Annotated in this window: 50 protein-coding genes and 1 tRNA gene (1 of these 51 running past the window's edge); 14 read left to right on the top strand and 37 right to left on the bottom strand. The window is 61.3% G+C overall.

Going from position 1 to position 57,671, the window contains the following annotated elements; translation table 11 throughout:
- The 16 genes from dnaE to rpsB all read right to left on the bottom strand — a co-directional run.
- Nucleotides 1-1,109: the 5' end (the start) of a DNA polymerase III subunit alpha gene (gene dnaE / locus BN1133_RS12865; protein WP_050666916.1), read on the bottom strand. Its footprint begins 2,371 nt before the window's first position; 1,109 of the gene's 3,480 nt are visible here — the first part of the coding sequence; it begins with the start codon at nt 1,107-1,109; the stop codon falls past the left edge of the window.
- 9 nt (nt 1,110-1,118) lie between these two features.
- Nucleotides 1,119-1,712, bottom strand: a complete 594-nt coding sequence (rnhB, locus tag BN1133_RS12860; protein ID WP_050666915.1) for a ribonuclease HII — start codon at nt 1,710-1,712, stop codon at nt 1,119-1,121.
- Between the two features lie 43 nt (nt 1,713-1,755).
- Nucleotides 1,756-2,895, bottom strand: coding sequence for a lipid-A-disaccharide synthase (lpxB, locus tag BN1133_RS12855; protein ID WP_050666914.1), 1,140 nt, complete (start codon nt 2,893-2,895; stop codon nt 1,756-1,758).
- A complete protein-coding gene (lpxA, locus tag BN1133_RS12850; protein ID WP_082178006.1) occupies nt 2,888-3,679 on the bottom strand; it encodes an acyl-ACP--UDP-N-acetylglucosamine O-acyltransferase in 792 nt (263 codons plus the stop codon). The genes lpxB and lpxA overlap by 8 nt, the downstream gene beginning before the upstream one ends.
- A gap of 2 nt (nt 3,680-3,681) precedes the next feature.
- Nucleotides 3,682-4,143: a 3-hydroxyacyl-ACP dehydratase FabZ gene (gene fabZ, locus BN1133_RS12845; protein WP_050666913.1), complete on the bottom strand. Its 462-nt coding sequence runs from the start codon at nt 4,141-4,143 to the stop codon at nt 3,682-3,684.
- An 18-nt stretch (nt 4,144-4,161) separates the two neighbouring features.
- The gene (lpxD, locus tag BN1133_RS12840) at nt 4,162-5,187 is read right to left on the bottom strand and encodes a UDP-3-O-(3-hydroxymyristoyl)glucosamine N-acyltransferase (protein WP_050666912.1); all 1,026 of its coding nucleotides are present in this window, start codon (nt 5,185-5,187) and stop codon (nt 4,162-4,164) included.
- A 13-nt stretch (nt 5,188-5,200) separates the two neighbouring features.
- Nucleotides 5,201-5,707: an OmpH/Skp family outer membrane protein gene (locus tag BN1133_RS12835; RefSeq protein WP_050666911.1), complete on the bottom strand. Its 507-nt coding sequence runs from the start codon at nt 5,705-5,707 to the stop codon at nt 5,201-5,203.
- A 110-nt stretch (nt 5,708-5,817) separates the two neighbouring features.
- Nucleotides 5,818-8,352 carry an outer membrane protein assembly factor BamA gene (gene bamA, locus BN1133_RS12830; protein ID WP_050666910.1) on the bottom strand — a complete coding sequence of 845 codons (2,535 nt, stop codon included), beginning with the start codon at nt 8,350-8,352 and terminating at the stop codon, nt 5,818-5,820.
- A gap of 34 nt (nt 8,353-8,386) precedes the next feature.
- Entirely contained in the window at nt 8,387-9,739 is a 1,353-nt protein-coding gene (gene rseP / locus BN1133_RS12825) for a sigma E protease regulator RseP (protein ID WP_050666909.1), read from the bottom strand.
- Entirely contained in the window at nt 9,739-10,926 is a 1,188-nt protein-coding gene (gene ispC, locus BN1133_RS12820; RefSeq protein ID WP_050666908.1) for a 1-deoxy-D-xylulose-5-phosphate reductoisomerase, read from the bottom strand. The genes rseP and ispC overlap by 1 nt, the downstream gene beginning before the upstream one ends.
- Before the next feature lie 8 nt (nt 10,927-10,934).
- Nucleotides 10,935-11,783 (bottom strand): phosphatidate cytidylyltransferase, encoded by an 849-nt coding sequence (locus BN1133_RS12815; protein WP_050666907.1) that lies wholly within the window; start codon nt 11,781-11,783, stop codon nt 10,935-10,937.
- Between the two features lie 25 nt (nt 11,784-11,808).
- Complete coding sequence (uppS, locus tag BN1133_RS12810; RefSeq protein ID WP_050666906.1) at nt 11,809-12,585, bottom strand: polyprenyl diphosphate synthase; 777 nt, start codon at nt 12,583-12,585, stop codon at nt 11,809-11,811.
- 72 nt (nt 12,586-12,657) lie between these two features.
- Nucleotides 12,658-13,215 (bottom strand): ribosome recycling factor, encoded by a 558-nt coding sequence (gene frr, locus BN1133_RS12805; RefSeq protein WP_050666905.1) that lies wholly within the window; start codon nt 13,213-13,215, stop codon nt 12,658-12,660.
- A 43-nt stretch (nt 13,216-13,258) separates the two neighbouring features.
- Nucleotides 13,259-13,993: a UMP kinase gene (pyrH, locus tag BN1133_RS12800; RefSeq protein WP_050666904.1), complete on the bottom strand. Its 735-nt coding sequence runs from the start codon at nt 13,991-13,993 to the stop codon at nt 13,259-13,261.
- 70 nt (nt 13,994-14,063) lie between these two features.
- Entirely contained in the window at nt 14,064-14,945 is an 882-nt protein-coding gene (gene tsf / locus BN1133_RS12795) for a translation elongation factor Ts (RefSeq protein ID WP_050666903.1), read from the bottom strand.
- 104 nt (nt 14,946-15,049) lie between these two features.
- Entirely contained in the window at nt 15,050-15,778 is a 729-nt protein-coding gene (gene rpsB, locus BN1133_RS12790; protein WP_050666902.1) for a 30S ribosomal protein S2, read from the bottom strand.
- A 325-nt stretch (nt 15,779-16,103) separates the two neighbouring features.
- Between rpsB and map the strand changes: the two genes are divergently transcribed.
- The 4 genes from map (at nt 16,104) to BN1133_RS12770 (ending at nt 20,995) form a co-directional block, all read left to right on the top strand.
- Nucleotides 16,104-16,892, top strand: a complete 789-nt coding sequence (map, locus tag BN1133_RS12785; protein WP_050666901.1) for a type I methionyl aminopeptidase — start codon at nt 16,104-16,106, stop codon at nt 16,890-16,892.
- Between the two features lie 57 nt (nt 16,893-16,949).
- Entirely contained in the window at nt 16,950-19,559 is a 2,610-nt protein-coding gene (gene glnD / locus BN1133_RS12780; RefSeq protein ID WP_050666900.1) for a bifunctional uridylyltransferase/uridylyl-removing protein GlnD, read from the top strand.
- A gap of 88 nt (nt 19,560-19,647) precedes the next feature.
- Nucleotides 19,648-20,475, top strand: a complete 828-nt coding sequence (dapD, locus tag BN1133_RS12775; protein WP_050666899.1) for a 2,3,4,5-tetrahydropyridine-2,6-dicarboxylate N-succinyltransferase — start codon at nt 19,648-19,650, stop codon at nt 20,473-20,475.
- 124 nt (nt 20,476-20,599) lie between these two features.
- A complete protein-coding gene (locus tag BN1133_RS12770; RefSeq protein ID WP_005351038.1) occupies nt 20,600-20,995 on the top strand; it encodes a DUF3461 family protein in 396 nt (131 codons plus the stop codon).
- An 89-nt stretch (nt 20,996-21,084) separates the two neighbouring features.
- Here the strand turns inward: BN1133_RS12770 and ptsG are convergent, their stop codons facing one another.
- The 4 genes from ptsG to BN1133_RS20145 form a co-directional block, all read right to left on the bottom strand.
- Nucleotides 21,085-22,536 carry a PTS glucose transporter subunit IIBC gene (ptsG, locus tag BN1133_RS12765; RefSeq protein WP_050666898.1) on the bottom strand — a complete coding sequence of 484 codons (1,452 nt, stop codon included), beginning with the start codon at nt 22,534-22,536 and terminating at the stop codon, nt 21,085-21,087.
- A gap of 405 nt (nt 22,537-22,941) precedes the next feature.
- Nucleotides 22,942-23,901, bottom strand: coding sequence for a MalM family protein (locus BN1133_RS12760; RefSeq protein WP_231686271.1), 960 nt, complete (start codon nt 23,899-23,901; stop codon nt 22,942-22,944).
- A 75-nt stretch (nt 23,902-23,976) separates the two neighbouring features.
- On the bottom strand, nt 23,977-25,233 hold the full coding sequence (locus tag BN1133_RS12755) for a maltoporin (protein ID WP_050666897.1): 1,257 nt from the start codon (nt 25,231-25,233) through the stop codon (nt 23,977-23,979).
- A gap of 375 nt (nt 25,234-25,608) precedes the next feature.
- Nucleotides 25,609-25,821, bottom strand: coding sequence for a hypothetical protein (locus BN1133_RS20145; protein WP_136613953.1), 213 nt, complete (start codon nt 25,819-25,821; stop codon nt 25,609-25,611).
- On the opposite strand from BN1133_RS20145, the gene BN1133_RS12750 reads away from it, so the two are divergent.
- On the top strand, nt 25,798-27,720 hold the full coding sequence (locus tag BN1133_RS12750) for a methyl-accepting chemotaxis protein (protein WP_050666896.1): 1,923 nt from the start codon (nt 25,798-25,800) through the stop codon (nt 27,718-27,720). The genes BN1133_RS20145 and BN1133_RS12750 overlap by 24 nt on opposite strands.
- Here BN1133_RS12750 and BN1133_RS12745 read toward each other — a convergent pair whose 3' ends face one another.
- The 5 genes from BN1133_RS12745 to BN1133_RS12725 all read right to left on the bottom strand — a co-directional run bounded on the left by BN1133_RS12745 (nt 27,721) and on the right by BN1133_RS12725 (nt 34,499).
- The gene (locus BN1133_RS12745; protein ID WP_050666895.1) at nt 27,721-28,332 is read right to left on the bottom strand and encodes a bactofilin family protein; all 612 of its coding nucleotides are present in this window, start codon (nt 28,330-28,332) and stop codon (nt 27,721-27,723) included.
- Nucleotides 28,333-28,437: 105 nt separating this feature from the next.
- Nucleotides 28,438-28,908, bottom strand: coding sequence for a GNAT family N-acetyltransferase (locus tag BN1133_RS12740; RefSeq protein ID WP_050666894.1), 471 nt, complete (start codon nt 28,906-28,908; stop codon nt 28,438-28,440).
- A 99-nt stretch (nt 28,909-29,007) separates the two neighbouring features.
- Nucleotides 29,008-32,766 carry an AAA family ATPase gene (locus BN1133_RS12735; protein ID WP_050666893.1) on the bottom strand — a complete coding sequence of 1,253 codons (3,759 nt, stop codon included), beginning with the start codon at nt 32,764-32,766 and terminating at the stop codon, nt 29,008-29,010.
- Nucleotides 32,763-33,983 (bottom strand): exonuclease SbcCD subunit D C-terminal domain-containing protein, encoded by a 1,221-nt coding sequence (locus BN1133_RS12730; protein ID WP_050666892.1) that lies wholly within the window; start codon nt 33,981-33,983, stop codon nt 32,763-32,765. Before BN1133_RS12730 ends, BN1133_RS12735 begins: the two co-directional genes overlap by 4 nt.
- Nucleotides 33,984-34,040: 57 nt before the next feature.
- Complete coding sequence (locus BN1133_RS12725) at nt 34,041-34,499, bottom strand: GNAT family N-acetyltransferase (RefSeq protein WP_050666891.1); 459 nt, start codon at nt 34,497-34,499, stop codon at nt 34,041-34,043.
- 177 nt (nt 34,500-34,676) lie between these two features.
- Here BN1133_RS12725 and rdgC point away from each other — a divergent pair, with 177 nt between their 5' ends.
- From rdgC to ggt, 3 genes are all read left to right on the top strand, one after another.
- Nucleotides 34,677-35,588, top strand: a complete 912-nt coding sequence (gene rdgC, locus BN1133_RS12720) for a recombination-associated protein RdgC (RefSeq protein ID WP_050666923.1) — start codon at nt 34,677-34,679, stop codon at nt 35,586-35,588.
- A gap of 305 nt (nt 35,589-35,893) precedes the next feature.
- A complete protein-coding gene (locus BN1133_RS12715; RefSeq protein ID WP_082178005.1) occupies nt 35,894-37,093 on the top strand; it encodes a cation:proton antiporter domain-containing protein in 1,200 nt (399 codons plus the stop codon).
- A gap of 83 nt (nt 37,094-37,176) precedes the next feature.
- A complete protein-coding gene (ggt, locus tag BN1133_RS12710) occupies nt 37,177-38,958 on the top strand; it encodes a gamma-glutamyltransferase (RefSeq protein WP_050666890.1) in 1,782 nt (593 codons plus the stop codon).
- Here ggt and BN1133_RS12705 read toward each other — a convergent pair whose 3' ends face one another.
- Nucleotides 38,959-39,711 carry a substrate-binding periplasmic protein gene (locus BN1133_RS12705; protein WP_050666889.1) on the bottom strand — a complete coding sequence of 251 codons (753 nt, stop codon included), beginning with the start codon at nt 39,709-39,711 and terminating at the stop codon, nt 38,959-38,961. It abuts the gene before it with no gap.
- A 482-nt stretch (nt 39,712-40,193) separates the two neighbouring features.
- Here BN1133_RS12705 and pykF point away from each other — a divergent pair, with 482 nt between their 5' ends.
- Nucleotides 40,194-41,606, top strand: a complete 1,413-nt coding sequence (gene pykF / locus BN1133_RS12700) for a pyruvate kinase PykF (protein ID WP_050666888.1) — start codon at nt 40,194-40,196, stop codon at nt 41,604-41,606.
- Nucleotides 41,607-41,656: 50 nt separating this feature from the next.
- Here pykF and BN1133_RS12695 read toward each other — a convergent pair whose 3' ends face one another.
- The 7 genes from BN1133_RS12695 to BN1133_RS12665 form a co-directional block, all read right to left on the bottom strand.
- Nucleotides 41,657-42,769, bottom strand: a complete 1,113-nt coding sequence (locus BN1133_RS12695) for a response regulator (protein WP_197273675.1) — start codon at nt 42,767-42,769, stop codon at nt 41,657-41,659.
- Nucleotides 42,762-45,857, bottom strand: coding sequence for a hybrid sensor histidine kinase/response regulator (locus BN1133_RS12690; protein ID WP_050666886.1), 3,096 nt, complete (start codon nt 45,855-45,857; stop codon nt 42,762-42,764). Before BN1133_RS12690 ends, BN1133_RS12695 begins: the two co-directional genes overlap by 8 nt.
- Nucleotides 45,850-46,437, bottom strand: coding sequence for a SpoIIE family protein phosphatase (locus tag BN1133_RS12685; RefSeq protein ID WP_050666885.1), 588 nt, complete (start codon nt 46,435-46,437; stop codon nt 45,850-45,852). Before BN1133_RS12685 ends, BN1133_RS12690 begins: the two co-directional genes overlap by 8 nt.
- Nucleotides 46,437-46,835, bottom strand: a complete 399-nt coding sequence (locus BN1133_RS12680; protein WP_050666884.1) for an anti-sigma regulatory factor — start codon at nt 46,833-46,835, stop codon at nt 46,437-46,439. Before BN1133_RS12680 ends, BN1133_RS12685 begins: the two co-directional genes overlap by 1 nt.
- Nucleotides 46,832-47,176, bottom strand: coding sequence for an STAS domain-containing protein (locus tag BN1133_RS12675; RefSeq protein WP_050666883.1), 345 nt, complete (start codon nt 47,174-47,176; stop codon nt 46,832-46,834). Before BN1133_RS12675 ends, BN1133_RS12680 begins: the two co-directional genes overlap by 4 nt.
- Nucleotides 47,177-47,182: 6 nt before the next feature.
- Entirely contained in the window at nt 47,183-48,106 is a 924-nt protein-coding gene (locus BN1133_RS12670) for a protoglobin domain-containing protein (RefSeq protein ID WP_050666882.1), read from the bottom strand.
- Between the two features lie 86 nt (nt 48,107-48,192).
- Entirely contained in the window at nt 48,193-49,089 is an 897-nt protein-coding gene (locus BN1133_RS12665; protein ID WP_050666881.1) for a LysR family transcriptional regulator ArgP, read from the bottom strand.
- A 97-nt stretch (nt 49,090-49,186) separates the two neighbouring features.
- Between BN1133_RS12665 and BN1133_RS12660 the strand changes: the two genes are divergently transcribed.
- The 3 genes from BN1133_RS12660 to BN1133_RS12650 all read left to right on the top strand — a co-directional run bounded on the left by BN1133_RS12660 (nt 49,187) and on the right by BN1133_RS12650 (nt 51,631).
- A complete protein-coding gene (locus BN1133_RS12660) occupies nt 49,187-49,831 on the top strand; it encodes a LysE/ArgO family amino acid transporter (RefSeq protein WP_050666880.1) in 645 nt (214 codons plus the stop codon).
- Nucleotides 49,828-50,325, top strand: coding sequence for a YbaK/EbsC family protein (locus tag BN1133_RS12655; RefSeq protein ID WP_050666879.1), 498 nt, complete (start codon nt 49,828-49,830; stop codon nt 50,323-50,325). The genes BN1133_RS12660 and BN1133_RS12655 overlap by 4 nt, the downstream gene beginning before the upstream one ends.
- 127 nt (nt 50,326-50,452) lie before the next feature.
- Entirely contained in the window at nt 50,453-51,631 is a 1,179-nt protein-coding gene (locus BN1133_RS12650; protein WP_050666878.1) for a dicarboxylate/amino acid:cation symporter, read from the top strand.
- Nucleotides 51,632-51,817: 186 nt separating this feature from the next.
- On the opposite strand, the gene gcvA is transcribed toward BN1133_RS12650, so the two are convergent.
- Entirely contained in the window at nt 51,818-52,789 is a 972-nt protein-coding gene (gene gcvA, locus BN1133_RS12645) for a transcriptional regulator GcvA (RefSeq protein WP_050666877.1), read from the bottom strand.
- Between the two features lie 238 nt (nt 52,790-53,027).
- Between gcvA and BN1133_RS12640 the strand changes: the two genes are divergently transcribed.
- The gene (locus BN1133_RS12640; RefSeq protein WP_050666876.1) at nt 53,028-53,801 is read left to right on the top strand and encodes an SDR family NAD(P)-dependent oxidoreductase; all 774 of its coding nucleotides are present in this window, start codon (nt 53,028-53,030) and stop codon (nt 53,799-53,801) included.
- 235 nt (nt 53,802-54,036) lie between these two features.
- Here BN1133_RS12640 and BN1133_RS12635 read toward each other — a convergent pair.
- A tRNA-Ser gene (locus BN1133_RS12635) sits at nt 54,037-54,126 on the bottom strand.
- Nucleotides 54,127-54,310: 184 nt separating this feature from the next.
- On the opposite strand from BN1133_RS12635, the gene BN1133_RS12630 reads away from it, so the two are divergent.
- Complete coding sequence (locus BN1133_RS12630; protein WP_050666875.1) at nt 54,311-54,988, top strand: Crp/Fnr family transcriptional regulator; 678 nt, start codon at nt 54,311-54,313, stop codon at nt 54,986-54,988.
- Nucleotides 54,989-55,029: 41 nt separating this feature from the next.
- Here the strand turns inward: BN1133_RS12630 and tsgA are convergent, their stop codons facing one another.
- Together tsgA and deoD are read right to left on the bottom strand one after the other, a co-directional pair.
- A complete protein-coding gene (gene tsgA / locus BN1133_RS12625) occupies nt 55,030-56,190 on the bottom strand; it encodes an MFS transporter TsgA (RefSeq protein WP_050666874.1) in 1,161 nt (386 codons plus the stop codon).
- 33 nt (nt 56,191-56,223) lie between these two features.
- Nucleotides 56,224-56,925 carry a purine-nucleoside phosphorylase gene (gene deoD, locus BN1133_RS12620; protein WP_050666873.1) on the bottom strand — a complete coding sequence of 234 codons (702 nt, stop codon included), beginning with the start codon at nt 56,923-56,925 and terminating at the stop codon, nt 56,224-56,226.
- Between the last annotated feature and the right edge of the window lie 746 nt (nt 56,926-57,671).

Below are 57,671 nucleotides of genomic sequence, written 5' to 3'. Positions count from 1 at the left end.
ACGAGCGAACCGGCCCCCGAGCCCCGCCCCGGCCCCACCGGGATGCCGTTATCCTTGGACCACTGGATAAACTCCATCACGATGAGGAAGTAACCCGGGAAGCCCATCTGGTTGATCACCTTGAGCTCGATGTCGAGGCGATCGTCGTATTCGGGGCGACGGCGGGCACGCTCCGCCGGGTCGGGGAAGAGGAACTCGAGACGCTCCTCGAGGCCCTCTTGGGATTTCATCACCAAAAAGTCTTCGGTGCTCATCTCCCCGGTCGGGAAGTTGGGCAAGAAGTACTCCCCCAGGCGCACGGTGACGTTGCAGCGCTTGGCGATCTCCACCGTGTTCTCGATGGCCTCGGGAATGTCGGCAAACAGCTCCAGCATCTGCGCCTGGCTCTTGAAATACTGCTGCTTGCTATAGCGGCGCGGGCGACGCTTGTCGTCCAGGGTGTAGCCGTCGTGGATGGTGACCCGAATCTCGTGGGCGTCGAAGTCCTCTTCGCTGAGAAACACCACCTCGTTGGTGGCCACCACCGGCAGGTCGAACTCGGTCGCGAGATTCACCGCCATGTGGAGGTACACCTCCTCGTCACTGCGCTCGGTGCGCATCAGCTCGAGGTAGTAGGCGTCGGGAAAGTGCTCCTGATAGAAGGCGAGGCAACGCTCGGTCATCAGGCGGTTGCCCTTGAGCAGGAACTTGCCCACGTCCCCCTCGCGGGCGCCGGAGAGGACGATCACCCCCTTGGCGTGCTCGCTCAGCCACGCCTTGTCGATGACCGGGCGCCCCTGCACGTGGCCGCGCAGGTAACCGCGCGAGATGAGCAGGGTGATGTTCTGGTAGCCGTCGTTGTCCATGGCCAGCAGAGTGAGACGAAACTGCTCGTCGCCAAGCTCGCTGCTCTGGACCCAGAAGTCGGCGCCGACCAGGGGCTTGAGCCCCTTGCCGTGGGCCGAGCCATAGAAGCGCACCAGACCGCACATGTTCATCTGGTCGGTCAGGGCCAGGGCGGCCATGTTGTCCGCGGCGGCGGCCGAGACGATGGGCCCAATCTTCTGCAGGCCGTCCACCATGGAGAAATCGGAGTGGACGCGCAGGTGTACGAAACGGGGTTCAGCCATGCTCTCTCCTTACTCTTCCAACCCCAGGGCCCGGCGTACCGGCTTGAAGCTCTTGCGATACTCGGGCAGGGGGCCGCGACTGGCCAATATGGCCAGATGCTCAGCGGTCGGATAGCCCTTGTGACGGGCGAAGCCATATTCCGGATGGCGGGCATCGAGCTCGCTCATCTCGGCGTCCCGGGTCACCTTGGCCAGGATAGAGGCGGCGCTGATGGCGGGCACCAGGCTATCTCCCTTGACCACGGCGCGCGCTTCCATCGGTAAGTCAGGGCAGCGGTTGCCGTCGATAAAGACCAGCTCGGGAGTGACACCGAGCCCGGCCACGGCCCGCTGCATGGCCAGCATGGTGGCGTGCAGGATATTGAGCTCATCGATCTCGTCGGGGGTGGCGCGGCCGATGGCGAAGGCGAGCGCCTTCTCCCTGATCTCGTCAAACAGGGCCAGGCGCTTCTTCTCGGAGAGCTTCTTGGAGTCGTTGAGGCCGGCGATGGGGCGGCTCGGGTCGAGGATCACCGCCGCGGTGACCACGTCCCCCACCAGGGGGCCGCGACCCACTTCGTCCACGCCGGCGACGATCAGGTTGCTCGGGATCTCGATGGTCATGGTATTACCTTGAAGAGAGGGCGCAGTCAGGCTGCGCCGAACGTTATCGGCCGATGAGCCCCAGCACCGCCTCGGCGGCCTGGTGATCGGCGTTGCAGCGGATCAGCTGGTGCAACTCGGTGAAGGTGTTGATGAGCGCGCGGTTGTCGTGCTCGAAATAGTTGCTGACCGCCTCCACCAGATTCTCGGGAGTGCACTCGTGCTGGATCAGCTCGGGCACCAGCATACGCCCCGCCAGCAGATTGGGCAGGGAGACGAACTCGGTCTTCACCAGCCGCTGTGCCAGCCAATAGCTGAAGGGCTTGAGCTTGTAGCCCACCACCATGGGTTTTTTCACCAGCATGGCCTCAAGCGAGGCGGTGCCGGAGGCGAGCATCACCACATCGGCGGCGATCATCGCCTCGCGGCCCTGGCCGTCGAGCAGCACCATGTCGAGGCTGGGTGCCAGCTCGGCCTTGATGGCCATAAACTGCTCGCGGCGCCGCTCGTTGACCAGGGGCACCAGGAAGCCGAGATCCGGGTAACGCACCGTCAGGTGCTTGCACGCCTCGAGAAACAGCGGCGACATGAAGCCCACCTCCGCCTGGCGACTGCCTGGCAGTACCGCCAGCCAGCGGCGGTTGGCATCGATACCGAGGGTGCGGCGCACCGCCGCCTGATCCGGCACCAGGGGAATATCATCGGCCATGGTGTGGCCGACGAAGCGACAGGGGGCGTCGAAGCGGTCGTAGAAGGCCTTCTCGAACGGCAGGAAGGCGAGCACCAGATCGGTGGCTGCCTTGATCTTGTGAATGCGGTTCTGGCGCCAGGCCCACACGGAGGGGCTGACGTAGTGAACCGTCTTGATACCGGCGCGGCGCAGTTTCAGCTCCACGCCGATATTGAAATCGGGGGCATCGACACCGACGAAGAGATCCGGCGGGTTGTCGATAAAGTGGCGCAGCAGTTGGCGACGCACCGAGAGGATACGCGGCAGACGACCCAGCACCTCGCTGATGCCCATCACCGCCAACTCTTCCATCTCGAACAGGGCCTTGACCCCGAGCGCCTGCATGCGCGGTCCGGCGATGCCTTCGAACACGGCATCCGGGTAACGCTCCTTGATCTCGCGCACCAGGCCGGCAGCGAGGATGTCGCCGGAGACCTCTCCGGCGACGATACCGATGCGGATGGGATCAGGCACGGATGATCCCGCGCTCGTTACCCTTGAGGAAATCCACATAGAGCTGGACGGCCGGCTCGGCCTTGGCCATCTCCTCGAGCACAGGCACTACCTCTTCGATGGTCTTGCCGGAGCGGTAGATCTCCTTGTAGGCGCGCTTGACCGCCAGGATGGCGTCGCCGCTGAAACCGCGGCGGCGCAGCCCCTCGGAGTTGACCCCGAACGGCTTGGCGTAGTTGCCGGCGGCCATCACGTAGGGGGGCACGTCCTTGTTGAGGGCGGCGCAACCACCGACGAAGGCATGGGAGCCGACGCGGCCAAACTGGTGAATGGCAGAGAGACCACCGAAGATCACGAAGTCACCGATGTGCACATGGCCCGCCAGGGTGGCGTTGTTGGCAAAGATGCAGTTGTCGCCGATGACGCAGTCATGGGCCACGTGAACGTTCACCATGAAGAGGTTACCACTGCCCACCTTGGTCAGGCTCTGGTCCTGGGAGGTGCCACGGTGGAAGGTGCAGTTCTCGCGAATGACGTTGTTATCGCCAATCTCGAGGAAGGTGCGCTCGCCGGCGTACTTCTTGTCCTGGCAATCCTCACCGATGGAGGTGTGCTGGAAGATCCTGTTGCCGGCACCAATCTTGGTCGGCCCCTTGATCACCACGTGGGAACCTACCCAGGTGTTGTCACCGATCGTTACCTCGGCACCGATGACGGAGAAGGGGCCGATCTCGACCCCTTTCCCGATGACGGCAGACTCATGGACGATGGCGGTATCGTGAATGATGGCAGTCTGGTCAGTCACTGTTAAATCTCGCGTTTGGCGCACATCAACTCGGCAGTACAGACCACTTCACCGTCGACGGTGGCGACGCCGGTGAACTTGGCAATACCGCGACGCTCCTTCAGGAACTCCACGTCCAGCACCAGTTGATCACCGGGGCCGACCGGGCGCTTGAAGCGGGCGTTGTCGATAGAGGCGAAGTAGTAGAGTTCGTTCGGAGAGGGCTTGCCCACCATGGTGAAGGCCAGGATGCCGGTGGCCTGGGCCATGGCTTCGAGGATCAACACACCCGGGAAGACCGGCTTGGCCGGAAAGTGGCCCTGGAAGATGGGTTCGTTGAACGAGATGTTCTTGATGGCGCGCAGGGTCTTGCGCTCCTCGGTGATCTCGTAATCTTCCACCCGGTCCACCATCAGAAACGGATAACGGTGCGGCAGCAGCCCCATGATCTCCTGGATATCCAGGCGTTTAGCTTCTTGTGTCAAAGGAATAACCCTATCGTTTTACTGTTCGTCGTCGCTTAGCTTCTTCTCAAGCCTGCTTAACCGCTTGTGCATCTCCTCGATGCGCATCACCCGGGCGGCGGTCTTGCGCCACTCTTTATTGGTCTGCAGGGGGATGCCGGAGGAGTAGACACCGGGCTCGGTAATGGGGCGCATCACCATGGCCATACCGGTGACGGTGGCCTGGTCGCAGATCTCCATATGCCCGTTAAAGACGGAAGCGCCGCCAATGATACAGTATTTACCGACCTTGAGACTACCGGCCATCACGGTCGAGCCCGCCACGGCGGTACCGTAGCCGATCTCCACGTTGTGGGCGATCTGGCACTGGTTGTCGATGATGACGTTGTCGGCGATGCGGGTATCTTCCAGTGCCCCCCGGTCGATGGTGGTGCAGGCGCCGATCTCGACCCGGTTGCCGATAGTCACGCCACCGAGCTGGGGGATCTTGATCCACTCGCCACGCTCGTTGGCATAGCCAAAGCCGTCGGCACCGATGACGGTGCCCGATTGGACCAGGCAGTCGCTGCCCATGGTCACATTGTGGTAGAGGGTGACGTTGGCCCACAGACGGGAGCGATCACCCAACCTGGTGTTCTTGCCGACGAAACAACCCGGGCCAATGCGCACATCGTCACCCAGCACGACGCCGGATTCGATGACCGCATTGGCACCGATGGCAACCCTCTCGCCCAACTGAGCGTCTGCGGCGATCACCGCGCTCGGATGTATGTCCGTGGCCGGCTGCGGCGTGGTGTCCAACAACTGGGCCACCCGGGCAAAGCCGACGTAGGGATCTTTGAGCACCAGCGCATTGGTCGGGCAGAACGGCACGTCGGCCTCGGTGATCAGCACCGCAGCCGCCTTGGTCTGCTCCAGGTATTGACGGTACTTCTTGTTGGAGAGGAAGGAGATCTCTCCCTCCCCCGCCTTTTCCAGGGTCGCTACCTTGCGAATCTCCAGGTCACCGTCTCCGTGGACCTGGGCACCCAGACGCTGGGCCAGTTGTGCGAGAGTGAATGCCATTAATCAGATGCTCTTACTTGCTTGCCTTGGAGATAACCTGGGAGGTGATGTCCAGCTTGCTGGAGGAGTAGGGCGTCGCGTTGTTCTCCAGGATCAGATCGTAACCGCCGTCACGGGCAACCTGGTCGATGGCCGCCTTGACGTCTTTGAGGATCTTGGCGCGCTCTTCGCCCTGGCGACGGCCGTTCTCCTGCTCGAAAGCCTGACGCTTCTGGTTGAACTCCATCTGCAGCTTGGCCAGTTTCTCCTGGTTCTGCTTCTTCTGATCCTTGCTCATGAAGGCTTCGTCCTTCTTGAACTTCTCGACCAGTTTCTGACCCTCTTCCTCAAGCTTTTGCAGCTCGCGAACACGGGGTTCGAACTCGCGCTTGAGCTGGGCAGTCACCTGCTCGCGCTGGGGAAGACGCTGGAACACCTGCTCCATGTCGACGACACCGATCTTGGTGTCGGCCATGGCGCTACCCATTCCCAGGGTCATCATGGCCAGGGTCAGACCGGCCGTCTTCAGTACTTTATTCACACTAACTCCTCATTCCCTGTGTACAGGGTGAACTGTCAAACCACGTGCTGCGACGAACCCGTCGCCTTGTTATCGAGGCGCCCGAAGGCGCCCCTGAGGCCTTCACCCGATTAGAAGGTACGGCCGATGTTGAAGGAGAAGACTTCGGTTCTGTCCCCTTCATATTTCTTGATGGGCTTGGCCAGCGAGAAGACCAGCGGGCCCATGGGCGAGAGCCACTGCAGGGAGACACCGGCCGAGACGCGTACGTTCGCCGGGTCGGAATAGTCCTGGGTGGCGTAGTTGCAGTCAAGGCCCTCACCACAGGGGTAGAGGCTGTTGTTAAAGTCGGTATCCCAGACGCTGCCCGCATCGATAAAGGCGGTGGTGCGGATCTGAGGCGCATAGGTCTCGGAGACAAACGGGGTCGGGAAGACCAGCTCGAAGGAGGCCACCGCCAGGGCGTTACCACCGACCGAGGTATCGGAGCCTTCATACTTGCCGGTGAAGGTGGGGGTACCGCCGGCCGTAGAGGGCTTGTTGTAGGTCTTGTAGATCGCCTTGGGACCGACCGAGTTGCTCTTGAAGCCACGAATGGTATCGAAGCCGCCGGCATAGTAGTGCTCGAAGAAGGGGAGCACCTGATCCTTGCCCTGATCCGTGGTGCCGTAGCCGTCACCGTAGGAGAGGCGTGCCTTGCCGATCACCACCCACTTGTGATCCGCATCGATGGGGAAGTAGTGGGCATCGTCGAAGGAGAGCTTGTAGTACTGCAGATCCATCCCCGGGACGGTCACCTTGGCGTTGAAGCGCTGACGGTTACCCGAGGTCGGGAACATCCCCTTGTTGAGGGTGGAGCGGGTCCAACCGGCGGTGAGATCCACGGTCAGGAAGTCGAGGTTCTGGCCGTCGGTGGAGTATTGATCCCAGAACTGATCCATCTGCACCGACTGGCGGTTGTCGTTGAACTCGTTCCAGCACCAGCCGTTGGGATCCCCGTCGTTATCCTTCACACACTGCTGATAGTTGGCCTCGTTGAAGCTCGGACGGCTCAGCTTGGTGCTCTCGACACCGGTACTGAAGTCCAGACGGTTCTCCTCGTTGACCGGGAAACCGCTGGAGAGACGGAAACCTATGGTCTCGTTCTCGTAGTCGACGATGTCCGCATCGGCCGCACGGAACTGGTTGTAGTAGAGACGGCCACCCAGGCTCACGCCATCGACGGTGAAGTAGGGGTCGGAGTAGCTCAGATCGACACTCTTGGAGTAGTCGTTGGTGCTGGCGTTGATCCCCACCCGCTTGCCGGTGCCGAGGAAGTTGTCCTGGGTCAGGCCCGCCTGCAGACTCAGGCCCGATTCGGTACCGTAACCGATACCCGCGTTGATGGAGCCGGCCGGCTGCTCCTTGACCTTGAAGTCGAGGTCAACCTGGTCGTCGCTGCCCGGCACCCGCTTGGTCTCCACCTCGGCGCTCTCGAAGTAGCCGAGACGGTTGAGACGGGTCTTGGACTGCTCGACGTTGTCGGACGAGAGCCAGGTGCCCTCCATCTGACGCATCTCGCGGCGCAGTACTTCGTCCTTGGTGGTCACGTTACCGGTGAAGTTGATGTTGCGCACATAGACGCGCGGGCCCGGCTCCACGTTGACGATGAGCTCGACCTCTTTGGTCTCGTCATTGATCTGGGGGAAGGTGGCCACCTTGGGATAGGCGTAACCGTAGCGACCCAGGAACTTGGAGAGTACCTCCTCGGTGTGGGTCACCTGGCTGGCGGAGTAGACGCTGCCCGCCTCGATGGGGATGAGCCCCTTCATCTCGCCACCGCGATCGATGAGGTTACCCTTGAGCTGCACGCCGGAGACCTTGTACTGGGCCCCCTCCTTGATGTTGAGGGTGACGTAGACGCCCTTCTTGTCCGGGGTCATGGAGACCTGGGTGGAGTCCTGCTGGAAGCGGATATAGCCGCGATCCATGTAGTAAGAGCGCAGGGTCTCGATATCGCCGGCCAGCTTCTGCTTCTGATAGCGCTGGTCACCGGTGAAGTTCCACCAGGGCACTTCGTCACGCAGGGAGAGCTGGGCGATCAGCTTCTCTTCCGGGAAGACCTGGTTGCCGACGATGTTGATCTGCTGGATCTTGGCGGCCTGGCCCTCCACGAAGGTGAGCTTGAGGTCGACCCGGTTGCGCGGCAGCGGGGTGACGATGGCCTTGACCTTGGCGGAGTACTTGCCGACCCCGTAGTAGAAGTCTTCCAGCCCCTTCTCGAGGGAGCTCAGCATGGTGCGGTCGAGCGGCTCGCCGACCCGGATGCCGGAGGATTCCAGCGTCTGGTTGAGCTGCTCCTCCTTGATATCTTTGTTGCCGGAGAACTCGATGCTGGCGATGGTGGGACGCTCCTTCACCTCGACCATGATGACGGCGCCATCGCGATAGAGTTTGACGTCCTCGAAGTTGCCGGTGGCATAGAGCTTCTTGATAGCCGCAGCCAGGGCCAGGCTATCGACCTGATCGCCGACCCGGATCGGCAAGTTGAGCAGGGCGGCACCCAGAGTGACACGCTGCAGACCCTCAACCTGGATATCCTGAACGGTGAAGGAGGCGGGAGCTGCATGGGCCGCCAGGGAGGCCCCCAGCAGGCAGCTCAAGACCAAAGCATTTTTCACGGCCATTTTGTTCTTATGTGTCCTTGTTGATACCCGCAGCTTAAAGGCGGGCGAAGTCGTTAAACAGCGCAATTCCCATCAGCGCCACCAGGATGGCGGCACCGATCTTGAAACCAATCTCCTGCACCCGCTCCGAGACGGGACGTCCACGCACCGCCTCGATGAGGAAGTAGAGCAGGTGTCCCCCATCGAGCACCGGCAAGGGGAACAGGTTGATGATCCCCAGGTTGACACTGATGAGGGCCAGGAAGCCCAGGAAATAGACCAGACCATAGTCGGCACTGCTACCGGCCCCCTTGGCGATGGAGATGGGGCCGCTCAGATTGTCGAGGGATACGATACCGCCGATCAACTTACCCAGCATGTTGAAGGTAAGGCCGATGAGGTCCCAGGTCTTGAGCAGGCCATGCCACAGGGACTGCAGAGGGCCATACTGTAGCAGAATACGGTACTCATCCGGTAATGGAACCACCTTGGGGGCGATCCCCACATAACCCGTGTCGACGCCGTTTACCTTGCGGGTATCGGGCACCAGGGTCAAGGAGAGCGGCTCACCATTGCGACTCACCTCAAGCGAGAGGGGGTGACCCGGGGCCTTGCGTACCGCCTCGGCAAACCCCTGCCACTCGGTCACCGGCTGACCGTCCAGGGCCAGCAGTTGATCCCCGACCCGCAGACCCGCCCGCTCGGCGGCGCCCTGGGCCACCACGGTGGCCACTTCGGGCAATACCTGGGCACCCAGCGGGACTATCCCCAGGCTGGTGACCGGTGACTCCTGGTCCGGGTCAAAGCGCCACCCCTCGAGGTTGAGCTCACGGGTCACCGCATAGTCGGTCCCCTTCTGTTGCAGCGAGAGGGTCAGCTTGGGCTCGCCGATCTGCTCGATGAGGGCATAGGTGACCGACTCCCAGTCGCGGGCATCTTCCCCATTGACCCCGACGATCTCCATGCCGGGCTCGAGACGGGCCTCGGCGGCGATGGAGGCGGGACGCACCTCCCCCACCACCGGCTTGACCGCGGGCACCCCGATCATAAACATCAGCCAGAAGGCAAACAGGGCAAACAGGAAGTTGGCGAAGGGGCCGGCGGCGACGATAGCCATGCGGGCCCACACCGGCTTGTGGTTGAAGGCGTACTGCTCGTCACCGGGCTTGAGCTCGTCGACCCGGCCGTCGAGCATCTTCACATAGCCACCGAGCGGGATCATGGCCACCACATATTCGGTGCCATCCTTGCCGAGGCGACGCCACAGGGCGCGCCCAAAGCCGATGGAGAAGCGCTCGACCCGCACACCACAGCGACGGGCCACCCAGAAGTGACCAAACTCGTGCACCGCCACCAGGATGCCCAGCGCAACCACGAAAGCCGCAATATTCCAAAGCACAGACCCCATTACACCTCCAGCCATTGCCGTGTCTGATGACGCACCTGGGTATCGAGCGCCATCAGGTCATCGAGTGATCCTACCGCCGCCCCGCCGAAGCGCTCGCAGGCCCGCTCAGCCAGGCCGGCGATGGCCATGAAGCCGAGCCGTCCCTGCAAGAAGGCCTCCACCGCCACCTCATTGGCGGCATTGAGCGCCGTGGTCGCCGCCTGCCCGGCCGCACACGCCTCGATGGCGAGCTGCAGGCAGGGGTAACGCGCCGCGTCAGGACGCAGGAAACTGAACTCTCCGACACTGAAAAAGTCCAGAGGTTCCACACCCGAGCTCACCCGGGCCGGATAGGCCAGGGCGTGGGCGATGGGGGTACACATGTCCGGGTTGCCGAGTTGGGCCAGTACGGAACCGTCTTTGTACTGCACCATGGAGTGGATCACCGACTGGGGATGGATGATCACCTGGATCTGTTCGGGGGCGGCATTGAAGAGCCAGCGCGCCTCGATATATTCGAGCCCCTTGTTCATCATGGTGGCCGAATCGACCGAGATCTTGGGCCCCATGGACCAGTTGGGGTGGGCAATCGCCTCCTCGGGAGTGACCCCGTGCAGGCTATCTACCTCGCGGTAGCGAAACGGCCCGCCGGAGCCGGTCAGCAAGATCTTGCTCACCCCGACGTCGGCGAGATCGCAAAAGCCCAGATTTTGCTGCGCCTCGAGGGGGAGGCTCTGGAAGATGGCGTTGTGTTCACTGTCGATGGGCAGCAGGGTGGCCCCATGCTGATGCACCGCCTCCATAAACAGGGCGCCCGACATCACCAGAGACTCCTTGTTGGCCAGCAGCACCCGCTTGCCGGCGCGCACCGCCGCCATGGTGGAAGGCAGGCCGGCGGCTCCGACGATGGCCGCCATCACGCTGTCGGCATCCGGGTGAGCGGCCACCTCACAGAGGGCCTGCTCACCGGCGAGCACCCGGGTCTCACAGCCGTGGGCGCGCAGACGCCCGGCCAACTCGCCGGCGGCCAGCTCATCGACCATGACCGCAAAGCGGGGAGTAAACTCCAGGCAGTCGCGCACCATGGCATCGACGCTGCGCGCCGCGGTGAGCGCCAGGATCTGCCAACGCGCTCGGTGCTGGCGGACCACCTTGAGGGTGCTCTGACCGATGGAGCCGGAGGCCCCCAGAATCACCAGGTTTTCCATGCAGGCTCCTAGGAAAGCAGCAGGTAGCTGAGCAAAAAGACCGGCAGGGCTGCGGTCAGGCTGTCGATGCGATCGAGAACGCCACCGTGCCCCGGCAGCAGGGAGCCGGAGTCTTTGAGCCCCGCCTCACGCTTGAACATGCTCTCGCTGAGATCCCCCAGCACAGAGGCGAGCACCGCCAGCAGGGCGCAGGCCAGGACCACCAGGGTGCGGTGGGCATCGGCCCCCTGCAACCAGGTGACAACGCCGGCCAGCAGGGCTGCGGCCAGCAGCCCTCCCAGCATCCCCTCGATAGTCTTGCCAGGGCTGACTGCGGGGGCCAGCTTGCGTTTGCCAAAGGCACGGCCGCAGAAGTAGGCCCCCGAGTCGGCGGCCCACACCAGGGCCATCACAAACAGCAGCAGCCAGGCGCCGGTCGTACTGTCGTGCCAGATGTTGACGCTACGCAGAGCCAATAGAGCCCAAAAGAAGGGGATCAGGGTAGCGGCGCCAAACAGGGTCTTGAGCCAGCGGGAGTGGCGCCACAGGGCGGCGGATGCGGGATAACGCAGCACCAGCAACAGGGCCAGCATCCACCAGGAGGCCGCCAGATAGAGGGTGCCGTTGGGCAGGGCCGCCAGCTCCGGCGACCAGAGCCGATCCACCGGCTGCCACATCAGGGTCAGTCCGAGCAGCACGCAGAGTACGAGGGAGACAGGGTGACGCAAACGGGCATCGACAAAGGCCCCCCACTCCTGACTGGCCAGCACGAAGACACCGGCGAGCAGCAGGGCAAACCATTTGATAGGAAGAAAGAAGAGCGCCCCGAAAACCAGGGGGATCAGCAGGAGTGCGGTAATAATTCGTTGTTTTAGCAAAAGAGTTCCTCTCTCGGGGAAACGCTCAACCGGTCTGGCGGTCGGCGATGAGGGCGCGGATCTGCTCGCCGGTACAGCCAAAACGGCGCTCACGGCTGACGAAGGAGGCGATGGCCTCGCTAAACTGTTGCTCGTCGAAATCGGGCCACAGGACGGGGGTAAAATAGAGCTCGGCGTAGGCCATCTGCCAGAGCACAAAGTTGCTGATACGGTGATCGCCCCCGGTACGGATCAGGAGATCCACCGGCGGCAGGTCGGCCATACAGACAAAATCGGCAAACGTGGCCTCGGTGATCTGGTCACACGCCAGGTGACCGGCGGCCACCTCTTCGGCCATGCGGCGGGCTGCCTGGACAATGTCCCACTGGCCGCCGTAGTTGGCCGCAATATTGAGGGTCAGCCCCCGGTTGTTGGCAGTCAGCGCCTCGGCCCTGGCTATTTTGTCGCGCAGGCGATCGCTGAAGCGGCGAGTGTCGCCGATGACCCTCAAACGGATGCCATTTTGATGCAGCGTCTCCACCTCACGCCCCAATACCAGCATGAAGAGCTCCATCAGGGCATTCACCTCCCCTTCGGGGCGGCGCCAGTTCTCACTGGAGAAAGCGAAGAGAGTGAGAGCCTGCATACCGGCTCGGGCAGCAAACGAAACAGCGTCGCGCACCGACTTGACCCCGGCCTTGTGCCCATGCACACGGATCTTGCCGCGGCTCTGGGCCCAACGACCATTACCATCCATGATGATGGCCACATGGCGGGGCAGACTCTGGTTGGCAGTCTCACCGACTGCAGCCGAAAGCGACATTCATATCTCCCACAAACAGAAAAGCGCCGTACAGGGGTACTGCACGGCGCTCGTAATATACCTTTCGGAGCCTTAGATTTCCATCAGCTCCTTCTCCTTCGCGGCCAGGGCTTCATCCACCAGCTTGACGAAGGTATCGGTCAGCTTCTGGATATCATCCTGGGCGCGACGGTCGTCGTCCTCGGAGATCTCTTTGTCCTTGAGCAGGGCCTTGAGATCGGCGTTGGCATCACGACGGATGTTACGCACGGCCACACGGGCGTTTTCGGCTTCGGCACGCACCACTTTGGTCAGGTCACGACGACGCTCTTCGGTGAGCGGCGGCAGGGGGATACGCATGGTGGTACCGGCGGTGGCCGGGTTCAGGCCCAGATCGGAGCTCATGATCGCCTTCTCGACGGCCTGGATCATGGTGCGATCGAACACGGTCAGCGCCAGGGTACGGGAGTCTTCCGCAACCACGTTGGCCAGCTGCTTGAGCGGAGTCGCGGAGCCATAGTATTCGACCTGGATGCCATCGAGCAGGCTCGGATGGGCACGACCGGTACGAACCTTGGACATCTGGGACTTGAGCGCGTCCACACTCTTCTGCATGCGCTCCTTGGCGTCGTTCTTAATCTCGTTGATCACGGTGGTTTTCCTTGTAATTCGTGGGCACTCGACCCGAACAGGCTTATTTGCCGAGGTGGTGGATCAGGGTGCCTTCCGGCTCGCCCATGACCACGCGACGCAGAGCGCCAGGCTTGTTCATGTTGAACACGCGGATCGGCAGGTCGTGATCGCGCGCCAGGGTGAAGGCGGCGAGATCCATGACCTTGAGCTCCTGATTGAGCACCTCGTCATAGCTCAGCTCATGATACATCACGGCGTCAGGATTCTTAACCGGATCATCGTTATAGACACCATCGACCTTGGTGGCCTTGAGCACGACGTCGGCTTCGATCTCGATGCCACGCAGACAGGCGGCGGAGTCGGTGGTGAAGAAGGGGTTGCCGGTACCGGCAGAGAAGATCACGACCTTGCCGGCACGCAGATGGCTGATCGCCTCGGCCCAGGTGTAGGAGTCGCAGATCCCCTGCAGGGAGATGGCAGACATGAGACGGGCATTCACATAAGCACGATGCAGGGCATCACGCATGGCCAGGCCGTTCATCACGGTCGCCAGCATACCCATGTGGTCGCCCACCACGCGGTTCATTCCCGCCTTGGCAAGACCGGCACCACGGAACAGGTTGCCGCCGCCGATGACCAGACCGACCTGCACACCCAGCTCAACCAGCTCCTTGATCTCCTGGGCCATGCGATCCAGTACGGTCGGATCGATACCGAAACCTTCTGCTCCTTGCAGGGCTTCACCGCTCAACTTGAGAAGAACACGTCTGTATGCAGGCTTGGGATTGGTACTCATGGGAGTGATTCCTGGTCATATAAAGACCGCGACAGATGTCGCGGTCCAGGGAACGGTAAAACCGGTTCGATTAGGCCTTCTGAGCGGCCGCGATCTGAGCAGCAACTTCGGCAGCGAAGTCGGTTTCCTGCTTCTCGATGCCCTCGCCCACTTCGTAGCGGGTGAAGGAGACCACGTCGGCGCCTTCTTTCTTCAGCAGCTCGGCAACGGTCATGGAAGGATCTTTCACGAACGGCTGACCAGTCAGGGAAACCTCACCGGTGAACTTCTTCATGCGGCCTTCAACCATCTTCTCGGCGATCTCTTTCGGCTTGCCAGAGTTGATGGCGATGTCGATCTGGATTTCGCGCTCTTTGGCAACGACCTCGGCAGACACATCTTCCGGCTTGACGAACTGCGGGCTGTTGGCAGCAACGTGCATGGCCAGGTCTTTGGCCAGCTCATCGGTACCGCCGGCCAGCTTGGTGATAACACCGATACGGGAACCGTGTACATAGGTACCCAGGTTGTCACCTTCAACCAGCACAACGCGGCGCAGGTTCATGTTCTCACCGATCTTGGCGATCAGGTTGGTGATGGTCAGCTCAACGGACTCACCGTTGCCGAAGTCGGCGGCTTTGAGCGCGTCAACGTCAGCGATCTTCTGGGTAGCAGCGATCTCGACGATCTTCTGGCCCATGGCCAGGAAGCCGGCATCCTTGGAAACGAAGTCGGTTTCGCAGTTCAGCTCGATCATGACGGCGACGTTGCCTTCGGTACGGGCGAAGATCACGCCTTCGGCGGCGATACGGCCAGCCTTCTTGGCGGCCTTGGCCTGACCGGATTTACGCATGTTCTCGATAGCCAGCTCGATATCACCGTTGGCCTCTTCCAGCGCTTTTTTGCAATCCATCATGCCAGCGGCGGTGCGCTCGCGCAGTTCTTTTACCAGGGCGGCAGAAATGTTTGCCATGTCCAGTATCCTCGGTCTTGAATTGACAAGAAACAGGGGCCATAAGGGCCCCTGCCAACCAATGTGTTCAGCTTGGTTAATAAGGGCTTTACAGTCCTTATCAATTACTCAGCTTCAACGAAGCCATCTTGCTCGGCTTGAACAACGATGTCCTGCTCGCGGGCTTCCAGAACGGTGTCAGCGGCAGCGTTCAGGTAGAGCTGTACGGCACGGATTGCGTCGTCGTTACCCGGGATGATGTAGTCTACGCCGTCCGGGTTGGAGTTGGTATCAACTACGGAGATAACCGGGATACCCAGGTTGTTGGCTTCCTTGATGGCGATGTGCTCGTGCTCGGCATCGATCACAAACAGAACGTCCGGCAGGCCGCCCATATCTTTGATACCACCCAGGCTCTTCTCCAGCTTTTCCATTTCACGAGTACGCATCAGCGCCTCTTTCTTGGTCAGCTTGTCGAAGGTACCGTCCTGGGACTGGGTTTCCAGATCTTTCAGACGCTTGATGGACTGACGAACGGTTTTCCAGTTGGTCAGCATACCGCCCAGCCAGCGATGGTTCACATAGAACTGGTCGCAACGGGTAGCAGCTTCTTTAACGGCTTCAGCGGCGGCACGCTTGGTACCAACGAACAGTACCTTGCCTTTCTTGGCAGCGGTGGAGCTCAGGAAGTTCATGGCATCGTCAAACATCGGAACAGTCTTCTCGAGGTTAACGATGTGAACGCCGTTACGGGCACCGAAGATGTAGGATTTCATCTTGGGGTTCCAGTAACGGGTCTGGTGACCGAAGTGAACGCCAGCCTGCAGCATGTCGCGCATGGAAACTTTAGCCATTTTATACCTCTGTATTGGGGTTAGGCCTCCACACATCCCATGTGACCGACCCGTAAGGGGCACCCCGGCACAGGTGTCGATGTGTGTGTGGTGTTTAAGTTAAGGTGAAGAACCCGGAAGAGACCCGAGTTCGGCGCGCTTTATACCATATCCCTGAGCAAAACACCACCTTGGCATGGTATGGAGGGGGTAAAAAGCCGCCACGCCAGGATGTGATGAGAATCACGCTGGAAGTCGGGGGGGGATGCGGATAAAATTTCCAACCGCTTGCAAACGCATACAATTTTCAATTGCTTCCCCTGCGGGGGCAGCCTAGAGAGAAGCCATGACAGCCAAGATCAAGACCCCCGAAGAGATTGAGAAGATGCGCATCGCCGGCCGCCTGGCCGCCGAGGTGCTCGAGATGATCGCCCCCCACGTCAAGGCGGGGGTCACCACCGACGAGCTCAACACCCTCTGCCACGACCATATCGTCAACGTGCAGCAGGCTATTGCCGCCCCCCTCAACTACCATGGCTTCCCCAAGTCCATCTGCACCTCGGTCAACGAGGTGGTATGCCACGGTATTCCCAACCACAAGAAGCTGCGTGAGGGAGACATCGTCAACCTCGACATCACCGTCATTAAAGACGGTTACCATGGTGACACCTCCGCCATGTTTGTGATTGGCCAGACCACGCCTCTGCGTCGCCAGCTCTGCAAGACGGCGCAAGAGAGCCTCTATGCGGCCATTCGTCAGGTGCGTCCTGGCATGTGCATCAGCGAGATCGGCGCCATCATCCAACCCATCGCCGAGCAGGCCGGCTTCTCGGTGGTACGCGACTACTGCGGCCACGGCATCGGCAAGGATTTCCACGAAGAGCCGCAGATCCTGCACTATCGCAACGGCGGCAAGATGGAGCTCAAGCCCGGCATGTGTTTCACCATAGAGCCGATGATCAACACCAAGAAGCACCACTGCAAGGTCAACCCCAAGGATGGCTGGACCGTCACCACCAAGGACGGTGGCGACTCCGCCCAGTGGGAGCACACCCTGCTGGTCACCGAAGATGGCTGCGAGGTGCTGACCCTGCGTGAAGGGGAAGCCCTCGACCGGGTCTTCAAACACGGATAACATCGAAAACCGGCCCTGTGGCCGGTTTTTTTATCCCAGCACCGAGTACGCAACATCATGGACGCCCTTTCTCTCCCCTCCCCGCTGGATCGCGATCACTACCGGGAGCGGCTGGCCCATTGCATGAGCCAGCAACAGACCCGCTTCGAGGCCGGTGAAGAGATCATCACCCTGGTCACCGAACGCGCCCGCTTCATGGATGGGTTGCTCATCGACCTCTGGCAGCAATTTGGTTTCGACCGGGTACAAGGGTTAACCCTGATCGCCGTCGGCGGCTATGGCCGGGGCGAGCTGCACCCCCACTCCGACATCGATCTGTTGCTGCTCTATGAAGAGGAGCCGGACGAGGTACTGGGCCTGCGCATCGGTGATTTCATCGCCTTCCTGTGGGATCTGCGCCTCGAGGTGGGGCAGGCGGTGCGCAGCGTCGCCGAGTGTGTCGAGCAGGGGCGGCGGGATATCACCATCGCCACCAACCTCATCGAGGCACGCTACATCACGGGCTCCCTCCCCGGCTTCGAGGCGCTCAAACACGCCACCGCTCCCGCCCATTTCTGGCCGAGTGAGGCCTTCTTTCGGGCCAAGCGTCAAGAGCAGCAGGAGCGCCACCAGCAGTTTCTGGGCACCGCCTACAAGCTGGAGCCCGACATCAAGAGCAACCCTGGCGGCATGCGCGACATCCAGACCCTGGCCTGGGTCGCCCGTCGCCACTTCGGGGCCACCACCCTGATGGAGATGACCAGCCACGGTTTTCTCAACCAGGCCGAGTACCGTGAGCTGCAGGATTGCCAGAACTTCCTGTGGAAGGTGCGTTTCGCCCTGCACATGGCCATCAACAAGGGGGATAACCGCCTGCTGTTCGATCGCCAGCGCACCGTGGCCCAGATGCTGGGGTTCACCGGCGAGGGTAACAGCCCGGTCGAGCAGATGATGAAGCGCTTCTACCAGACGGTGCGCCGGGTGGCCGAGCTCAACGAGATGCTGTTGCAGCTGTTTGACGAGGCGATCCTCGGCAACAGTGCCATGGATGTGCGCCGCCTCTGTGACGAGTTTCAGCTGCGCGGTCGCCTCATCGATGCGGTCGAGCCGGATCTCTTCATCCGTGAACCGGCCGCCATCTTGCGCCTCTTCTACCAGATAGCCCAGCACCCCAAGGTGACCGGCATTCACTCGGCCACCCTGCGCCAGCTGCGCGAAGCGCGCCGCCGGCTCGGCTGCTGGCTGCAGGATATCCCCGAGTGCCGGCGCCTGTTCATGCTCCTGCTGCGCCATCCGGGGGGGATCGGCCTGCCGCTGACCCTGATGCACAAGTACGGCATCCTGGCGGCCTATCTGCCCCAGTGGAACCTCATCGTCGGTCAGATGCAGTTCGACATGTTCCACGCCTACACGGTCGATGAGCACACCCACCGCCTGTTCAAGCACTTTCACTTCTTCGCCGATCCCGAGAGTCGCAAGCGCCATCCCCTCTGCCATGAGCTGTTCAACCAGCTGCGCAAGCCCGAGCTGCTCTACGTGGCGGCCCTGTTCCACGATATCGCCAAGGGGCGCAAGGGGGATCACTCGGAGCTTGGCGCCGTCGATGCCCTCGAGTTCTGTCAGCTGCACGGCTTCGATCGTTACGAGAGCCGGCTGGTCGCCTGGCTGGTGCGCCACCACCTGCTGATGTCGGTGACCGCCCAGCGCCGGGACATCTACGATCCGGATGTCATCACCGACTTTGCCCAGAAGGTGCGCGACGAGCTCCACCTTGAGCTGCTCTGCTGCCTGACGGTGGCCGACATCTGCGCCACCAACGACACCCTGTGGAATGACTGGAAGGGGACCCTGCTGCGCGAGCTCTTCTTCGCCACCCAGAAGGCCCTGCGCCTGGGGCTCGAGAACCCGCCCGACATGCGCCTCAAGATCCGCGAAAACCAGCGTCAGGCCAAGCAGCAACTGGCCCAACGCGAGATGAGCGAGGAGGCGATCAACACCCTGTGGGGGGACTTCAAGGCGGACTACTTCCTGCGCCACACCCCGGAGCAAATCGCCTGGCACACCCGCCATATTCTCGAGCAAGAGGGTGACCATCCCCTGGTGTTGGTCGGCAAACACCCGACCCGGGGGGGGAGCGAGATCTTCATCTACTGCCACGACATGCCCAATCTCTTCGCCACCGTGGCCTCGACCCTGGATCAGAAAAACCTCAACATCCACGACGCCCAGATCATGAGCTCGCGCAGTGGCTTCGTGCTCGATACCTTTATCGTGCTCGAGCCCAATGGCCAGCCCATCAGTCCAAACCGCCTCCCCACCATCAAGGGGGCACTGGAGAAGGCGCTGCAACATCCGGGCAAGCTGGTACTGCGGTGCAAGCCGCCATCGCGGCGCCATCGTCAATTCGACGTGCCGACCCGGGTCACTTTCCTGCCGCACAAGGGGGAGGTGCGCCACACCCTGGTCGAGCTCATCGCCCTCGATGCCCCTGGCCTGCTGGCGCGCATCGGCGCCGTGTTCCAGCAGTGTGGACTGGCCCTGCACGCCGCCAAGATCACCACGATCGGCGAGCGGGTCGAGGACTTCTTCAGCCTCACCACCCTGGAGGGGGAGCCGCTCGACAACGAGCAACAGCAGCTGCTGGAGGCTCGCCTGGTGCAGCAATTGGCCCAGTTGACTCAGGCGTGAGCAAACGCAGAAACCGCTCCAGCAAGATGGCTGAACTCGAGGGTAAAAGTGTGATACAACAAACAGAATTTTTTGAAAGGGAACCGTCATGACCGAGTTGCAACAGATTATCGAGGCCGCCTTCGAGCGCCGCGACACCATCACCCCCGGTACCGTCGATGTCGAGACCAAGGCCGCCATCCTGCAAGCCATCGAGCTGCTCGACAAAGGCCAGGCGCGGGTCGCCGAGAAGATCGCCGGTGAGTGGGTGGTGCACCAGTGGCTCAAAAAAGCCGTGCTGCTCTATTTTCGCATCAACGACAACGCCATCATCAAGGGCGACGATGCCCAGTACTATGACAAGGTCCCCCTCAAGTTCTCCGGCTACAGCAGCGACGACTTCAAGGCCGCCGGCGTGCGCGTCGTGCCGCCTGCCACCGCGCGCAAGGGCTCCTTCATCGCGCCCAATACCGTGCTGATGCCCTCCTACGTCAACATCGGCGCCTTCGTCGATGAGGGCACCATGGTCGACACCTGGGCCACCGTGGGCTCCTGCGCCCAGATCGGCAAGAACGTTCACCTCTCCGGTGGCGTCGGCATCGGCGGCGTGCTCGAGCCGCTGCAGGCCAACCCGACCATCATCGAGGACAACTGCTTCATCGGCGCCCGCTCCGAGGTGGTGGAAGGGGTGATCGTGGAGGAGGGCTCCGTCATCTCCATGGGTGTCTTCATCGGCCAGTCCACTCGCATCTATGACCGCGAGACCGGCGAGATCCATTACGGCCGCGTGCCGGCAGGCTCTGTGGTGGTCTCCGGCTCCCTGCCCTCCAAGTGCGGCAAATACAGCCTCTACGCCGCCGTCATCGTCAAGAAGGTCGACGCCAAGACCCGTGCCAAGGTGGGGATCAACGCCCTGCTGCGCTCCATCGACGAGTAAGACGAGCACATGAAACAAGGGCGCCTTATGGCGCCCTTTTGTTTTTCCAAGCGGGGTCACAGGCCGCCTGAAAGCCTTGGGTTAAGATAGACGGGAAAGGTCTGTTTTGATGCGAGGAGCCGTAATGCAAGAGCAGTTTGAAAACCTCAAGAGCCTGGGGATCCAGGATCCCGACAGCATAGAGAGCTACACCCTGCGCCAGGAGGCGGGGCACGACATCCTGAAGATCTACTTCAAGAAGCAGAAAGGGGAATTCTTCGCCAAGAGCGTCAAGTTCAAGTACCCCCGTCAGCGCAAGACCATACTGGTCGACTCCGGCACCCACGAGTACAAGGACATCACCGAGATCAACGCCAATCTCAAATACGTGGTGGACGAGCTCGATATCATCACCCAGGGAGCGCACGCCACCTCGGCCAACGCCGACATCAAGCAGAAGATCCTCAAGGACCTGCGCCACCTGGAGAAGGTGGTGCAAAACAAGATCCGCGAGATAGAGCAGGATCTCGAGAAGCTCTAATCCCGCCGGATGCCCCGAGTGTGCAGGGGCATCCAAAGACAAAAAAGGGGGAGGCCAATGGCCTCCCCCTTCGTGTGACTGGAGCGGGATTAGTGAGACTTCATCCACATGTCCATGTCGGTCTTCAGGTTATCGGACTTGGTGCCGAAGATGGCCTGGACACCGGAGCCAGCGACCACCACACCGGCGGCGCCCAGCTTCTTCAGGCCGGCCTGGTCAACCTTGGCCACATCCTTCACGCCGACACGCAGACGGGTGATGCAGGCATCCAGAGAGGCGATGTTCTCCTTGCCACCGAAGGCCAGCACCAGTTGCTCGGCCATGTAGTGCTCGGCCATCTCGCCCACAGACTCTTCCTCGGTAGCGTCTTCGCGACCCGGCGTCTTCAGATCCAGCGCCTTGATGGCGACGCGGAAGATGGTGTAGTACGCAGCGGCGTAGCACAGACCGATCACCGGGAACATCCAGCCCTTGGTGGACTGGGAGAAGAGCACGATGTAGTCGATAAGACCGTGGGAGAAGGTGGTACCGTGCTTCATGCCCAGCAGGATCATCACCACGAAGGCAGAGCCGGCCAGCAGGGCGTGAATGGCGTACAGTACCGGCGCCACGAACAGGAAGGCGAACTCAATCGGCTCGGTGATACCGGTCAGGAAAGAGGTCAGGGCGGCGGAGATCATGATGCCACCGACCTTGGCACGGTTTTCCGGCTTGGCGGAGTGCCACATGGCGATAGCGGCAGCAGGCAGACCGTACATCTTGAACATGTAACCACCGGCCAGGTTACCGGCAGTGGGGTCACCGGCGATGTAGCGGGCAATCTCGCCGTTGAACACCTGACCGGCTGCGTTGGTGTAGGAGCCGGCTTCGAAGAAGAAGGGCACGTTCCAGATGTGGTGCAGGCCGAAGGGGATCAGGGCGCGCTCGACGATACCGTAGATACCGAAGGCCAGCGCCGGGTTCTGATAGGCAGCCCAGTGGGAGAAGCTCTGGATCATGGCGCCGATGGGCGGCCAAATGAAGGCCATGACCACGCCAGCCACGATAACGGCCAGACCGGTGATGATGGGCACGAAGCGCTTACCGGCGAAGAAGCCCAGGTATTCGGGCAGCTGGATGCGGTAGAAGCGGTTGAACATGTAGGCGGCGATACCACCGGCTACGATACCGCCCAGCACACCCACGTTGGAGACCTTGTCGGCCATGGCGGCATAATCGGCAGCAGCCGGGTCGAGGCCGGCGACGATGGGGGCGACCACACCGATGGTCTTGGTCAGGATGGCATAGCCAACGGTGGCGGCCAGGGCGGCAACACCGTCGTTGTTGGTGAAGCCCAGGGCCACACCGATAGCGAAGATCAGCGCCATGTTGCCGAAGACGGCACCACCGGCCTGTTCCATGATTTGAGAGACAATCGCTGGCAACCAGCTGAACTTGGCTGCGCCGACACCGAGCAGAATACCTGCTACCGGCAGAACGGACACAGGCAGCATCAGCGATTTACCGACCTTTTGCAGGTTGGAAAATGCATTTTTCAACATTGTGTGTGCTCCTGATGAGGATTATTTACCATTAGGGTCAACCGAAACCGAGTCACTACCATCCATCCCTGAAACATTGCAGAGAACGAATCGACCCGAGAGTTTATTGTTAGACGGGGTAAATATAACTGCTCATCGAACAAGATGCTGTATCAATAAGCCGCAATAAAACAAATTTGGAGCAAGGATCACAAGATTGCTTAAGGAAAGAACCGAGGGGCAAATAAAAGATGATATATCGCAAATATAACCCTAGCAGAAATATATATTAATATCCGTCACCAACTGTATTCCCCTTACAACCAATAATCTCCCAACATCTCACAATGTAACCAAGTGTAACTTGGCGGCGGCAAATAAAATAAAAACTCCCGCCATTGGCGGGAGTCTTTCAGGGCTCTGTACCTATTTTTGCGACTGTTTGACCGCATCGACAAAGGCCTGTCTGGCACTGGTCGAACCGGCTCGCTCGGCCTCATCCACCAGTTTCATCGCCTTCTCGATATCACCAGCCTTGACCGCATTGCCAATCTGAGTGCGATAGAAGGCCTCGGTCTCGCTTAGCATGGCAGGCTTGGACGTCGATGCTGCCAGGGGGACCACCAGTTTGTTGGGGGCCTCATTGACCACAGGAGCATTGGCATCGATGGCCTCCTGATAAACCGGCTTGTAGTAATTGCTGTCGGTCTTGTTGCCACTCAAATCTTCAACAGAGAGGTTGACCACCCCCCAGGGGGAGTGAGGGATCACCGGATCTTTCACCCCGTAGTCGACCACACTCAAGGACTTGGCCATCAACTTGGCCTGACTCATGATGGTCGTGGTCTCATCCAACCCCTTGGGATCGGTGTAGATAACCATGTAGGTTTCGTTATTGGGGTTGCCCACATAGCTGCGATCCACGGTGAAGACGGCCTCCACCCTGTCGCCTTTAAGCAACCTGGCCGGCTCGTACTTGAAGAGGTCCTTACCCAGCTTACGGGTCACCTTGAAGCGAGAGTCCAGCATCAACACGGTCGGATTGAACATGCTCTTCTCAATCACACCCTCCACAGTGATGCGCAGGTCGCCACTGTTTGCTGGCAAGCGGAAGGCAGCAAAATAGCTCTTGCCCTCTTCAAATTGATAGGCCGTAGAAGCGCTGTCGATAGAGACAATCTGGTCGCCCACCGCCAGCACCTTGTAGGGCAGGGAGGCAAGATCACGGCAGCAAGGCTGGGTCTGGCTCAGGGCACTCATTGCCTGCTCCCGGCCATCGAGCACCGCCTTGTACTCCTTGGTGGGCGCCACTGCGCTCTCCAGCGTCGCGCAGCCCCCCAATGCCAATCCACACACCATGGCCAGAGCAATCTTGGTATAGGTCATTGCACTTCCCTTTCAATACGGTCAAAAGATACGCCCCCGACATGCGGGGGCGCGAGTTGTCAACTTGGCAACAGATTACCACCAGGCTTCGGCTTGAACACCAAAGTTCCAGGCGTCGTCTTGCTTGACTCCGTTGCTATCGGCACGGAAGGCGCCATCTTGCTGTACATAGGAGGCAAATACACGGATTTCCGGACGAGCCCAGAAGCTGGAACCCGCAGACCAGGCTTGCGCCAGGGTGTACTTGGCACCATCGGTAGACTTCTCGGCACTGCCCTTAACAGTCTCGTGCTCCTTGTAGTAGCCTACTTCGGCGATGGTCTTCATGTAGTCGTTCCACTTGTACATGGGACGCACGACAACGGAGAAGGTATCGCGATCATCATACTCGGTACCCCAGGCAGAGAAATCGCTGGACTTGCCGTAGACGATCTGGTGGCCAAATTCTACCTTGTCACCAACCGGCAGCACGCCCCAGTTGATCAAGCGGAAGCCATCACCGCTCTTGGAGGCAGCCTGCAGGCCGCTACCGGAGCCACCATCATAGCTGGTTGCTTGACCAGCCAGGCCATCGATGAAGTACTGAGCGACAGTCTTGTTGAAGCCACCCAGCATGCCCTGAGTCAGCTCGGCGGTGATCATGTGACCATCGTTGATGTTCGGGAATTGCTTGTCCTGCTGGTCAGTCGGGTTGGCCATGGCAAAGTCATAACCCAACTCCAGAGAGGCGTCGGTCCACAACGGAATGCCGGCATAGCGAATGTCAAAGACATTGGTGTCCAGAGTCTTGCTGTCCTCCTGCGCATCATACTCAGACCAAGGGTCATTACGCAGTACAGCTACGGAGAGCTTGCCAGGACCGGCCTGAATGTTCTCGATACCGGCACCGGCACCGGAGACATCCCAGTAGTAGGTATCGGAGATATGGATATCGTGACGCTGATAGTAGCGCTTACCGGCCCACAGGGTCTCGTTGCCACCGAACAGGTTTTTGGCCTGAACGTTGAACTGTCTCAAGGCGAAGTTGACGCCGGTTTGATCATCATCTTCCCAATCACGCTTTTGATGGGATTGCATAGCAAACATGGAGTCTACATAGAAGGACTTACCTTCCTTGTTGTAGACCTCTTGACCCAGTTGGACTTCGCCGTAGGTATCGTCCTCGTTACCCAGACGACCGACTCGCTTCTTATCAACTTGAGTTTGCATAGAGCCGTTATCGGAAACACCGACGCCGGAGCGGAAGTAGCCGTGGAAATCAACGGCAGAGGCGGAGGCGGAGGCCAGGGCAGCGGTCACTGCTGCAGCAATCGGGAGCCACTTTGCTTTCATGTTTTAGTTCCTTAATTTCCCGTTGTGGATGTGTGTTCCAAAATCCGGTTCACTATCGCCGCCAGCCGATGTCGAAAATGCGTGGCGTGATAACCGAGCGGATTATAGGAAGCGGTTAACGAAGGAAACCATGAAGCAATTCACAAAACGGCGACAAATTGCGCCAAACAAGATCTCATTGAAACAAAACCCAATGAAAGCGTTTTCCATTGGTTAATGAAACCAAGAAAGCAGAGACGCACATCACTTTTATTGCTCATGAAAGCGGTATCCTTGATTATTAATCCCCTGAAATTAAGCGTGAGAGAACTCATTTCACCATAAAAATATGATTGAAAGCGCTTTCCAGATTAAAAAACATCCACCAAGAGGGAATTAATAATGCTGATTATTAAGAGCCGATTCGACCAAAAAAGTTCCAGCCGGAGCATAAATAAATTGGAAAATATAGAGACTCAAATAACCCATATTTGAATCTGTTCTCCCTGTCATCTTTCCATCACGAACCCTCGTTAGGCTCTGCCCATCCGGTTTGGACTGGCCTCCACCCTGAGGAGTCGTACCATGCGCATCGGCCGCTTCACTCATCTCTTCTCCCTCTGTCTGTTGCTGCTGGCCGGCACTGTGACTCTGACGCTCTGGCAGGGAGCCCGACAGTTGAGTGCCGATCAACAGGCCCTCTTTACCCTTCAGCGACTGCAGCAGCGACTCGGTCAGCAACTCCCTGCCAGGCTGCAGGAGTATCTGGGAAGCGGTAACAGCGAGAGCCTGCAGCAGGCGATCCGCCTGCTCGACGCCGCCATCGAGCAGCTCTCCCCTGACCGACCCGAGCTGATGGATGCCTTGGGGGCCTTGCGCCAGCGCATGAAGAGTGACTACCTGGCCGCCGGCAAGCTCTCGGGTACCCCGGCCCTGTTACTGCAACACGCTGAGCAGGAGATAGCCGGGCAGATCCGCCAGCTGCTTGCCTATGCGGGACGACCGGTCGAACCGGCACTGGAGCCGGCGCGCCTGGCCTATCAGGCCCAGGCGCAGGCCCTCGCCACCACCCTGGTCGAGCTTATCCACCAGAGGGAGAGCTATCAGAGCCAGGGAGTGGTGGGGAACAAGAAGGCGCTGGAGCAGATCCTGGCGCTGATGCAGGGCCAGTACCGGCAGCTCGCGGCCCTTCCCCTGCTGGGCCATCTGGAAGAGAAAGAGGAGCCGCTGCTCCCCCTGCTCACCCCGGCCCCCCCTGCCGAGCTGGGTGAGCTGGCCAGGGATGAGCTCGCCTCCCTGCTGCGGCGCTACCCCAAGGAGCTGGATGAGACGAGCCGACAGCTGGCTCGCCAGCAACAGGCCCGCCAACAGATCCGCCAGGATGTGGCCTCGCTCTATGGGCGGCTCGATGAGCTGGCAAAGGCACAGCAAGATGCCCGCCGGCAAGGTTTGTCGCAGCTGGGCTCGACCATGGCGACCATGGCCGCGGCCCTGGTGATCTTTACCCTGCTCGGCTGGGGTTTTCAGTATCGCTGGGTATTGCGCCCGCTCAGGCGCCTGCAGCGGGCCTTCGCCGCACTGGCGCAGACCGGCCAGGCCGAGCCCCTTCCCCCCATGGGTCAAGACAACGAGCTGGCCGAGATTGGCGAAAGCTATAACCGCCTCATCGAAGAGTGGCTGCGCAGCAGTCAGACCAAGGCCGGCCAGCTCGATACCGTCTCCCTTCATCTCAACGAAATGGTGACCCATGTTGAGCAGATCTGTCACCGCACCCGGGATGCCGCGAATGTCGTCAAAGAGAGCGCAGCGATGATGAAAGAGCTCGATCAATTGACGGCCGAGGTGCGCCAGGTGGCCGACGAGATAGCACACCACGCCCATCACAATGAGCACACCATGCGTGAGAGCGAGAGCGTGGTCCAGGCGATGCTTGAGGCGAGTCGCAACACCACGGGGGCCATCGACGAGAGCCGCAGTGCCATCAAGGGGGTAACCCTCTCCCTCAACGAGGTGGAGGCCATGGTGGGGGTGATAGGTCAGATAGCCCAGCAGACCAACCTGCTGGCCCTCAACGCCGCCATCGAGGCGGCGCGGGCCGGCAAACAGGGAGAGGGATTTGCCGTGGTCGCCGACGAGGTGCGCCACCTCTCGGCCGATACCCAACATTCGCTAGAGCAGATCGTCGGTATTCTCGACCGGCTACAGGGGGCCGGAACCCGGCTCTCGGACGCCATGGAGCAGATCGATCGCCACGCCAGGGCACAGCATCACCAGGCAGGCACCCTGTTCGGGGTCACCCAGGCGATGCAAGAGAGTGCGCGCAGCACCGCCGCCATCGCCCGTCAGGGGGCCGGCAATGCCCGCTCCCAGTCAGAGTACCTGACCCGCTTTGCCGACCTGATGGAGCGGCTGCACCAGCAGTCGTCCCGGGTCACCGAAGAGGCGACCAGGGTCGCCAGCCACATGGGCGAGCAGGCCTGCCGGATCCCGGCCATCCTGCGTCAGTGATCAGGCCTCTTTGGCCTCGGGGGCGGGCTCGCTCTTCTTGTTCTCCTTAGGCTCCTTCCCCTTGCCGCCGGCCAGGGGAGTCACATTGGAGTGGGTCTCACCGAGCGCCAGGGAGTGGCCGAGGAAGACGCCGCCGGGCTGAATGGAGAGGGCGCCGCCCCGGCAGATCCCCTGCAGTCGGCCATGGGCCAGGATGGCGACCGAAGCTGCCTCGCAGGTACCCTCCAGCACCCCGTTCAGCTCTACCTCGGGGGCGTGTACCTCCCCCTCGATGCACCCGCCCTGCATCACCCTCACCCGCCCCTCGGTCATGGTCACATTGCCAACCAGACGCCCGAAGACCAGAAGTTGCCCCTGCAGCTGCAGGTTGCCGGTAAAGGTGGCCTCTGCGGCCAATACGGTCTGCGCCGGCTCACTTGTCGCAGCGACGGGGGCCTTGGGTTTGTCACGACCAAACATAATGAATCTCTCTATCACGTATCCGATGAGTGCCACCAGGGCACATCCCGTGGGGATGAGGTAGAGCCTCAACCCCAGCATGTAGCAAAGCAGTGCCAACCCCCACAGCAGACAGGTGAGGGTGAGCAGGCGCTCGCGACCCGCTGACTTCATGAGTGGATAACCTGTTGTGGTGGCGCCAATAAGGGCGCAAAGGGCGGGCGCATCACGCCCGGTGCAGCCGCCCCGTGGACGGCCTGTGAAGAGGTAACGACCGGCTTAAGAGAGAACTTGAGGGCGCCACTCCAGATAGGCTGGGTGGCCGGCAAAGCCCTGCGCCCGATAGAGGGGCTCTCCCATGGGGCTGGCGTGCAGCCACACCTTGCCCAGGGCCAGCCCTGCGGCCTCCTCCTGAATCGCACTGACCAGAGCACGGGCCACCCCACGGCGGCGCCAGGCGGGCAGCACAAACATGTTGAGCAGGTAGCCCTCACGGCCGGTCAGATTACCCGGATAAGGGGGCCGGCAAAAAAGCGCCAGGGAGCCCGCCCCCACCACCTCCCCCTGGGCATCGGCCACCCAGTGCAGACAGGCCCCATCCGCCAGGGTCTGGGCGAAGTAATCGGCCAGCACACGGGTCAGCGCCGGATCCTCGCCTGCCGACGCCAGATCCCCCTCTTCCACAAACAGGGCCAGCCGCAAGCGGGTCAAGGCCGCCTCATCCCCCTGCTGCGCCCGTCGAATTCTCATCACGCCTCCTTGCATCACACGGTTAAAAGAAAGGGCCCCGGCTATCGGGGCCCGCGGATTGTAATAATGGGCTCAGGTGAGCACAACGCGGTGCCCGTGTCACGGGATCAGCACCCGGCTCTCCCCGCCCCCCAAGGCCTCGACCCGCACCTGCACGCCGATGCGCTCGACCAGGGTCTGCACGTGGGAGATGACCCCGATCTGCCGTCCGCTCGCCTGCAGCGAGTCGAGGCAGGAGAGGGCCAGATCCAGGCTGTCAGGATCCAGGGTGCCGAACCCCTCGTCGATGAAGAGCGACTCCACCTGGGTCTGCTTCGACGACAGGCTCGAGAGGGCCAGCGCCAACGCCAGGGAGACCAGGAAGCTCTCACCACCGGAGAGGGAGTCCACCGAGCGCACCTCGTCCCCCATGTCGAGATCCACCACCTGCAGCGCCAGATCGGTACCGGGTACCCGCTCCAGCCGGTAGCGCGGTGACAGCTCGCCCAGCTGGGCGTTGGCCTCGAGCAGCAGCCGCTCCAGGGTGAGGCTCTGGGCAAAGGTGCGCAACTTGGCGCCGTTGGCCTGTCCGATGAGATCGCACAGCTGCTGCCAGTGATCGGCCACCGCCTGCTGGGTGGCCTGCTCCTGTTGCAGGCTGCCCGCCTTGAGGGCGGCCGCTTCGGCCTGGGCCAGGGCGCTCTTGCACGCAAACAGCTGCTCGTCGAGCTCGCGGCAACGGGCCTCCTGCATCGCCAGACGCTGCACCAGCGCCTCCTGCGACAGGGCCGCCAACTCCGGGTGATGCTCCCGATAACGATCTTGCTTGCTCAGCTCCAGCGCCAGGGTCCGTTGCCGCTCGGCGAGACGGGTACGGGCCTCGCCCACGGCGTCCTCCAACCCCTGCAAGGCGGCGCGGCGCGACTTGAGCTCATCGGGGGTGATGGCCAGCAGACGACGCAGATCGTATTCGGCGATGCCGAGGGTGGTGGCGTGAGCGGCCCAGCGTCCCAACACCTCGCGTTTGCGCCGACTGCTCACCTGTTTCTCCTGCTCCAGATGGGCGAGGCGAGTCTTGAGCTCGGTCTGGCGTTCGCCGAGGGCGCGCGCACTGCCTTGTATCGCCTCCAGCTCGCGGCCGATCTGTTGCAGACGCGCCTGCCAGCGACGCTCCACCAGGGCTATCGCCTCCCCCCCCAGACAGGCGGCGCGACTGGTGAGCAGCCCCTGACACTGCTGCTCGTGCTCCTTGTCATCGCGCTCTAGCCTGTGCAACCGCTCACGCTGACTCTGCAGACGCGCCTCCTGAGCACTCAGGGCCGGGGTGAGGCTGGCTATCTCGCCGGCCAGCCGCTCCCACTCGCCCTGGCCGTGCAGCCAGGCCTCACAGGATTGCTGCCACTCATGCCACTGCTGGCTGCCGAGCCACTGGCGCCAGGGCAGCCCCCCCATCTGCTCGTCGAGGCGCAGCCCCCCCTGCTCGAGACGCTGACGCAGGGTGCTCTCCTGCTCCCCCATCCCCTTGAGCTCCCCTTCCAGGGTAATGCGCTGGCGATCGGCCTCCTGCCAGTGCCGGTCGAACTGCTGGTGCTGCTCTGTCAACTGGCCCAGTTGCTGACGCACAGCCTGAAGCTGCTGCTGACCGAGCCGGGCTTCCCGCAGTTGCTGCTGGCTCTGGGCCAGCCCCTGCTCCAGGGCTTGCCCATGGCCGAGCAGACGATGGATCACTCCCTGCCACTCGGCGGGACTCTGGTATAGCGGCAACGGATGGCCCTGCAGGGCCTCTCCCCCCAACTGCTGCCAGCGCAGGATCAGCTGCTCGGCCCGCGCCTCCAGCTCGGGCAGGTGCTGCTGACGAGCCAGGCGCTGGCGCTCCAGCTCCTGACGCTCGCTCTGACACTGAATGTATTGATGGTTGAGGTGCTCCCACTCCCGTTCGAGACCCTGAGCCCGCAGTGCCAACTGACCCAGAATGCCGGCCACCTGCGGCTGGCTCTGGCGGTAGGGGTGCTCTTTCGCGCCGCACAGCGGGCAGGGCTCCCCATCGCCGAGCATATGGCGATGTTGCTCAAAACTGGCGATGGCGCGAGATTGCTCCAGGGCGTGACGCGCCTCATCCCGCTGCAAGGCGAGGCGTTCAAGGGCCGGCGCCAGCTCCTCCCCCAGGGTGGCCAGCTTGCCAAGGGCCAGCTCCAGCTCTGCCAGCTCCCGCTGTAACCGGGCGTGCTGCTCGGCGTGGCTGCGGGCATAGTCGGCCAACTCCAGCAGCTGACGCAGTTGGCCCAGCTGTTCGCTCTGCTGTTGCCACTGCTCCTGCGCCCTGGCAAGGCGACTCTCCCACTGCTGCTGCTCCAGCTCGCTCCCCTGCTGCTGTAACCGCGCCTGCTCGCGCTGCCAATACTCCCGCTCCTGCTGGCCCTGCTCCAGCTGGCGTTGCAACTGCTGCAGGGCGCTCAGCTTGTGATCCCGCAGGGTAAGCAGTTGCTGCAAGGCGCCGGCATCCCCGGCCCAATCCTGCATGGCGGTCAGCAAGGGTTGCCACTGGCGGGCGACCGGAGCCAGCGCCCTGTTCTCCTCAAGCCAGAGGCTCCACTGCCGGTGCTGCTCCTTGAGCTGCGCTACCTGCTGGCTCTGTACGCGCCACTCCTGTTCGAGGGCGAGCTGAACCTCCCGCTCCTGCGCCCCCTCCTGCCGAACCTTCTGCAACTGCTGCTGCTTTTCCAGAATACGGGTATCGAGCTCCTGCGCCCGCTTGAGCTCGGGCTGCAGGGCGCCCCATTCGCGCTCGGCGGCCACTTTCTCGGCCAGCAGTTGCTGTTCGGTCAACGCGCTCTGGCGGGCCTGCTCTTCGAGTCGGGCAAGCTCGGGGCCCAGTTCGGCAATCTGCTTCTCCTGCTGCTGCACCTCGAGGGTGAGGCGGGCCAACTCGTCGTGGTCGGCACGGGCTACCTGGGCCTGTTCGGCACGAGCGAACTCCTCACGCTCGGCGGCGGCGGCCCCGTGAGCCTGCAGGGCCTGCTCCAGCGCCACTTCCCCCTCGCTGCAACCCTGCTGCTGGTCGGCGATGCGGCGATGGAGATCGCAGAGCTCCTGCATCAGTTGCTGTTGCTGCTGCTCGTGCCTGAGGGCGGTGGTGAGGCTCACCTGCTGGCTCACCCACTGCCTGCGGCTCTCCTCATCCATCAGCACCACATCACCGAGGCGCTGGTTAATCACAGCCAGTTTCTGCTGCTCCTCCCGCGCCCGCTCGTAGGTCTGCATAGAGATGGCGGAGTAGAGCTCGGTGCCTGTCATCCGCTCGAGCAGGGCGGATCGCTCATTGGCATCGGACTTGAGGAAGGCGGCAAATTCCCCCTGGGGCAATATGACGGCGCGGCGAAACTGCTCCCAGGAGAGGCCCACCAGCTCGTCGATGCGCTCCTGCAACTCCCGCTTGCTGCCCGAGAAGACCTGACCGGACTCGACGTCGGTCAGGGAGCGCTCTTGCGCCTGAAAGCGCCCTTCGGCACGATTGCGGGCCCGGCGCACCGCCCAGCGGGCCAGCCAGGTGCGACCGTCACAGCCGCGAAAGCGCACCTCGGCAAAGCCGCTGGCATGGCCACGGCTGAGGATATTTTTGACATCATTGGCCGTTAACTTGTCTCTTTCATCTTCATGGGCGCGGCCAATTTTCTCGACATTCTTGCGATTGGCGATAAAGCGCGGCATCTCGTCGTAGAGGGCCAGACAGATGGCATCGAGCAAGGTGCTCTTGCCGGCGCCGGTATTGCCGGTAATGGCGAACAGGCCCGCAGCACCGAGGGCCCCGCGGGTAAAGTCGAGGGTGAAGGCGCCGGTCAGGCTGGCCAGATTTTCCCCTGACAGTGACAAGATTTTCATACGCCGGACTCCTTGACCTGCTCCAGGATCTCTTCGAACGAGGCGACGAGTGACGCCTCGGGTTCCCCCTCGAACTGGCGCTGATAACAGAGCCGAAACACCTCGGTAGGAGAGAGCTCATCGAGCCTGCGTCGCTGCGGGCCATCGGCCAGCCCTGCCCCCGCCCCCTGATAGCGGGTCGTGATACGGGCCAGGCGCAGCGGCTTGCCCGCCAGGGCCGAGAGAATGCGCTCGCGGATGCGGGCCTCAGGCTTTGGCAGCAGCAGGCGCACCTCGAGGTAGGGGCGGGCGCCGGCCTCCACCTCGGGCAGATCGAGGGCCATGATGGCCGCCAGGGCCCCCTCGAGATCCTGTTCCGGCAGCCGGATCATGGGGGCGGTACGCGGTACCATGAGACGCGTCACGCTCACCTCGCGCCCGTTCAGGGTCACCTCCAGCACCTGGTGGCGGTAGTCGGCCTCGGAGAGCGACAGGGGCAGTGGCGAGCCGCTGTAGTGAACTCGCTCGCCGATCTGCTGGGCCAGGTGCAGGTGGCCCAGGGCCGTGTAGTCGGCGCCATCGAACAGATCGCCTGGCAGGGCATGCTGGTTGCCGCCGAGCACCTTGCGCTCGGAGAGCTCGGAGAGCTGGCCGCGCGCCAGATAGGCGTGGCCCATGGCGATAAGGGGAAGATCGCCTGCCCGTCGGCGCCCCTCATGGAGCACCTGGCGATAGACCTCACGCACCCCCTCTATCAATCTGTCTTCCCCGTCGGCGAGATCCCGGGTGCGCAGATCGCTGCTGCGCAGAAACGGCACTGCGGCACACCAGGCCTGCACGGCCCCGTCCAGCCCGGTCAGCGGCACCAGCAGACGCTCGAGCTCGAGCTCCCCCTCGGCGTCCCGGCTGATGCTGCCGACCAGGTGCAGGTCGAAGGCGCGCAGCAGCTCGTGGGGTGCGTCCAGCTTGGAGGGGGAGTCGTGATTGCCACCGATGAGCACCAGGTTGAGGGCCGGATGGGCGGCCCGCAGCCGGGCCAGGAAGCGGTAGAGCTGCTGCCAGGCGCTGGCGGGCGGGTTGGCGGTATCAAACAGATCGCCCGCCACCAGCAGGGCGTCGGGGCGACGCTCGTCGATGGTGGCGGCGAGCCAGTCGAGAAAAGCCTGATGTTCGGCGTGGCGATCGTGGCCATGGAGCTGGTGCCCCAGATGCCAGTCCGCCGTATGGAGGATCTTCATGACAACTCTGCAAGATAGGGGAGACTCCCCCTCAGATGGGGGCTGAAAAGGGGGGAATCAAGCCTGCGGCTCCCGGCTACGCTGGGTGTGCTTGCCAACAAACTCAATGAGATAGAGATGGTGCCCGGTCAGGGGGTCCGTCTCCTCCCCCTGGATACGAAAACCGTGGTGACGATAAAACCGCAGGGCCTCGTCATTCTCGGCATAGACTTTGGCCCTCAGCTGCGGCAACAAGGCCTTGGCCCTGGCCAGCAAGGCGTGACCGACGCCGCGTCCCTGACGGTCCGGGCGCACAAACAGGGCCGCCAGATAATCATCCACCAAGGCCATAAAGCCGAGCAGATCGCCCCGCTCGTCGCAGACCCAGATCTCGGCCTTGTCGAGATAACGGATACGCAGCTCCTCCTGTACCCGCCACCAGCTGGAGGCATCGACAAAGTCGTGGGCCTGGAGCGAGGCAAGCAGCCAGATCTCCAGTACGGCGTCCATGTCCTGTGCCTGTGCGGGTCTGATCATCGGTTCGACTCCTGACGGTTCACTCAATGAGCAGTCTAGGGGGGATTGAAGTGGCTGTTCCAAACGAAAAACCTCTCCTGTGAGCTGGCTCCACCTTTTTTCTCTAAAGTTCCAGTCTGATCACATCCCGCTTTGCAGTACAATGCCGCCCTGACCAATGAGGAGACCGACGACGCCATGTGGTTCAAGAACCTGCAGATCTACCGTTTTACCCGCCCCTTCGAGCTGACCGTGGAGCAGTTGGAGACCCAGCTCGAGAGCTGCCTCTTCACCCCCTGCGGCAGTCAGGATCTCTCCCGATTCGGCTGGGTCAAACCCCTCGGTAAGTTCGGCGCCACCCTGGCCCACAGCGCCTCTGGCCAGATCCTTATCTGCGCCCGCAAGGAAGAGAAGATGCTGCCCGGGTCGGTCGTAAAAGAGATGCTGGCCGAGAAGGTAGAGGAGATAGAGCATGAGCAGGGGCGCGCCCTGAAGAAGAAAGAGAAGGAAGCGCTCAAGGAGGAGATCCTCCACACCCTGCTGCCGCGCGCCTTCAGTCGCACCAGTCAGACCTTCGCCTGGATCAACCCCGCCGACAACCTGATGGTGGTGGACGCGGGCTCGGCCAAGAAGGCCGACGATCTGCTGGCCCTGCTGCGCAAGAGCATCGGCACTCTGCCGGTCGTGCCGGTGGCCCTCAAGAACCCGCCCGAGATCACCATGACCGAGTGGCTCACCGAGGGGAACCTGCCCGCCAGCCTCGCCCTGGAGGATGAGGCAGAGCTGCGCAGCGCCATGGAGCACGGCGGCATCATCCGCTGCAAGCAGCAGGACCTGATGACCGACGAGATCAAGAACCACCTGGCCAACGACAAGCTGGTGACCAAGCTGGCCCTCAACTGGGGTGAGAGCCTGAGCTTCGTGCTGGGGGACGATCTCTCCATCAAGCGTCTCAAGTTCAGCGAAGAGCTGCGCGAGCAGAACGACGACATCACCAGCGAAGATCCGGCCGCCCGCCTCGACGCCGACTTTGCCCTGGTCACCGCCGAACTGGCCCAGTTTATCCCGGCCCTGCTGGCCGCGCTTGGGGGAGAGGAGCAATCCCTCTGACGCCGCTGACAGCGAGGCCGCCTACGGGCGGCCTCTCTTTTTCCGCTTCTGAATTAAAAATGTCACCAAACCGCACACTTTTATCAATCAACACTTAAAAATAAGCCCCTTAAGACCGAAAAGATTACTTACAATTTCATCAAAAGAATCATTGCCGGCGCCGGTTAGCACCTTTATAGTCCCGCCGAAACGATGATTGACGCATCATGCCGCGCAACCAGGCATGCCCCGCAATTTTCCTTTCGCCAACCTGCTTATTGACGGCTGCACCAGCAGCTCCTGACTGCCATTAGCGAGGTGACGATATGGACCACTCCCTTCCCCTGATCACGACCCTGGTGGGCGGCTTCGTACTGGCCTACCTGCTCGGCATGCTGGCGAGCCACCTGAAGATCTCCCCCATGGTGGGTTATCTGGCGGCCGGCGTCATCAGCGGCCCCTTCACCCCCGGCTATGTGGCCGATCTGCAACTTGCCCCCGAGCTCGCCGAGATTGGCGTGATCCTGTTGATGTTCGGGGTCGGACTCCATTTTTCCTTAAGCGACCTCCTGTCGGTCAGGCGCATCGCCATCCCGGGCGCCATGGTCCAGATGGCCCTGGCCACCCTGCTCGGACTCGGGCTTGCCCACCTGCAAGGCTGGGGCCTTATCCCGGGTCTGGTATTTGGCCTGGCCCTCTCCACCGCCAGCACAGTGGTGCTGCTGCGAGCCCTGGAGAGCCGTGGCCTTATCGACACCCACGAGGGGCGCATCGCCATCGGCTGGCTCATCGTGGAGGATCTGGTGATGGTGCTGGCCCTGGTGATGCTGCCAATCCTGGCCGACCTGCAGCGCGGAGGCGAGACGCTGCGCCTCACCAGCGTGCTGGCCGATCTGGGGCTGATCCTGGCCAAGGTGGCCGCCTTTATCGCCCTGATGATCGTCGGCGGGCGGCGCTTCATCCCCTGGCTGCTGACGCGCACCATCGCCACCGGCTCACGGGAGCTGTTCACCCTGGCGGTGCTCTCCTGCTCGCTCGGCATCGCCTTCGGTGCGGTCAAGCTGTTCGGGGTTTCGTTCGCCCTCGGCGCCTTCTTCGCCGGAGTGGTGATGAACAGCTCCAATCTCAGCCACAAGGCAGCCAGCGAGACCTTGCCGCTGCAAGATGCCTTCGCCGTGCTCTTCTTCGTCTCGGTGGGCATGCTGCTCGACCCGACCATACTGCTGCGCGAGCCGCTGGCGGTGCTGGCCACCCTCCTCATCATACTGTTTGGCAAGTCACTGGCGGCATTTTCCATCGTGCGCCTGTTTGGCCACAACCAACAGACGGCACTCACCATCTCGGCGAGTCTGGCTCAGGTAGGGGAGTTCTCCTTTATCCTGATGGGGCTCGGGGTGGCGCTGAATCTGGTGCCCGGGGAGGCGCGCGACCTGGTACTGATGGGCGCCAGCCTCTCCATCATGGTAAATCCCCTGGTGTTCACGCTTATCGATCGCTGGCAGACTCATGGACAAAAACATAACTAATTGAGTCATAAGGAAAACTTGAAGAAAGGCTTCGATTGTGACAGTGTCGGGAATTCATCCACGACCGACACGGAGCCGTCACCATGCTCTTTAAGCCCCTCGCCCTCTCCCTGACCCTCGCCCTGCTGGCCGGTTGCGCCGACTCGCAGGGCTTTCACTATGCGCCCCCTCCCCAGACCCTGATCGCCCCCGAAGCATCGAGTGGCTGGACCGACAAGCCGGGCTGGCAGGGTCACGACTTCATGGTGGCCGCCGCCAACCCCCTGGCGGTAGACGCCGGCTACCAGGTGATCCGGGCCGGCGGCTCTGCGGTGGACGCCGCCATCGCGGTGCAACTGGTACTGACCCTGGTCGAGCCCCAATCCTCCGGCATCGGCGGCGGCACCCTGCTGCTGGTGTGGGACGGCCGGCAGGTGAGTGCGGTGGACGGACGCGAGACGGCGCCGGCGGCGGCCACCGACCAGCTCTTTATGAAAGAGGGCAAGCCGATGGACTTCTACGACGGGGTGGTGGGTGGCCGCTCGGTGGGGGCGCCCGGCACGGTGCGTGCCCTGGCCCTGGCCCACCAGCGCTACGGCAAGCTGCCCTGGCGGGATCTCTTCGCCCCGGCCATCACGCTCGCCGAGCAGGGCTTTGCCATCAGCCCGCGGCTGGCCGCCCTGCTCGCCAAGGAGCCCTATCTGGCCAGGGATGCCGACGCCCGTGCCTACTTCTACCTGCCGGACGGGCGTCCCAAGGCGGTCGGCACCCGCCTGACCAACCCGGCCCTGGCCAAGGTGCTGCGCACCCTGGCCGAACAGGGAGCGGACGCCTTCTATCAGGGGCCCCTTGCCGAGGCCATGGTGGCCAAGGTGCAGAGCCACCCGAGCAACCCCGGGCTGCTGACCTTGACCGATCTCACCGATTACCGCGCCAAGGTGCGCGATGGCCTCTGCTTTGACTACCGGGCACACAGGATCTGCGGCTTCCCCACCCCTTCGTCAGGCACCCTGGCGCTCGGCCAGATCTTCGGCATGCTGGAGGGGCGCGACATGAGCGCGCTGGCGCCGGTGAAAGGCGCTGACGGGCGCCAGGCCGCCTCGGCCGAGGCCATCCACCTCTACAGCGAGGCGGCCCGTCTCGCCTTTGCCGACCGCAACCGCTACGTGGCCGACGCCGACAAGGTGGCGGTGCCGGTGGCCGGCCTGCTCGACAAGGGCTATCTGGCCGAGCGTGCCCGCCTCATCGGGCCGCGCAGCATGGGCAGCGCCGCCCCCGGCACGCCACCCCGGTCCCTGGCGCGAGGACGGGATGCCACTCCCGAGCTCCCCTCCACCAGCCACGTCTCTATCGTCGACCCAAGCGGCATGGCCATCTCCATGACCAGCTCCATCGAGGACGGCTTCGGCTCGCGCCTGATGGTCAACGGCTACCTGCTCAACAACCAGCTCACCGATTTCTCCTTCACCTCGGTCGATGCGGCCGGCCTGCCAGTTGCCAACCGGGTCGAGCCGGGCAAGCGGCCACGCTCCTCCATGTCGCCCCTGCTGGTGTTTGACAAGCAAAGTGGCGAGCTGGAGATGACCCTCGGCTCCCCGGGTGGGTCGGCCATCATCAACTACGTGGGCAAGACCCTGCTCGGCACCCTGGACTGGGGCCTGACCCTGCAACAGGCCATCGATCTGCCCAACTTCGGCAGTCGCAATGGCCCCACCGAGCTCGAGCAGGGACGCACCCCGCCCGAGGTGGTGGAGGAGCTCAAGGCCAGGGGGCACGAGGTGATACTCGGGGAGCAGACCTCGGGGCTGCAGGGGGTGCAGCGCAATGGTGCCGGTTGGTTTGGCGCCGCTGATCCGCGTCGGGAGGGGATCGCCAAAGGGGAGTGATCAGGAGCGCCCGTCCCGCAGCAGTTTATCGACTCCGGGGGGAGCCAGGGGGGCAGCCAAATCGGGGGCCGCGAGCTGCCATTTGGCCCGGATCCGGCTTGCGACGCCCTCCTGCTCCAGCTGATGGAGTATGCCATTGAAGCGGGTCACCTCATCGGTGGAGACCCGCTCCCTGGCAAAACCGATACGGTATTCGACCTTCAGATCCAGGCCACCGAGCTGACGCACACCGGTGAGCCCGCTTCGGCGCAGATGATAATCGGCGGAGTGAATATTGCTGAAATAGAGGGGATAGCGACGATAGACCAGCTTGGCCAACCCCTTTGCATCGGCGTTGGGCTGCACGTCTATCGTCATGCCGACGCCGGTTCCCTCCACCACCTCCCGGTTGATCTGCTCGAGCAGATACTGGGTAAAGGAGGGGCCGAAGGTGCCCACCTTCATACCCGAGAGCGATTGTGCCGTGAGACGCTCGAGAGGTGAGTCGGCGACCCCGTAAAAACCGTAAGAGGTGGAGGCGATGGGTGTCGAGAAGTCCAGTTTCTGCAGCCGCTCCGGTGTCACCCCGAGGGGAAACATGGCATCGACCCACCCGCGCTCGAGCATCAGCCTGGCCCGGCGACTGGGGCGGTAGAGGATCTCACACCCCTCGGCCCGACGGCGGCAGGCCTCTTGCACCAGCTCCACCAATGCCCCCTGTGCCCTGCCCGACTCATCGGCAAAGGTAAAGGGGGCGAAATCGTGAACGACCATGCGAAGTGGCTGCCCGTGACCTGGGCGTGACAAGAGCGCGAGAGAGAGTAACAGCAGGAGACGATAGCGCGACATAAAATACCCATACGGACCCGGTTCGATAATACCTCGACCACAGGGGCTGGCGGCAATCCAATTGTCTTTTTTGTGAATAACTGCACGCTGGCCACCTCTCCCCCGGTGGGGAAACTGGCCGGCTGACCGGCTATCCTTCTTGCAGTGGCGAGAGGGGGTACTTGTCCCAAGCCGTTGTTATTAGACTACGATTGATCGCCATCATGGGCTTATCGGCTCCAACAGAGAACACCTTCTGTTATGGGCATGTAACTTGCTCCATAAGGGAGAAAGGGAAAATGGTAGCGAAAACGTTACCGTTAAAAAGAAAACGTTCTCTGGCCAAAACGTTGTTTCTGGATCATAAAAAGTATCCAAAAACTGGTGTATATTGCCGGGCGAAAATTCCTTTAACCATGAAGACTGACATGAAAAAGACCAAGATTGTCTGCACCATCGGTCCCAAGACCGAATCCAAAGAGATGCTGGCCAAGCTGCTGGACGCTGGCATGAACGTCATGCGCCTGAACTTCTCCCACGGTGACTACGAAGAGCACGGCACTCGCATCCGCAACCTGCGTGAAGTGATGGCCGAGAGCGGTCGCAAGGCCGCCATCCTGCTCGACACCAAGGGTCCGGAGATCCGTACCATGAAGCTGGAAGGGGGCAATGATGTCTCCCTGGTTGCCGGCCAGACCTTCACCTTCACCACCGACCAGACTGTCGTGGGTAACAAGGACAAGGTTGCCGTGACCTATGCCGGCTTTGCCAGCGACCTGCGCGTGGGCAACCGCATCCTGGTTGACGACGGCCTGATCGGTCTGGACGTCATCGAAATCACCGAGCGTGAAGTGATCTGTAAGGTCCTGAACAACGGCGATCTGGGCGAGAACAAGGGCGTTAACCTGCCGGGCGTCTCCATCAAGCTGCCGGCCCTGGCCGAGAAGGACAAGCGTGACCTGGTCTTCGGTTGTGAGCAGGGCGTGGACTTCGTTGCCGCCTCCTTCATCCGCAAGAAGGAAGACGTGCTGGAAATCCGTGAGCACCTGAAGGCCCACGGTGGCGAAGCCATCCAGATCATCTCCAAGATCGAGAACCAGGAAGGCCTGGACAACTTCGACGAGATCCTGGCTGTCTCCGACGGCATCATGGTCGCCCGTGGCGACATGGGTGTCGAAATCCCGGTTGAAGAGGTGATCTTCGCCCAGAAGATGATCATCGAGAAGTGCAACAAGGCGCGTAAAGTGGTTATCACCGCGACCCAGATGCTCGACTCCATGATCAAAAACCCGCGTCCGACCCGCGCCGAAGCCGGCGACGTGGCCAACGCCATCCTGGACGGCACCGATGCGGTCATGCTGTCCGGCGAATCCGCCAAGGGTAAGTACCCGCTGGAAGCCGTGACCATCATGGCCACCATCTGCGAGCGTACCGACGCCGTGATGCCCTCCAACCTGTCTGCTGCCAACGACAGCAACAAGCTGCGCATCACCGAAGCCGTGTGCAAGGGCGCGGTCGAGACCTCCGAGAAGCTGGATGCCCCGCTGATCGTGGTCGCCACCGAAGGCGGCAAGTCTGCCAAGGCCATCCGCAAGTACTTCCCGAAGGCCTGGATCCTGGCCATCACCACCAACCAGAAGACCGCAGCCCAGCTCTCCCTCTCCAAGGGCGTGATGGCGCACGTGGTTGACTCCATCGCCTCCACCGACGACTTCTACCGTATCGGTATGGACGTCGCGCTGCAAAGCGGCATGGGCGTGAAGGGTGACGTGGTTGTCATGGTCTCCGGTGCTCTGGTACCGAGCGGCACCACCAACACCTCCTCCGTGCACGTGCTGTAATCACAGCCCCGTGACGAAAACGGCGCCTGATGGCGCCGTTTTTTTTATTCTCATCCCGCCAGGGGTCGAACATCCTGCTGCGGACACTCCTCGTCCTGATATTGCCTGGCAATCTCCTGAAAATGTCCCTCGATCGCCAGGAAAGCATCCACCACCTGAGGATCGAAGTGCTGCCCTCTCCCCTCCCTGATGATTTCCACCGCCTTTTCATGGGTGAAGGCCGGCTTGTAGACGCGCCTCGATATGAGTGCATCGTAGACATCGGCCACGCTCATCAGGCGTGCACTCAGGGGTATCGTCTCTCCTTTGAGTCCTTGCGGGTATCCACTCCCGTCCCACTTCTCCTGATGGCAATAGGCGATCTCATTGGCCAGCCGGAGGAAATCACACTTGAAATCGAGAGCATTCTCGACAGTTTTTAGGACGTTGAGCCCCTGTGTCGTGTGGCTCTTCATCACCTCAAACTCGTCGGAGGTGAGTTTGCCGGGTTTGAGCAGCACCTCGTCAGGGATCCCCACCTTGCCAACGTCATGCAGGGGGGCGGACTTGAAGAGCAGTTCAATGGCAGAAGGGGTCAGTTGCTCCCTGTGATGCCCATCGGCCACCAACTGCAGCGCCAGGGCCCGGATATAGTGCTGTGTACGCCGAATGTGATTGCCGGTCTCGTTATCACGGGTCTCAGCCAAAGATGCCATGGCAACGATGATGGCATCCTGCAGCACCTCAAGTTCATGGGTGCGCGCCTTGACCCTCTGCTCCAGCACCTCATTCTGCCTGGCCAACGCAGCCCTGGCTTGCCTGAGTCTGATGTGGGTCCTGACCCGGCTCAACAAGATGGGGGGGCTAATGGGCTTCATGATGTAGTCGACCGCCCCCACGCTAAAGCCCATCTCCTCATCCTCTATTTGGGACTTGGCGGTGAGAAAGATAACGGGGATCTCGGCCAGCTCGGGATGCTCCTTGAGACGACGACACACCTCATAGCCATCGAGCTCGGGCATCATCACATCCAGCAGGACCAATTCAGGCTGACTACGCTGACAGATCTCCAGCGCCTGTGCCCCGTTGACCGCCACCAGGATCCGGTAATGGGGCTTGAGCAGCCCGATCAAGACAGCCCGGTTTTCGGGATTGTCGTCGACCACCAAAATTGTCTCATTCATCCCTGGCCTCATCCAGCTTGTCGAGATCGAGGGGATAGATGGATACTGCTTTGTTCAGCACCACTCTGGCCGACTCGAAATCACAGTCGTTGATGTACTTGCCACAATCGGAAAAATCATCAGGATTGAGCAGATCTTGAAGACACAAATAGTTCTCTTCAAAGTAATCGATCGCCGTTGCATCCATATCGAGCAACAGCTGTGCCAATCGATAGAGCATGGATCGGGTGGCGGGATCCAGCTCTCCCCCCTTGACCCGCTGGGGAGGAGGACGGTTAAGGGCCGAGGCCAGTTGCCCGAAGAAGTCACCGAGGTGCTCCCCCATCTCTGCGAGGATCGCCTCAACCTCTTCTTTGCTTGTCATTTTGCTCAGTGCCAACTCAAGACGCGATGCAATATCGGAGGTCAGCACGGCTCCGAGGTTGGCCGAGGTCCCCTTGAGGGTATGGGCATGACGCACGGCCAATTCCCTCTCCCCCTTCTCCAGGGCAATGCCAATCCGGCGCACTATATCGACCTGTTCATCCATCATCTGCGAGAGCAGGCGGGTATAGAGCTTTTCATTGCCAGCGACACGCAGCAGGCCGTTTTTGACATCGAGGGAGGCGATACTCTGCAGCCGCTCGACAGGCGCCGATCTCTTGGTCCCGGGTGAGGCGGGCCTGGTGATCTCCCGCGAGCCCTGACACCAGCGGCTGATGGTTCGATAGAGCAGGTCGGGGTCGATGGGTTTGGAGATATGATCGTTCATCCCCAAGGCAAGGCAGCGATCGCGCTCCTCCACCATGGCATGGGCCGTCATGGCAATCAGCGGCACCTGATCCCACTCCTCCATGGCACGGATCCGTCGGCTGGCCTCATAACCGTCCATGATCGGCATCTGCAGATCCATAAAGATGATATCGAACGGCATTTCCCGCAGCCTGGCGTCTGCCAACCGATCCAGTGCCTCCTGACCGTTGCTCGCCACCGTCACCAGCAACCCCTTGCTCTCCATCAGCTCGATGGCAATCTGCTGATTGATCTCGTTGTCCTCGGTCAGCAGGACGCGGATACCGGAGAGAGACCAGCTCGACTCAGGAGTATCCTGCCTCTGTAGCGTCTTGCCACCGGGCTCGGCCCCCATAAAGAGGTTCATCAACATATCAAACAGATGGGAAGAGCTGACCGGTTTGGTCAAAAAGCCGGCGGCATCGACACCCGCCATCTCCCCCAGCACCTCATCCTTGTCATAGGCGGTCACAATCACGATGCCTGGCTGTATCTCGGCAGGAAGCTCGCCACGGATCCGTTGCGATGTTTCGATACCATTGAGCTCGGGCATATTCCAGTCCATGAACACCAGCTCAAACGGAGTCTCCTTCTCCTGTGCCTCCTTCAGGGTGCGCAGGGCGTCCATCCCGCTCGATACCGCAACCACCGGAACCGACATGGCCGTGAGCAACTCGCCCAGAATATCTCTGGCGTGCTCGTTGTCATCGACGATGAGGGTGCGAATACTCGAGAGTCGACCCGGTACCACCTCATGGTGACGCTCCGGCTGCTCGCTGGTGCCAAACCAGATGTTGAAGATGAAGTGGCTCCCTCTGCCCGGTGTGCTCTCGACCCGGATCGCGCCCCCCATGAGTTCGACCAATCGCCGGCTGATCGAAAGCCCCAACCCGGTTCCCCCATATTTGCGGGTCGTGCTGCCATCGGCCTGGGTAAACGCCTGAAACAACCCCCTGGTCTGCTTCTCGGTCATCCCGATCCCGGTATCCGAGACCTCGAAGATAAGCTCGATCTTCCCGGGTTGTACCTCTCCCCTGCTGACCGAGACGGAAATCTCCCCCTGCTCGGTAAATTTCACCGCATTGTTTACCAGATTGATGATCACCTGACCCAACCGCAGGGGATCGCCACACAGCGCCTTCGGTACCTCTCTGGGAATGGCAAAGAGCAGCTCGAGTCCTTTATCGAATGCCTTCTGTCCCGTCACCATGGAGACATTGTGAAACACATCTTCCAGATAGAAGTCGACCTGCTCCACCGAGAGCTTGCCGGCTTCGATCTTGCTGAAATCCAGAATGTCGTTGATGATTCCCAGCAGCAGAGTCGCCGAGGTGTGGATCTTGCTGATGTAGTCGTGCTGCTTGGGGGTAAGCTCGGTATTGAGCGCCAGGTGGGACATACCGATGATGGCATTCATGGGCGTTCTGATTTCGTGACTCATGTTCGCCAGGAACATGGACTTCACCTCGACGGCCTCTTCAGCCTTGACCTTGGCCTCACTGAGCTCTCTTTCTGTTTGCTTTCTTGACGTCACATCCCTCAAAAACATGGCCGCCCGGCAGCATCCCCCCAGCTCGAAGACGGAAATCCCGAGGTCGACGGAGACCTGGTGCCCCTCCCTCGTATAAGTGGGGACCTCGTAGGAGCCCTCTTTGAGCATGGCCGCATGAGCCAGCCGCAAGGGGAAGGTGAGCACGGAGGAGAGCGACTCGGGAAGGACCATCTTCAGCAGCTCGAAGAGAGAGGCTCCCATGACCTCATCGACCCCATAGCCATAGGTTCGCTCGGCGGTGCGATTCCACAACAGGATCTTCCCCTCGCTGTCGATGATGGCCAGGCTCGAGGGCGCCCCCTCGATAATGGTTCGCGCCATCTCTTCACTGGCGACCAGATCGGCAGTGCGCCGGGCAATCTCTTGCTCCAGCCCCTCCTGATGAGCCGCCAATACCTGATTCTTGGCATGTAATTCATCGAGCAGTTCATCGCGGTTTTTTTCACGCAGCTGGCTCGCCAGCACCTGGCGCGCCTCCATCTCCACGGCCCTGCGACCATCAAGCGTCCACTCGGATCCCTTGCCTTCCCCCTCATTCGCCCCGGCAACCGAGAAGATGACCCCGAACTCCTGCAAGGCAATCTGCAGCTCCAGTGAGGCGAATCCCTCAAGTTGCGCCAAAAGCCAGGCATCCATGGTCAACAACCAGCGATCCTGTTCACTCTGGGCATAACCATAGCTGCGAGCCAGGGCCAGCAGTTTGTGCCGAAAGGCAATGAGGCTGCTCTCGGTCGAGCGAACCGTGAGGGAGACGGACTCAGCCATGGCGACACCTGGCCACCACAACGGTGGCGTCATCATGGTGCTTGGCAAAGTGCTCCATCATGTAACCGGCGATATCAGAAGGACTTCGCAGAAAGAGGGAAGGATCCTCCTCCAGCGGAATATTCTCCCGGATCCCGTCCGATGTAATGATAAAGAGCGCCTGGGGCTCCACCTCCCCCTCCTGGGTCAGCAGCGTCGGGATCATCTCGCACACGATACCCGACTGGGCGTGGAAAGAGACCCAACTGCCCCATCCCCGTTTCCTCAACATCACGTTTCCCACCCCCACGGTCTGAAACCGATTCTCCTCCAGGTCGATGCTCAGCATAGTGATGGCCGCCCCCAAGGCACCTTGAAAATGCAGGTGAACCATCTCCATCAATCCCGCCACTGTGGCGGCAGGACACGACTTGATAAAGGACTCCATCTCACGGGCCAGCTGTGCTGCTTTCTCCCCATGCCCCAATACATCGATGACGGCGATAAAAACAACCCGTTCCCGATTGAGGATGACCACACCATCACCAGAGACCGATTCACCAAAACAGGGGGTCTGCCGCATCGCGACCTGAACTGACATCATCGCCTCCATTTGGTCACCGTCACTCTGGTGCCTTGCGCCGAGGTGCTAATAGAAAACTCATCCATCAGACGCCGTACTCCGGGCAACCCCAGGCCCAGTGATTGCCCGGTCGAGAAGTGATCCATCAGGGCACTCTCGAGATCGGCGATCCCGGGGCCCCGATCGATGACGGTCACCCTGACCCCCTGCTCTCCTCGCTCGCTTAGATACTCAATCCATACCTCTCCACCCCCGGCATACTTGATGACATTGGTCGCCAGTTCAGAGACAGTGGTGGCCACCTCGCTCACCTGTTGCGCATCCAGACTGCAGGTCTGGCTATAGGTAAAGGAGCCCATCACGGCGATGGCGATGTCGGTCTCTTCCCGAAGGTGATAACACTCGGCATCTCTCATAAGAGCGCCATCCCTTGCTCCAGAGAAGCCACCGAGACCATGGTCGAGGTATCGACGCCCACATCCAGCATTCCCATTACCAGACCGGGCCTCAACCCCACGAAGATGCAGTGCCTCCCCATCATCTCGACCGCCTTGGCCAGGGACAGCAGTCCCTCCAGCTCATGACACCCGCAGGTCCTGATCCCCGAGAGGTCGATCAGCACCCCCTTGACCCCCCCCTCACTCAAGCGTGCGAGCAGGGTCATCTCGAAGGTTGATAGCAGCGTCAGGGAGAGATCGACCTGTAACGAGACGATGAGGGCCTGCCTGAGACGATTGATAGTGATGGCCTGCTCCATAGAGTCCTACTCTCTCTCATCGAAGTGAGATCGCCCCTGAATGTTGAGGCCAACCGTCTTGAAGGCACTCTCGAGGGCATCGCGCAGGGTGGCACTGGTTTTGACCTCACCCACATTGACCCCGAGTTGCACCATGGTCTTGGCGATGGAGGGGGAGACCCCGGACACCAGGCTCTCGCACCCCATCAACTTGGTCGCCTTGGTGATCTTGATGAAATGGTTGGCTACCGCCGTATCGACTACGGCCACACCAGAGATGTCCATGATAAAGACCTTGGCTCTTTGCTCAGAGATCTTGTTGAGCACCGCCGTCATGATGTCCTGGGCCCGCTTGGAGTCGATGATCCCGACAATGGGCAGCATCAGCACATCCTGCCAGATGGTGGTCACAGGGGTCGACATGGCCAGCAGGGCCTCACTCTGCTCGGCAAATCGCTTGTTATTGAGACGGGCATAGGTGTCCACCACTATGGTGGTGTCCATGTGAAGCAACTTGGTAAACGCCGTCACCAGGGCACTGTACTCATCGCTATAGAGGCTTCCGTCATACATGCGCTTGGTGAAGATCAACATCGACATGTTCATGCCGGCAAAATAGGTGGGCAGAGGCAGACCGACCCTGGCGTGGATCTCCCCCACCATGACTCGCTCCTGCACGTATTGCGCATTGATCTGGGCGCCGAAGAAGCTGCGCCAATAGGTCAGTTGCTGCTCCTGCACATGAGCCAGGCGCTGGGTATCGCTGAAGAATTGTTCGAAGGCGGGGGTCGTTCTCAACCAGCCGTAGAAGTGAGTCACAAACTCATTGATCTTGGGCAAAATGGTCTGGCCAAATTTGCGGATCAGGGCGAGATCACTCTCAGTCAGATCGTGGAGCGCCATCAAGGCCGCCGGGTCGTCGAGCAGTGACTCGCTCGTTTTTTTCAACATCGCTTTCCTCCATGAACGAGAGCGCTATCCAGCGGCTTGCTGTTTCTCCCTGTCTGTAGAGGATAGAGCAGTAATGAGACCCTTTATCACCCTTGTGCCAGAAAAAGGCGGGCCGAGCCGATGCAGGTCTCGGAGAGGCGGGCCAGCAGACCGCTTTCGAGGGCCCAGCGGTGCCAGTAGAGGGTACGGCTCACCCCCTGGCCCGGCAGCAGATCCACCAGCTCACCGCTCGCCAGCTCCGGCTCGATCATCAGCCTGGGGATGAGGCAGTAGGCACAGCCCTGCAGGGCCAGCTTGACGAAGGCCTCCGACGAGCGCACCACATGGTGCGGCCAGGCCACGGAGGAGAGGGCGAAGCGCTCGGCGAGAAAGACGCCGTGCATGTCGTCATGGGGGTCGAACACCACGGCGGGAGCACGGGCCAGGGCCCCGGCATCGATGCCATCGGCAAAGTAGTGGCTGGCGAAGGCCGGGCTGGCGACACAGAGGTAGTCGAGCCGCCCCAGGCTGTCGCTGACGCAGCCCGCCATGGGGGTCGGCTCGCTGCTGATGGCGGCCACCGCCTCGCCGGAGCGCAGCCGGTTCAGAGTACGGCTCTCGTCGTCCACCATCAGATTGAGCAGCAGCTGTCCCGAGCACATCAGGGGAGTGAGGGCCGGCAGCAGCCAGGTGGCCAGGCTGTCGGCATTGGTGGCAATGGCCAAAGAGAGGGGGCCACTGCCCTCCGGTGAGAGGGCCGGGTGCAGCTCCTGCTCCAGCAATTGAACCCGGCGGTAGTGGCCGAGCAGACGCTGCCCGAGCTCGGTAGGACGGGGCGGGGTAGCGCGCACCAACACGGGCTGGGCGAGCCAGCGCTCGAGCTGCTTGATGCGCTGCGAGATGGCCGACTGGGTGACGAAGAGCGCCTGCGCCCCCTTGTCGAAGCCACCGTGGGCCACCACGGCATCGAGCGCCGCCAGCCAGTGATAGTCGAGTCCTCGCATGATTCACCATTAGCAAAACTGATAATCCATTAAGATTATTAGTTTCACTAAAGCATAGCCACTCTCTAAGCTGCTCCCATCACAGCGGAGAAGCCTCATGAAAGAACTCATCCCACTCTGGCAAGGCCTGACGCTCGGCCTGGCCATGATAGTCCCCATCGGCGCCCAGAATGCCTTCGTCCTCAATCAGGGGATCCGCCGTCATCACCACCTCATGGTGGCGGCCATCTGCATCGTCTGCGACGTCTTTCTCATCACCCTGGGGGTGTTTGGTGCCGGCGCTGTCATGAGCAGCCAGCCGCTGCTGCTCGGCCTCATCACCGCCGCCGGCATCCTGTTTCTCGCCACCTACGGCAGCCTGGCGCTTCGCAGCGCCCTGCGCCCGGCCGGTGTATCCGGTGAGGGTGACGGGGTACGCCTCGTCGGGCGGATGGCGGTGCTGCTCGCCACCCTGGCTGTGACCCTGCTCAATCCCCACGTCTACCTCGACACCCTGGTCATCCTGGGCTCCCTCGGCAGTCAGCTGGCCGGCGACGAGCGCCCCTGGTTCGCCCTCGGTTGTCTGCTCGCCTCCCTGCTCTGGTTCAGCGCCCTGTCGCTCGGCGCGGCCCGCTTCGCCCCCGTGCTGAGCCGCCCTCGGGTCAAGCAGGGCATCGATCTACTGGTCGGATTTATCATGCTAACCCTGGCCGGTCAGCTCTCCCTGCAACTCCTTGAGTCCCTTGGCGCGGAGGCCCTATGACACTGCAAGCCCTCTTCGATACCTGCCGCCAGCTCTTTGAGCGCAGCGCCGTCCCCCATCAGGCGTGGCAGCACAAGCCCATTCTCGATTACGAGACCGATGCCCGCCTGGCCCGCGAACTTGGCTGGCGCGCCGAGCCCACCAAGAGCCTGTTTCTGCGCTGCAAGGATGGCAGCCACGCCCTGCTGCTGACCCACAGGGACAGCCGGCTCGATGCCAAACGGCTCAAGGCGGTGCTCGGCCAACGCCCCTCGGTATGCAGCGACGAGGAGATGAGCGCCGTCACCGATTGCCTGCCTGGCGCCGTCTGCCCCTTCGCCCTCCCCTCCTCCATTCCTCTGGTGGTGGACCCTTGCCTGCTGGCCTGCGAGGAGCTGATGTTCACCCCGGGCTTGCCGGAGTGGACCTTTGCCTTCAAGGGGTTGCATCTGCCCGATCTGCTGGCACAGCTCCCCAACCCGGTGTTCTGGCTGGGGGAAGAAGCCAGTCATTAATTCGGAAGTGATGAGTTTTTCCGCTGGTTAGTCGGTTTTAGGCAGGCATTCTTGCTGGTTTTGTGTTAAAAACCTCCGCCTGATTAAAACAACACACAGACAGACAACACAACCTGCGGATATTCCAATGAAACTGATAGCGAAACTGCTGGCCGGCATCTTGCTCGGCCTTCTGATCGGCCTCTACGCCCCCGAGTGGATGGCGCGGCTCGTCTTCACCGCCAAGGCGCTGATCGGGCAGCTCATCACCTTCACCATACCGCTTATCATCCTCTTCTTTATTACCAGCGGTATCGCCAGCCTGCCGAAAAACTCCGGCCGCCTGCTGGGCCAGACGGTCGCCCTCTCCTATGGCTCGACCCTGATGGCCGGCACCCTGGCCTTCCTGGTTGCCAGCCACTTTATTCCTCTGCTGGCCAGCACCAGCGTCATGACCAGCCAGGAAGGGGTCAAGCTTGCCTCTTACATCAAGCTGGAGATCCCGCCCCTGTTTGGGGTGATGACGGCACTGGCCACCGCCTTCGTGTTTGGCATCGGCATCTCGGCCACCGAGTCCCATGACTTGCGCAAGGTGGCCGACCAGGGACGCGACATCATCGATCGCCTGCTGGCCCGGGTGATCATCCCCCTGCTGCCCCTCTACATCGCCGGCGTCTTCGTCGAGATGACTGTCGAGGGCACCGTCTTCACCACCCTCAAGACCTTCGGGGTAGTGCTGGTGATGGCCATCCTGATGCACTGGCTCTGGCTCAGCGTGCTGTTTGTGGGCACAGGCCTGGCCCAGGGTCGCTCACCGGCTGCCCTCATCAAGAACATGCTGCCGGCCTACTTCACCGCCATTGGCACCATGTCGAGCGCCGCCACCATTCCGGTGGCCCTGCGCGCCAGCAAAAATAACGGGGTGAGTGATGGCATCGCCAACTTCACCGTGCCCCTGTGCGCCACTATCCACCTGTGTGGCTCCACCATTACCCTGGTGACCTGCGCCACCGCCGTCATGTTCCTCTCCGAGCACCTGGCCATCCCGAGTCTCTCCGAGATGCTCCCCTTCATCATGATGCTGGGGGTGGTGATGATAGCAGCTCCGGGTGCCCCGGGCGGCGGCGTGATGTCGGCCCTGGGCCTGCTCACCTCCATGCTCGGCTTCGGTGACGCCTCCATCGCCCTGATGATCGCCCTCTACCTGGCCCAGGACAGCTTCGGCACCGCCTGTAATGTGACCGGTGACGGCGCCATTGCCCTGTGGGTCGACCGCTTCGCCAAGGGTCAGCAAGGGGCCCCGGCTCTGGAGCAGGACGCAGCCTGACACCAAGATGCAGAAGGGAGGCCACTGGCCTCCCTTCCTCTTTCCCCTCTGCTCCATCGCCCCTTGCAACAAGAGCAGCTCGACACACCTGGTAGAGGGGGTCACCATGCCTCGGCACGGCGCCAGGATTGATCCGGACAGGGGAGCGACCGTTCAAAACGGCGATGGGTTTGATGAGCCAAGCCATCACCCCTTACCCGCTCTGACTGACCGATGATCGGCCCCGCTATCTGCCACTTGCGGGGAATGATCACGAGCCTCCTGCATCAACCAGTCTCGAAAGACGGCTTGTCGGGGAGCATAGCCGCCCCCATCCCTGCATACGATGTAATACGCAAGCGGCGTCTCGAAGCGTATGTCTTTAAACAACCGGACCAATCGCCCTGATGCAAGGTCACCACTTGCCATCACACTGCGGGCCAGTGCAATGCCGTGCCCTTCGATTGCCGTTTGTAACACTGCGGCCGAGTTATTGATTTTCATACCCCGGATGGTCGACTCAACCTTCACTCCCGCCTGTGTAAGCCAGCTACCCCAGGTGGGGAAACCACTGTGGCTGTCCATTGAGAGATCATGGATGAGTGTTTCGCCCAGCAAATCGGCAGGTTGCTGCAAGCGATGCGGGTCGAGTAACAGTTGCGGCGAGCAGACCGGGTAGATCTCCTCATCCATCAACCTGGTGGCCGTCAGGCCAGGCCAATGCCCGAGCCCGTAGCGGACGCCGATATCGATCCCCTGCGCGGCAAAATCCACCGGTTTCAAGTTGGTATCCAGGCGCACATCCGTGTCGGGACACACCTCTTGAAACCGATCAATACGTGGCAACAACCACTTGGCCGCAAAGGCGGGGCTCACCGCAACGGTCAATACCCCGGCCAGCGCCCCTTTTCGTATTTTCGTCACTCCCAGCCCCAGTCGTTCAAATCCCGCGCTGATATCAGGCAGTGCTCGCTCGGCGCTGTCCGTCAGCACAAGCCTGGCTTTACCGCTGCGCTGCCTGATAAAGAGCGGGGTACCCACCCACTCTTCGAGGTGCCTGACCAGTTGGCCCACGGCGGCCGGTGTGACATGCAGCTCTTGTGCTGCGGCAGAAAAACTCAAGTGCCTTGCGCTGGCTTCGAACGCCCGTAAGGCATTCAGATGTATGGGTGTCTTCATATCGATAAAGTTTTTCTTTCACGTCAGCAGAGTTTATCTCGGTTGTGACGATCCTGTAACCCGTGAAAAATGGCCCCCAGATGAGCGCGGCAAGACCTGCCCCCGGCGCGGGAGCAACGCTGTCACCTCATCGATATCACGTTAATGAACGACTGTGGCCCCTTGCTCGGGAAGCCACCTTTATCCGCCAGGAAACAGACAAGCCTGGCGAGCAACCCATGACAAAGAGGCTTTCACTATGAACAATCAATTCAGCGGCAAGAAGTTACTGGTCGTCGGTGGCACCAGCGGCATGGGGATGGAAACGGCGCGTATCGTACTGGCTCAGGGTGGCAGTGTTGTCATCGTGGGACATCGCCCCGAAAAGAGTGAAGAGGCCCGCAAGACCCTGGCGACCCTAGGTCCGGTTTGGGCACTCACCGCCGATCTTACCAGTGAGGCGGGGATCAACCGCTTGCTAGGCACCATAGAGACCGAACATCCGGATGTCGACCTGCTGGTCAATGCCGTTGGGGTTTTCTTCCCGAAACCCTTCCTGGAGCACAAGGATGCGGACTATGACCAGTATATGGCACTCAACAAGGCCTTCTTCTTCATCACCCAGAAGGTGGCCGCCAACCTGGTCGCCAGGGAGCGGGCAGGCGCCATCGTCAACATCGGATCCATGTGGGCAAAGCAAGCCATCGCCGCCACCCCCTCCTCTGCCTACTCGGTGGCCAAAGCCGGGCTACACTCGCTGACCCAGCATCTGGCGATGGAGCTGGCGCAGCACAAGATCCGTGTCAACGCGGTCTCCCCGGCTGTGGTGCAAACCCCCATCTATGAAGGGTTCATACCCAAGGATGAGGTGCACAACGCCCTGCAAGGCTTCAACAGCTTCCATCCCATTGGCCGGGTAGGGACTCCTCAGGATGTTGCCGAAGTGGTTGCGTTCCTGCTCTCCGACAAGGCGGATTGGGTCACCGGCGCGATTTGGGATGTCGATGGCGGCGTCATGGCCGGTCGCAATTAATCCATCAGGGGCAAGCCTGCGGGCTTGCCCTGAACCGTCACTCGAGCCAAGGCCAATGAGACCCGTCACCTGCCGAAATCCGGCGGGGAGATTTCCGTTGGCAGCGCGAGATGAGCCACGATGCCACCGGCCAATAGAGCGTCCATCCTGACACGCTCGAGCCTTCGCATGTTTTCGTCATCCTTCAGGAAGAGGAACAATAAAAAAGCCCACGCATCTGCGTGGGCTTGGTATGTGGCGGAGAGACAGGGATTCGAACCCTGGGTGGTATTGCTACCACAATTGATTTCGAGTCAATCCCGTTCGGCCACTCCGGCATCTCTCCGTGGCGCAGATTTTTACCCCAGCCGCCCCCAAAATGCAAATAACTTTTCCAGACGGATCAAGTAACTGGCCGCTTTTTCGGCGCCCGGCCCCCCAAAGGTTGCGCCAGGGCACACTCCGGCCCCCTTCCCTTGGTCGCGCCGCGCCACCATGCTCTAATAACCCCTTTTGGGGTGGAGGTAGGCATGCAGCTCAAACCTCTCTTCAAGGGACGCTTTCGGCGTCACTGGCAGGATAATCACGATCTGGTGATCCGTGTGGTCGAATCCTGTATCCGGGAGCGGCGTATGGTGGCAGAAGGAGAACATCTGCTGACCCAGGGGGAGAGCGATCCGCCCATGATGCTGGTTCCGGAGGGACGCATCGCCATGGGCTATACCGCCATGAACGGGCGTCGCTTTCAGCTTGGCACCATGGAGTGTGACAACCAGATCTTTGGCGAGATGGAGTTTTTCACCGGCTATCGCTGCCAGCTCGACATCCTGGCCCTGGAGCCCCTCACCATAGCCCGGATCGACAGTGCCTTGCTGGAGCAAGAGCTGCTGGCCCATCCCGAGGTGGCGCTCTTCTTCGCCACCGCCATGGCCATCGACTACCAGGACACGGTCGATATCTTTGCCTGCCGCATGCTCTTTCCCATCAGCTATAACATCGCCTGGGATCTCTACCACAGCTACCACCACGACAACCCGGTGAGCGGCTTTCGCAAAAGCTATCTGGAGGCCGAGCGCTTTGGCACCACGGATCGGGTCTATCGCCGCGCGGTCAAGGAGCTCGTCGAGCTTGGCCTGGTGCGCCGGGGTGAAGAGGGGCTCGAGATAGCGGATCTGGCCGCCCTGCGCACCTTTCTGGAGCAGCCCTGACAACAAGGGGCCAACCGGCCCCTTGTCACATCGAGATGCAATCAGGCATGACAGGGTGCCGGACGGGCCATTTTTACCGATGCCAGCAACATCAACAGGATCACCCCGTAGAGTAGCGGAATCGCGTACATCACCACCTGCAGGCCGACCACCTTTTCTGCCACCGCACTGATGGCCGGGCTGAACATGGCGCCGGCGCTACCGCTGACCAGGATGTAAGAGACGTTCTTGCTGCTGGCCTGGCGCACAAACGAGACCCCATAGGCGATGAAGGCGTTATAGAGGGCGGCACAGACAAACCCGTAGCCATAGGTGAGGTAAGGCAGCCAAGCCAGAGAATCGCTCGTCACGATTACACCTGTGATCACCATGGCCAGAGTGATGATGGCGATAAGAAACAGGCGGATCGGCAGCCGGGTGACGATGAGTGTCGACACCAGCGCGCCCAGCAGGGCTGCCGTCCAGTATTGGGTGATGATATTGCCCGCCTCTTCGAAGGGAATGCCGAACTTGTTTTTCACAAACATGGGTGCCCAGGTAAGGAAGGTATAGAGGGCCAGCATGCCGAGAAAGAGACCGAGGCCACCACTCAGTACGCCCGCATTCCACTCGCAGCGCTCCTCCTGCTGAGCGCCGCCAACCCCGGCCCCGGAGAAATCGGTCATCCCGGCGATAAAGAGGGTCAGCAAAGAGACCATGCCCACCGCCAGATAGCTCCAGCTCCATCCCATGGAGTGGGTCAGGGTGTAGGTGGTTACCAGAGGGAAGAGGACCCCGGCCACGTTGAAGGTGGCATCTTGCACCACCAGCATGGTGCTCTGCATGCGTGACTGCCAGACACTCACCACCAGAGTGCCGGCGATGCAGAGGCCAACCCCTCCGCACAGACCGATCAGGGTCATGGCCCCCATCACCACCATCAGGGAATCGGTCAGGTGCAGGGCTGTAGCGGCGAGGGCAATTGTGCCGTAACAGAGCAGGGTCAGGCGCTTGATACCGACCCGCTCAATCAGGAAGAAGGCGGCAACGGTGCCGGCCAGGGCACCGCCGTTGAGCAGCGAGAAGATCGAGGCCACCTGATTGACGTCGGCACCGAAGCGGGCGGCAATCGGCTCGATCAGCATGCCAAATTGAGTGGCGAAACCGGCCATCACGAAGTTGGCCAGGAAGCTTATCGCCGTGAGGGAGAGTCTGTTTTTCATTATTAATGTCTCTCGAAGGGTACAGGGGGACCTTTAACAGGCCGTGTGCAGGGCAAGCTCAATCATCTGGTTAAAAGAGAGCTGGCGCTCCTGGGCCGTGGTCTCTTCGCCGGTCAGACAGTGATCCGAAACGGTGAGGATGGCGAGCGCCTCGATCCCCTGCTGGTGGGCCAGACCGTAGAGGCCTGCGGCCTCCATGTCGATGCCGAGCACACCGAACTTCTCCAGCGCCGGAATGAGGTTTTCGTCCGGATCGTAATAGAGATCGCCACTGAAGACGTTGCCGACCTTGACCGGGATACCCTGCTGCCGAGCCTGGCTGAAGGCCTTGTGCAGCAGCTCGAAGTCGGCTGAGGTGGCCATCTGATAACCGCTGCTGCGTTTGGCATTGGTGGGGGAGTCAGTTCCGGCGGCCTGGGCCAGGATCACATCGCGCATCTGCACATGGTGCTGGGTCGCCCCCAGGCTGCCGACCCGAATAATGCGACGCACGCCAAAGTCGTTCACCAACTCGTGGGCGTAGAGCACCATGGAGGGGATCCCCATTCCATGGCCCATCACCGAGATGCGCTGACCCTTGAAGTAGCCGGTGTAGCCGAGCATGTTGCGCACATTGGTCACCTCGCGCACATCCTCAAGGAAGGTCTCGGCGATGTAACGGGCACGCAGCGGATCCCCGGGCATGATGACGGTCTGGGCAAAATCGCCGGGCTGGGCATTGATATGAGCGGTCATTGTTATTGTTCCTGCTGGGTTCTGAGCATGGGCGCATCCTACCCCCCCGGGGCTGGCATCAAGCAGGACAAAAGTCCTCTTCCGCCGATCCGGATCACAAAGCGACAAGATGGCATGCGCCAAGGCGAGGGCAGTCTCTGGATTATTTGATCGGGCTCAAACAAACCACTTTATTTGGCGTCGAATGACCACAGAGCACTGGATGATTTAAGACCGGATTGAATATCATAGCGGCCGGTGCCCTGAGTCTGCGATGGGACCTTCCCATCCCGAGGCAATGAGCGCACTGGAAGCTGTAATTCAGGGGCGGTAGCGTGTTTTTTCCCCAATATGGACAGGCATCTTTTTAACATGGACAGGCATGGTTAAGCTGGGCATGGTTGAGCTGAACCATGGTTGAGCTGATGTCTTGCTCTTGCTGACTCCCCTTCCCCATCTATCCCTGTGCCCTGAGAGGCATTTTTCTCCCGGCAACAGCGCTGTTGGCCCGGGGATGGAAGGCCCAGAACGAGCGTGAGTGGGAAAAGACGCATGAAGACCCCTCGGCTGAAGGCCGAGTGAGAACATTGAAGGGAAACGGTCAGGCGCAGAGCCAGCGCCGGCCGTTGGCGAGCCCCTGTCGCCGCTTGCGCTGCAAATGCTCGCAGAAATGGCCCAGCTCGTCGGGTGTGCCGGCCGGCCCCTTGAACAGGCGGCGAAAATCCCGGGTCAGCTTCTCCCAGTGAGCGGCGGGCAATCCCAATCGC

The organism is Aeromonas schubertii (assembly GCF_000820105.1).
Lineage (GTDB): Bacteria > Pseudomonadota > Gammaproteobacteria > Enterobacterales > Aeromonadaceae > Aeromonas > Aeromonas schubertii.
The sequence above is the reverse complement of the archived record's forward strand: the minus strand, read 5'-3'. Positions and strand labels throughout refer to the sequence as shown.

Bases quoted from the DNA above. Each gene is read 5' to 3' on its own strand.
- rnhB (WP_050666915.1), bottom strand. From the start codon at position 1,712: ATGACCATCGAGATCCCGAGCAACCTGATCGTCGCCGGCGTGGACGAA.
- lpxD (WP_050666912.1), bottom strand. From the start codon at position 5,187: ATGGCATTCACTCTCGCACAACTGGCCCAGCGTCTGGGTGCCCAGGTC.
- bamA (WP_050666910.1), bottom strand. From the start codon at position 8,352: ATGGCCGTGAAAAATGCTTTGGTCTTGAGCTGCCTGCTGGGGGCCTCC.
- rseP (WP_050666909.1), bottom strand. From the start codon at position 9,739: ATGGGGTCTGTGCTTTGGAATATTGCGGCTTTCGTGGTTGCGCTGGGC.
- ispC (WP_050666908.1), bottom strand. From the start codon at position 10,926: ATGGAAAACCTGGTGATTCTGGGGGCCTCCGGCTCCATCGGTCAGAGC.
- uppS (WP_050666906.1), bottom strand. From the start codon at position 12,585: ATGTCGCTTTCGGCTGCAGTCGGTGAGACTGCCAACCAGAGTCTGCCC.
- pyrH (WP_050666904.1), bottom strand. From the start codon at position 13,993: ATGAGTACCAATCCCAAGCCTGCATACAGACGTGTTCTTCTCAAGTTG.
- tsf (WP_050666903.1), bottom strand. From the start codon at position 14,945: ATGGCAAACATTTCTGCCGCCCTGGTAAAAGAACTGCGCGAGCGCACC.
- rpsB (WP_050666902.1), bottom strand. From the start codon at position 15,778: ATGGCTAAAGTTTCCATGCGCGACATGCTGCAGGCTGGCGTTCACTTC.
- map (WP_050666901.1), top strand. From the start codon at position 16,104: ATGACAGCCAAGATCAAGACCCCCGAAGAGATTGAGAAGATGCGCATC.
- glnD (WP_050666900.1), top strand. From the start codon at position 16,950: ATGGACGCCCTTTCTCTCCCCTCCCCGCTGGATCGCGATCACTACCGG.
- dapD (WP_050666899.1), top strand. From the start codon at position 19,648: ATGACCGAGTTGCAACAGATTATCGAGGCCGCCTTCGAGCGCCGCGAC.
- BN1133_RS12770 (WP_005351038.1), top strand. From the start codon at position 20,600: ATGCAAGAGCAGTTTGAAAACCTCAAGAGCCTGGGGATCCAGGATCCC.
- ptsG (WP_050666898.1), bottom strand. From the start codon at position 22,536: ATGTTGAAAAATGCATTTTCCAACCTGCAAAAGGTCGGTAAATCGCTG.
- BN1133_RS12760 (WP_231686271.1), bottom strand. From the start codon at position 23,901: ATGACCTATACCAAGATTGCTCTGGCCATGGTGTGTGGATTGGCATTG.
- BN1133_RS12755 (WP_050666897.1), bottom strand. From the start codon at position 25,233: ATGAAAGCAAAGTGGCTCCCGATTGCTGCAGCAGTGACCGCTGCCCTG.
- BN1133_RS12750 (WP_050666896.1), top strand. From the start codon at position 25,798: ATGCGCATCGGCCGCTTCACTCATCTCTTCTCCCTCTGTCTGTTGCTG.
- BN1133_RS20145 (WP_136613953.1), bottom strand. From the start codon at position 25,821: ATGAGTGAAGCGGCCGATGCGCATGGTACGACTCCTCAGGGTGGAGGC.
- BN1133_RS12745 (WP_050666895.1), bottom strand. From the start codon at position 28,332: ATGAAGTCAGCGGGTCGCGAGCGCCTGCTCACCCTCACCTGTCTGCTG.
- BN1133_RS12740 (WP_050666894.1), bottom strand. From the start codon at position 28,908: ATGAGAATTCGACGGGCGCAGCAGGGGGATGAGGCGGCCTTGACCCGC.
- BN1133_RS12735 (WP_050666893.1), bottom strand. From the start codon at position 32,766: ATGAAAATCTTGTCACTGTCAGGGGAAAATCTGGCCAGCCTGACCGGC.
- BN1133_RS12730 (WP_050666892.1), bottom strand. From the start codon at position 33,983: ATGAAGATCCTCCATACGGCGGACTGGCATCTGGGGCACCAGCTCCAT.
- BN1133_RS12725 (WP_050666891.1), bottom strand. From the start codon at position 34,499: ATGATCAGACCCGCACAGGCACAGGACATGGACGCCGTACTGGAGATC.
- rdgC (WP_050666923.1), top strand. From the start codon at position 34,677: ATGTGGTTCAAGAACCTGCAGATCTACCGTTTTACCCGCCCCTTCGAG.
- BN1133_RS12715 (WP_082178005.1), top strand. From the start codon at position 35,894: ATGGACCACTCCCTTCCCCTGATCACGACCCTGGTGGGCGGCTTCGTA.
- ggt (WP_050666890.1), top strand. From the start codon at position 37,177: ATGCTCTTTAAGCCCCTCGCCCTCTCCCTGACCCTCGCCCTGCTGGCC.
- BN1133_RS12705 (WP_050666889.1), bottom strand. From the start codon at position 39,711: ATGGTCGTTCACGATTTCGCCCCCTTTACCTTTGCCGATGAGTCGGGC.
- pykF (WP_050666888.1), top strand. From the start codon at position 40,194: ATGAAAAAGACCAAGATTGTCTGCACCATCGGTCCCAAGACCGAATCC.
- BN1133_RS12695 (WP_197273675.1), bottom strand. From the start codon at position 42,769: ATGAATGAGACAATTTTGGTGGTCGACGACAATCCCGAAAACCGGGCT.
- BN1133_RS12690 (WP_050666886.1), bottom strand. From the start codon at position 45,857: ATGGCTGAGTCCGTCTCCCTCACGGTTCGCTCGACCGAGAGCAGCCTC.
- BN1133_RS12685 (WP_050666885.1), bottom strand. From the start codon at position 46,437: ATGTCAGTTCAGGTCGCGATGCGGCAGACCCCCTGTTTTGGTGAATCG.
- BN1133_RS12680 (WP_050666884.1), bottom strand. From the start codon at position 46,835: ATGAGAGATGCCGAGTGTTATCACCTTCGGGAAGAGACCGACATCGCC.
- BN1133_RS12675 (WP_050666883.1), bottom strand. From the start codon at position 47,176: ATGGAGCAGGCCATCACTATCAATCGTCTCAGGCAGGCCCTCATCGTC.
- BN1133_RS12670 (WP_050666882.1), bottom strand. From the start codon at position 48,106: ATGTTGAAAAAAACGAGCGAGTCACTGCTCGACGACCCGGCGGCCTTG.
- BN1133_RS12665 (WP_050666881.1), bottom strand. From the start codon at position 49,089: ATGCGAGGACTCGACTATCACTGGCTGGCGGCGCTCGATGCCGTGGTG.
- BN1133_RS12660 (WP_050666880.1), top strand. From the start codon at position 49,187: ATGAAAGAACTCATCCCACTCTGGCAAGGCCTGACGCTCGGCCTGGCC.
- BN1133_RS12655 (WP_050666879.1), top strand. From the start codon at position 49,828: ATGACACTGCAAGCCCTCTTCGATACCTGCCGCCAGCTCTTTGAGCGC.
- BN1133_RS12650 (WP_050666878.1), top strand. From the start codon at position 50,453: ATGAAACTGATAGCGAAACTGCTGGCCGGCATCTTGCTCGGCCTTCTG.
- gcvA (WP_050666877.1), bottom strand. From the start codon at position 52,789: ATGAAGACACCCATACATCTGAATGCCTTACGGGCGTTCGAAGCCAGC.
- BN1133_RS12640 (WP_050666876.1), top strand. From the start codon at position 53,028: ATGAACAATCAATTCAGCGGCAAGAAGTTACTGGTCGTCGGTGGCACC.
- BN1133_RS12630 (WP_050666875.1), top strand. From the start codon at position 54,311: ATGCAGCTCAAACCTCTCTTCAAGGGACGCTTTCGGCGTCACTGGCAG.
- tsgA (WP_050666874.1), bottom strand. From the start codon at position 56,190: ATGAAAAACAGACTCTCCCTCACGGCGATAAGCTTCCTGGCCAACTTC.
- deoD (WP_050666873.1), bottom strand. From the start codon at position 56,925: ATGACCGCTCATATCAATGCCCAGCCCGGCGATTTTGCCCAGACCGTC.